The sequence below is a fragment of the Nocardia sp. NPDC052254 genome (assembly GCF_040679495.1).
In the GTDB taxonomy this organism is placed as follows: Bacteria; Actinomycetota; Actinomycetes; order Mycobacteriales; family Mycobacteriaceae; genus Nocardia.
On the sequence record NZ_JBFAUW010000018.1, the window covers coordinates 60545 to 114208 of the forward strand.

Annotated in this window: 55 protein-coding genes and 1 pseudogene (1 of these 56 running past the window's edge); 39 read left to right on the forward strand and 17 right to left on the reverse strand. The window is 67.1% G+C overall.

Annotation, left to right across the window (positions count from 1 at the left end; genetic code table 11):
* From AB0L57_RS29185 to AB0L57_RS29210, 6 genes are all read left to right on the forward strand, one after another.
* Positions 1-70, forward strand: partial view of a hypothetical protein gene (locus AB0L57_RS29185; protein WP_364968838.1) — the 3' end only. Its footprint begins 182 nt before the window's first position; 70 of the gene's 252 nt are visible here — the last part of the coding sequence; its start codon lies off the left edge, out of view; its stop codon occupies positions 68-70.
* A complete protein-coding gene (locus AB0L57_RS29190) occupies positions 67-222 on the forward strand; it encodes a hypothetical protein (RefSeq protein ID WP_364968840.1) in 156 nt (51 codons plus the stop codon). Before AB0L57_RS29185 ends, AB0L57_RS29190 begins: the two co-directional genes overlap by 4 nt.
* A gap of 536 nt (positions 223-758) precedes the next feature.
* Positions 759-2366, forward strand: a complete 1608-nt coding sequence (gene fadD5 / locus AB0L57_RS29195; RefSeq protein ID WP_364968842.1) for a fatty-acid--CoA ligase FadD5 — start codon at positions 759-761, stop codon at positions 2364-2366.
* A gap of 117 nt (positions 2367-2483) precedes the next feature.
* The gene (locus tag AB0L57_RS29200; protein WP_364968844.1) at positions 2484-3545 is read left to right on the forward strand and encodes an FAD-dependent monooxygenase; all 1062 of its coding nucleotides are present in this window, start codon (positions 2484-2486) and stop codon (positions 3543-3545) included.
* A 539-nt stretch (positions 3546-4084) separates the two neighbouring features.
* Complete coding sequence (locus AB0L57_RS29205) at positions 4085-5746, forward strand: BCCT family transporter (protein WP_364968847.1); 1662 nt, start codon at positions 4085-4087, stop codon at positions 5744-5746.
* A gap of 213 nt (positions 5747-5959) precedes the next feature.
* Positions 5960-6703 (forward strand): IclR family transcriptional regulator, encoded by a 744-nt coding sequence (locus AB0L57_RS29210; RefSeq protein ID WP_364968850.1) that lies wholly within the window; start codon positions 5960-5962, stop codon positions 6701-6703.
* Here AB0L57_RS29210 and AB0L57_RS29215 read toward each other — a convergent pair.
* On the reverse strand, positions 6666-7934 hold the full coding sequence (locus AB0L57_RS29215; protein WP_364968853.1) for a multidrug effflux MFS transporter: 1269 nt from the start codon (positions 7932-7934) through the stop codon (positions 6666-6668). The genes AB0L57_RS29210 and AB0L57_RS29215 overlap by 38 nt on opposite strands.
* Positions 7915-8766: an alpha/beta hydrolase gene (locus AB0L57_RS29220; protein ID WP_364968856.1), complete on the reverse strand. Its 852-nt coding sequence runs from the start codon at positions 8764-8766 to the stop codon at positions 7915-7917. The genes AB0L57_RS29215 and AB0L57_RS29220 overlap by 20 nt, the downstream gene beginning before the upstream one ends.
* Positions 8767-8869: 103 nt before the next feature.
* Between AB0L57_RS29220 and AB0L57_RS29225 the strand changes: the two genes are divergently transcribed.
* From AB0L57_RS29225 to AB0L57_RS29295, 15 genes are all read left to right on the forward strand, one after another.
* Positions 8870-9355: a MaoC family dehydratase N-terminal domain-containing protein gene (locus AB0L57_RS29225; RefSeq protein WP_364968859.1), complete on the forward strand. Its 486-nt coding sequence runs from the start codon at positions 8870-8872 to the stop codon at positions 9353-9355.
* Positions 9352-9774 (forward strand): acyl dehydratase, encoded by a 423-nt coding sequence (locus tag AB0L57_RS29230; RefSeq protein WP_364968862.1) that lies wholly within the window; start codon positions 9352-9354, stop codon positions 9772-9774. The genes AB0L57_RS29225 and AB0L57_RS29230 overlap by 4 nt, the downstream gene beginning before the upstream one ends.
* An 80-nt stretch (positions 9775-9854) precedes the next feature.
* The gene (locus tag AB0L57_RS29235; protein WP_364968865.1) at positions 9855-11126 is read left to right on the forward strand and encodes a Rieske 2Fe-2S domain-containing protein; all 1272 of its coding nucleotides are present in this window, start codon (positions 9855-9857) and stop codon (positions 11124-11126) included.
* Positions 11127-11248: 122 nt separating this feature from the next.
* Complete coding sequence (locus AB0L57_RS29240; RefSeq protein WP_364968868.1) at positions 11249-12592, forward strand: deacylase; 1344 nt, start codon at positions 11249-11251, stop codon at positions 12590-12592.
* The gene (locus AB0L57_RS29245; protein WP_364968871.1) at positions 12592-13551 is read left to right on the forward strand and encodes a catechol 1,2-dioxygenase; all 960 of its coding nucleotides are present in this window, start codon (positions 12592-12594) and stop codon (positions 13549-13551) included. The genes AB0L57_RS29240 and AB0L57_RS29245 overlap by 1 nt, the downstream gene beginning before the upstream one ends.
* Positions 13548-14420: an alpha/beta fold hydrolase gene (locus AB0L57_RS29250; protein WP_364968874.1), complete on the forward strand. Its 873-nt coding sequence runs from the start codon at positions 13548-13550 to the stop codon at positions 14418-14420. Before AB0L57_RS29245 ends, AB0L57_RS29250 begins: the two co-directional genes overlap by 4 nt.
* 78 nt (positions 14421-14498) lie before the next feature.
* The gene (locus AB0L57_RS29255) at positions 14499-15458 is read left to right on the forward strand and encodes an NAD(P)-dependent oxidoreductase (protein WP_364968877.1); all 960 of its coding nucleotides are present in this window, start codon (positions 14499-14501) and stop codon (positions 15456-15458) included.
* A gap of 197 nt (positions 15459-15655) precedes the next feature.
* Positions 15656-16636 carry an ABC transporter substrate-binding protein gene (locus tag AB0L57_RS29260; RefSeq protein WP_364968880.1) on the forward strand — a complete coding sequence of 327 codons (981 nt, stop codon included), beginning with the start codon at positions 15656-15658 and terminating at the stop codon, positions 16634-16636.
* Positions 16633-17439: an ABC transporter ATP-binding protein gene (locus tag AB0L57_RS29265; RefSeq protein ID WP_364968883.1), complete on the forward strand. Its 807-nt coding sequence runs from the start codon at positions 16633-16635 to the stop codon at positions 17437-17439. The genes AB0L57_RS29260 and AB0L57_RS29265 overlap by 4 nt, the downstream gene beginning before the upstream one ends.
* A gap of 5 nt (positions 17440-17444) precedes the next feature.
* Entirely contained in the window at positions 17445-18272 is an 828-nt protein-coding gene (locus AB0L57_RS29270) for an ABC transporter permease (protein WP_364968990.1), read from the forward strand.
* A gap of 11 nt (positions 18273-18283) precedes the next feature.
* Positions 18284-19069, forward strand: a complete 786-nt coding sequence (locus tag AB0L57_RS29275; protein ID WP_364968886.1) for a class II aldolase/adducin family protein — start codon at positions 18284-18286, stop codon at positions 19067-19069.
* Positions 19070-19202: 133 nt separating this feature from the next.
* Positions 19203-20231: an NAD(P)/FAD-dependent oxidoreductase gene (locus AB0L57_RS29280; protein ID WP_364968889.1), complete on the forward strand. Its 1029-nt coding sequence runs from the start codon at positions 19203-19205 to the stop codon at positions 20229-20231.
* 4 nt (positions 20232-20235) lie between these two features.
* Positions 20236-20556, forward strand: a complete 321-nt coding sequence (gene fdxA / locus AB0L57_RS29285; protein WP_364968892.1) for a ferredoxin — start codon at positions 20236-20238, stop codon at positions 20554-20556.
* Complete coding sequence (locus AB0L57_RS29290) at positions 20556-21398, forward strand: alpha/beta fold hydrolase (RefSeq protein WP_364968895.1); 843 nt, start codon at positions 20556-20558, stop codon at positions 21396-21398. Before fdxA ends, AB0L57_RS29290 begins: the two co-directional genes overlap by 1 nt.
* 202 nt (positions 21399-21600) lie before the next feature.
* Positions 21601-22419, forward strand: coding sequence for an IclR family transcriptional regulator (locus AB0L57_RS29295; protein WP_364968992.1), 819 nt, complete (start codon positions 21601-21603; stop codon positions 22417-22419).
* A 159-nt stretch (positions 22420-22578) separates the two neighbouring features.
* Here AB0L57_RS29295 and AB0L57_RS29300 read toward each other — a convergent pair whose 3' ends face one another.
* From AB0L57_RS29300 to AB0L57_RS29320, 5 genes are all read right to left on the reverse strand, one after another.
* The gene (locus AB0L57_RS29300) at positions 22579-24171 is read right to left on the reverse strand and encodes an AMP-binding protein (RefSeq protein WP_364968898.1); all 1593 of its coding nucleotides are present in this window, start codon (positions 24169-24171) and stop codon (positions 22579-22581) included.
* Positions 24168-25115, reverse strand: a complete 948-nt coding sequence (locus AB0L57_RS29305; protein ID WP_364968901.1) for a zinc-binding dehydrogenase — start codon at positions 25113-25115, stop codon at positions 24168-24170. Before AB0L57_RS29305 ends, AB0L57_RS29300 begins: the two co-directional genes overlap by 4 nt.
* Positions 25116-25144: 29 nt before the next feature.
* The gene (locus AB0L57_RS29310) at positions 25145-27493 is read right to left on the reverse strand and encodes a CoA transferase (RefSeq protein WP_364968904.1); all 2349 of its coding nucleotides are present in this window, start codon (positions 27491-27493) and stop codon (positions 25145-25147) included.
* A 93-nt stretch (positions 27494-27586) separates the two neighbouring features.
* Complete coding sequence (locus AB0L57_RS29315; protein WP_364968907.1) at positions 27587-28558, reverse strand: ABC transporter substrate-binding protein; 972 nt, start codon at positions 28556-28558, stop codon at positions 27587-27589.
* Positions 28559-28581: 23 nt separating this feature from the next.
* A complete protein-coding gene (locus tag AB0L57_RS29320; protein ID WP_364968910.1) occupies positions 28582-29373 on the reverse strand; it encodes an enoyl-CoA hydratase-related protein in 792 nt (263 codons plus the stop codon).
* 343 nt (positions 29374-29716) lie between these two features.
* Here AB0L57_RS29320 and AB0L57_RS29325 point away from each other — a divergent pair, with 343 nt between their 5' ends.
* Entirely contained in the window at positions 29717-30415 is a 699-nt protein-coding gene (locus tag AB0L57_RS29325) for a hypothetical protein (RefSeq protein ID WP_364968913.1), read from the forward strand.
* Between the two features lie 215 nt (positions 30416-30630).
* On the opposite strand, the gene AB0L57_RS29330 is transcribed toward AB0L57_RS29325, so the two are convergent.
* Positions 30631-31242 carry a TetR/AcrR family transcriptional regulator gene (locus tag AB0L57_RS29330; RefSeq protein ID WP_364968916.1) on the reverse strand — a complete coding sequence of 204 codons (612 nt, stop codon included), beginning with the start codon at positions 31240-31242 and terminating at the stop codon, positions 30631-30633.
* Positions 31243-31364: 122 nt separating this feature from the next.
* Between AB0L57_RS29330 and AB0L57_RS29335 the strand changes: the two genes are divergently transcribed.
* The 3 genes from AB0L57_RS29335 to AB0L57_RS29345 all read left to right on the forward strand — a co-directional run bounded on the left by AB0L57_RS29335 (position 31365) and on the right by AB0L57_RS29345 (position 34914).
* Positions 31365-32954: an FUSC family protein gene (locus tag AB0L57_RS29335; protein WP_364968919.1), complete on the forward strand. Its 1590-nt coding sequence runs from the start codon at positions 31365-31367 to the stop codon at positions 32952-32954.
* 107 nt (positions 32955-33061) lie between these two features.
* Entirely contained in the window at positions 33062-33364 is a 303-nt protein-coding gene (locus AB0L57_RS29340) for a hypothetical protein (protein WP_364968921.1), read from the forward strand.
* Between the two features lie 20 nt (positions 33365-33384).
* A complete protein-coding gene (locus tag AB0L57_RS29345) occupies positions 33385-34914 on the forward strand; it encodes a catalase (protein WP_364968923.1) in 1530 nt (509 codons plus the stop codon).
* A 95-nt stretch (positions 34915-35009) separates the two neighbouring features.
* Here AB0L57_RS29345 and AB0L57_RS29350 read toward each other — a convergent pair whose 3' ends face one another.
* From AB0L57_RS29350 to AB0L57_RS29360, 3 genes are all read right to left on the reverse strand, one after another.
* Positions 35010-35447, reverse strand: coding sequence for a VOC family protein (locus tag AB0L57_RS29350; RefSeq protein ID WP_364968995.1), 438 nt, complete (start codon positions 35445-35447; stop codon positions 35010-35012).
* A gap of 135 nt (positions 35448-35582) precedes the next feature.
* Positions 35583-36935, reverse strand: a complete 1353-nt coding sequence (locus AB0L57_RS29355) for an amino acid permease (protein WP_364968925.1) — start codon at positions 36933-36935, stop codon at positions 35583-35585.
* Between the two features lie 251 nt (positions 36936-37186).
* Positions 37187-37654, reverse strand: a complete 468-nt coding sequence (locus AB0L57_RS29360) for a hypothetical protein (RefSeq protein ID WP_364968927.1) — start codon at positions 37652-37654, stop codon at positions 37187-37189.
* 278 nt (positions 37655-37932) lie between these two features.
* On the opposite strand from AB0L57_RS29360, the gene AB0L57_RS29365 reads away from it, so the two are divergent.
* Positions 37933-38148, forward strand: a complete 216-nt coding sequence (locus tag AB0L57_RS29365; protein WP_364968999.1) for a hypothetical protein — start codon at positions 37933-37935, stop codon at positions 38146-38148.
* Here the strand turns inward: AB0L57_RS29365 and AB0L57_RS29370 are convergent.
* Positions 38076-38741 (reverse strand): hypothetical protein, encoded by a 666-nt coding sequence (locus AB0L57_RS29370; protein ID WP_364968930.1) that lies wholly within the window; start codon positions 38739-38741, stop codon positions 38076-38078. The two genes, AB0L57_RS29365 and AB0L57_RS29370, sit on opposite strands and share 73 nt — an antisense overlap.
* Before the next feature lie 13 nt (positions 38742-38754).
* Complete coding sequence (locus AB0L57_RS29375; RefSeq protein ID WP_364968932.1) at positions 38755-39306, reverse strand: TetR/AcrR family transcriptional regulator; 552 nt, start codon at positions 39304-39306, stop codon at positions 38755-38757.
* Positions 39307-39399: 93 nt separating this feature from the next.
* Between AB0L57_RS29375 and AB0L57_RS29380 the strand changes: the two genes are divergently transcribed.
* The 3 genes from AB0L57_RS29380 (at position 39400) to AB0L57_RS29390 (ending at position 42111) form a co-directional block, all read left to right on the forward strand.
* Positions 39400-40164, forward strand: a complete 765-nt coding sequence (locus AB0L57_RS29380) for an alpha/beta hydrolase (protein WP_364968934.1) — start codon at positions 39400-39402, stop codon at positions 40162-40164.
* A gap of 246 nt (positions 40165-40410) precedes the next feature.
* Positions 40411-41703 (forward strand): acyl-CoA desaturase, encoded by a 1293-nt coding sequence (locus AB0L57_RS29385; protein WP_364968937.1) that lies wholly within the window; start codon positions 40411-40413, stop codon positions 41701-41703.
* A 147-nt stretch (positions 41704-41850) separates the two neighbouring features.
* Positions 41851-42111: a hypothetical protein gene (locus tag AB0L57_RS29390; protein ID WP_364968940.1), complete on the forward strand. Its 261-nt coding sequence runs from the start codon at positions 41851-41853 to the stop codon at positions 42109-42111.
* Between the two features lie 108 nt (positions 42112-42219).
* Here AB0L57_RS29390 and paaI read toward each other — a convergent pair whose 3' ends face one another.
* From paaI to AB0L57_RS29410, 4 genes are all read right to left on the reverse strand, one after another.
* Positions 42220-42636 (reverse strand): hydroxyphenylacetyl-CoA thioesterase PaaI, encoded by a 417-nt coding sequence (gene paaI, locus AB0L57_RS29395; RefSeq protein ID WP_364968942.1) that lies wholly within the window; start codon positions 42634-42636, stop codon positions 42220-42222.
* A gap of 69 nt (positions 42637-42705) precedes the next feature.
* Complete coding sequence (locus AB0L57_RS29400) at positions 42706-43014, reverse strand: EthD family reductase (RefSeq protein ID WP_364968945.1); 309 nt, start codon at positions 43012-43014, stop codon at positions 42706-42708.
* Positions 43011-45038: a phenylacetic acid degradation bifunctional protein PaaZ gene (gene paaZ / locus AB0L57_RS29405; protein ID WP_364968948.1), complete on the reverse strand. Its 2028-nt coding sequence runs from the start codon at positions 45036-45038 to the stop codon at positions 43011-43013. Before paaZ ends, AB0L57_RS29400 begins: the two co-directional genes overlap by 4 nt.
* A 78-nt stretch (positions 45039-45116) precedes the next feature.
* Entirely contained in the window at positions 45117-45725 is a 609-nt protein-coding gene (locus AB0L57_RS29410) for a TetR/AcrR family transcriptional regulator (protein ID WP_364968951.1), read from the reverse strand.
* Between the two features lie 110 nt (positions 45726-45835).
* Between AB0L57_RS29410 and AB0L57_RS29415 the strand changes: the two genes are divergently transcribed.
* The 10 genes and pseudogenes from AB0L57_RS29415 to AB0L57_RS29460 all read left to right on the forward strand — a co-directional run.
* Entirely contained in the window at positions 45836-47053 is a 1218-nt protein-coding gene (locus AB0L57_RS29415; protein WP_364968953.1) for a thiolase family protein, read from the forward strand.
* Positions 47050-47796, forward strand: a complete 747-nt coding sequence (locus AB0L57_RS29420) for an enoyl-CoA hydratase/isomerase family protein (RefSeq protein WP_364968956.1) — start codon at positions 47050-47052, stop codon at positions 47794-47796. Before AB0L57_RS29415 ends, AB0L57_RS29420 begins: the two co-directional genes overlap by 4 nt.
* A complete protein-coding gene (locus AB0L57_RS29425) occupies positions 47793-48668 on the forward strand; it encodes a 3-hydroxyacyl-CoA dehydrogenase family protein (RefSeq protein ID WP_364968958.1) in 876 nt (291 codons plus the stop codon). Before AB0L57_RS29420 ends, AB0L57_RS29425 begins: the two co-directional genes overlap by 4 nt.
* Positions 48665-49462 carry an enoyl-CoA hydratase-related protein gene (locus tag AB0L57_RS29430; protein ID WP_364968961.1) on the forward strand — a complete coding sequence of 266 codons (798 nt, stop codon included), beginning with the start codon at positions 48665-48667 and terminating at the stop codon, positions 49460-49462. The genes AB0L57_RS29425 and AB0L57_RS29430 overlap by 4 nt, the downstream gene beginning before the upstream one ends.
* 16 nt (positions 49463-49478) lie before the next feature.
* Complete coding sequence (gene paaA, locus AB0L57_RS29435) at positions 49479-50414, forward strand: 1,2-phenylacetyl-CoA epoxidase subunit PaaA (RefSeq protein ID WP_364968964.1); 936 nt, start codon at positions 49479-49481, stop codon at positions 50412-50414.
* Positions 50414-50716 (forward strand): 1,2-phenylacetyl-CoA epoxidase subunit PaaB, encoded by a 303-nt coding sequence (gene paaB / locus AB0L57_RS29440; protein ID WP_364968966.1) that lies wholly within the window; start codon positions 50414-50416, stop codon positions 50714-50716. Before paaA ends, paaB begins: the two co-directional genes overlap by 1 nt.
* Positions 50717-50726: 10 nt before the next feature.
* Complete coding sequence (paaC, locus tag AB0L57_RS29445) at positions 50727-51638, forward strand: 1,2-phenylacetyl-CoA epoxidase subunit PaaC (protein WP_364968969.1); 912 nt, start codon at positions 50727-50729, stop codon at positions 51636-51638.
* Positions 51632-52144 (forward strand): 1,2-phenylacetyl-CoA epoxidase subunit PaaD, encoded by a 513-nt coding sequence (paaD, locus tag AB0L57_RS29450; RefSeq protein WP_364968972.1) that lies wholly within the window; start codon positions 51632-51634, stop codon positions 52142-52144. The genes paaC and paaD overlap by 7 nt, the downstream gene beginning before the upstream one ends.
* 2 nt (positions 52145-52146) lie before the next feature.
* Positions 52147-53241, forward strand: coding sequence for a 1,2-phenylacetyl-CoA epoxidase subunit PaaE (paaE, locus tag AB0L57_RS29455; protein ID WP_364968975.1), 1095 nt, complete (start codon positions 52147-52149; stop codon positions 53239-53241).
* Positions 53242-53265: 24 nt separating this feature from the next.
* Positions 53266-53664 (forward strand): annotated as a pseudogene (locus AB0L57_RS29460) (phenylacetate--CoA ligase); the annotation flags it as partial.

Sequence of the window (53664 nt, forward strand, 5' to 3'; positions counted from 1 at the left end):
CGCCGTGCACCGCGAGAAACCGGATTCCGGACAGTGGCCGGCCACCGGCAGCGCGGGACGTCGGTCATGACCGGCCGGAAACGAGCATTGTCGGCCGACGACCTCGCCCACATCGAGGAGGTGGTCGGACAACGACTACCGGGCCCGAACCGGTCGCTGGTCGAGATCGCGCAGACGATCGTCGACTATTACGGGCAGCACCCGGACCGGATCCCGAAATAGGTCACGACATCGTGGACAGGACATCTTCGGCGAATCGATCGATCGGTGCCATCCAGCGATCGGTGGCGACCCGGCGGTGCCGCCGGGTGATTCGCCGGAGGTGTTCGCCCAGGGACCGCACATCACCGCGGTCACGCCGAGGTCTTCGGCACGCTTGAACAGCTCGGCCGACTGCACCTCGCGAAATGCCGGCATGATCTCGAAAGGGTCGTTCCCGCGCCCGTATTCGCGTCGCGGCGCGGTGAGCCGGCCGACCGTGTCCGCGGCGTCGTCCCGCATCGGGCAGTACTTCCGGGCTGTTCGCCGAATGGGGTTGTCTCACTGCGGGATTCGAGACCGATCGGAAAGCCGCGAGCCATCCGGCCCGGCTCCGTGCGCCGCGGTCGCTCGATCCGGGCCTGCCTGCGGATATCGAGCGCCGTCGAGGTACTTCGCCGGAGTTCGCCTGCGGGCGGAATCGGGCTCGCTACTGTGATCGGGGACACATACTCCACAGCAGCGCGGATCCTCGCGCTGTACGCAGGACAGGAGTGAGCATGACCGCCACCCAGGAGTCGACGAGCGAATCGACCACCGAACCGTTGCGCTCGCGGCGGAACCACTGGAACAACCAGGTACAACGGCATTCGTTCATGACGCCGGACCGGGCCGCCATCACCCACCTCGACAGGTCGACCACCTGGCGCGCGCTCGACGAACGGTCACGCGCGTTCGCCGCCGCCCTGCACCGCCGCGGTGTGCGGTTCGGCGACCGCGTCCTGATGGCGTTGCTGAATCGCACCGAGTACATCGAGGCGGTGCTGGGTGCCAACCTGATCGGCGCGATCCCGGTACCGGTCAACATCCGGATGAGCCCGGCCGAGGTGTGCCACCTCGTCGCCGACAGCGGCGCCCGGCTGATCGTGACGGAGAAGCCACTCGCACCGCTGATGGACGCCGTGCGCGTGGCCACGGGCGCGATCGACGCGATGATCGTGGTCGGCGGCGGTGACGAGCCGGGGCACCTCGATTACGATGCGCTGCTCGCCGAGGGCTCCTCCGACCTGCCCGGGATCGATGTCCCCGAGGACACCGTCGCGCTCATCATGTACACCTCGGGCACCACCGGAAAGCCCAAGGGCGCCATGCTCACCCACACCAATCTCCAGGCGCAGGCGGTGACCACGATCAACGCGGGTGACGGCGGCTCCGACGACGACGTCGCCTCCGTCGTACCGCCGCTGTTCCACATCGCGGGTCTTGCCGCCTTCGCACCGGTCTTCTATCGAGGCATCCGCGCGGTGATCCATCCGCTCGGTGCGTTCGACGCCGACGCCATGCTCGACACCATGGAGCGTGAGCGCACGACCTCGGTGTTCATGGTGCCCGCCCAATGGCAGGCCGTGTGCGCGGCGCAGCGGGCGAAACCACGCGATCTCGCGCTGCGGACCATCAGCTGGGGAGCCGCCCCCGCCTCCGACACGGTGCTCACGGCGATGAACGAGACCTTCCCGCAGGCACTGAACACGACGGCGTTCGGCCAGACCGAGATGTCTCCGGTCACCTGCATTCTCGAAGGCAAGGACGCATTGCGGAAGATCGGTTCGATCGGCAAGGTGGTGCCGGCGGTCACCGCCCGCATCGTCGACCCCATGATGAACGACGTGAAACCCGGCGAGGTCGGTGAAATCGTCTACCGCGGACCGAATCTGATGAAGGGTTACTGGCGCAACCCCGAAGGTACGGCGGATGCGTTCCGCGGCGGCTGGTTCCACTCCGGCGACCTGGTTCGCCAGGACGAGGAAGGGTTCCTCTACGTCGTCGATCGTGCCAAGGACATGATCATCTCCGGCGGCGAGAACATCTACTGCGCCGAGGTCGAGAACGTTCTGTACGGACACCCCGCCATCTCCGAGGCCGCGGTGATCGGGCGCGCGCACGAGAAGTGGGGCGAGGTGCCGGTAGCCGTCGTCGTCCTCGCCGAGGGAGTCGACGAGCTGTCCCTCGCCGAACTCGAGCCCTACCTCGACGACAACCTCGCCCGCTTCAAGCATCCGAAGAATCTCGTGATCGTCGACGAGTTGCCGCGCAACGCGAGCGGCAAGGTCGTCAAGCCGGAACTCCGCACGGCGTACGGGAGCAAGGATGCGGGGCTGGCCGACTGAAACCCGCGAAAGTAGGTGCGAGCAAACCGGTTCCGCACCGCTGCGATGTCGCGGGTAGAGTTCGGCCCCGGATATCCGGGCTCGACGACGACAGCTGTAACGCCAGGAGGTTCGAGTATGACGACCGTCATCGGTGGTGGGATCGCGGGCAGCTGCCTGGCCGGCGGGCTGGCGCGGCGCGGGCATCACGCCGTCGTCTACGAGCAGCAGCGTCCCGGCCCCGGTGCGGGCGCGTTCCTGTTCATCGACGGCCGCGGACACGATGCGATGGCAGCGATGGGCGTGGATCGGGACGCACTGCACGATGTGTCCTATCCGCTGGCCGGTCTCGATTACGCCGACAGCTCCGGCCGGCGCAGCGAGATGCCCAGCCGGGGGCATCGATTCTGGCTGCGGCGGAATCTGATGGGTGTGCTGTCGGAATTCGTCGCCGGTTCCGGTGCGGAGTCGCGTTTCGGTGCGTCGGTCAGCGATGTCGATCTGGCACCCGATGCTGTTGCCGTGCAGCGTGATTCGGGTGTCGAGCCCGTCGACGGACTGCTCGTCGCCGCCGATGGCATCGATTCGGTGGTCCGGGCCCGGCTCGAACCGGACCGCGCGCCGGTCTATGCCGGCGATGTGGTGCTGTACGGCATGACGAACGCTCCGCTGGATCCACCGCCGTCCTCGTCTCCGGCGGTGCTGCACTTCTTCGCCGAGATCGCCGAAGATGGCAGTGCCGGTAGCACTCTCGGGCACATCTGGCGTCCGGACGATCCGGTGGCCCTGTGGTTCGTGCGGATCGCGCGAGAGCCCCTGACCGGCGCCGGCGACGATCTCGGCCTGCGTCCGGTCGGCGAGTGGGCCGACACCGTCGCGGCCGCGACGCCGGCGAGCAGGGGCCTGGTCTCGCAATTGCTGTCCAGCACCGATGTGGTCCACGTCAGCAACGCTCGGAATGTGCCGCTGGAACGGGCATGTGCTCCGCGGGATTCGGTGGTTCTGATCGGGGATGCCGACCACGCCATCACACCGGCCGCCGGAGTCGGCGCGCGGGACGCTCTCGAAGACGCGCACGCGGTATTCGATGCGATCCTCGGCGACACCTCGCCCGCCGCGGCGATGCTGCGCCGGCGCGAGCAGATCACCGCCGATCGTGAACGGGCCCAGCGCGCGATGCCCCGCCGGCGAACGGCCTGATCGCAACCATACGGGTCGACCGGCCGAGGTGGCGCGGGCGACCATTTCCGGTCGCCCGGTCACGTCCGGTCAGCGCCTGCCGGGTGGGCTGGTCGGGCGGCGGTGTGACGCTCTGCGGTGAACTTTCGGCGGGGGCGGCGGACCGCCGGCGAGCGGACGCGCGACACACCCGCGTTTGTTGTGATCGTGCGCCGCAATTGTTGTGATCGCGTGAACGCCCGTACAGCCTGCACCAGCCGGGTGGATCATGGTGTGTGTCAACGTTGTCGGCGGAGGGGGAGCGCGATGGCGGGGTGCTGCGACGGACCGGAGCAGGTCGTAACAGAACATGTCGGCACACCCGCGCCGACGGATATCTCGTTGTGCGCCATGCGTAGTCGTGCTGACCGCAGGTGTGAAAGCCGCCGGCGCGGACAGTGGATCTCGCGCGCCCGGCGGCGGCGAACGCAGCGCCCACGACCCTCACCTCGGTAAGGTCCGCTCCGCGAGATTTTCCCGAAGGCCCGAGTGATTCGGTCAGCCAATCGATATGGGGATATATGAAAACCGCTGGGGAACCGTCGGAGGAATTGCCGGAGGAGCCGCTGGAGCGGCCGCCCACCAGATTGTCGGTGCCGCCTCCGCCCGAAAACGACGAGCCCGGCTGGCGCGCCGGAATCGACATGCCTGTCACGGTTGTCGCCGCCACTCTGACGATAGCTTTCCTGGTGGTCGGGGTCGTGTTTTCAGAACGCATGGAGACCGTGGCCGAGCATGTCTACGCGGATATCTCCAGACAATTCGGCTGGGTGTTCGTATTGTCCACGGCCGGTTTCGTTTTCTTCATCCTGTATCTCGCGTTCAGCAGATACGGCCGGGTGAAACTCGGTGATCCCGAGGAAAAACCGGCCTACTCGACATTCTCCTGGATCGCGATGATGTTCGCGCTCGGTGTGGGCATCGGCCTGATCTTCTACGGTGCGTACGAACCGGTGACATTGTGGGCGCAGCCGCCGCCCGGCGGACCCGCGCCGCGCACCGATCAGGCCGCGGTCGTCGGTATGCAGTATTCGATCTTCCATTGGGCGCTGCACCCGTGGGCGTTCTTCGGTGTCGCCGGCCTCGCATTCGCCTACTCGACGATCCGCAAAGGGCGGCCCTCGCTGGTCAGCGCCACGTTGCGGCCGTTGCTGGGTAAGCGTTCGGACGGGCCGATCGGGCGAAGCATCGACACCTGGGTCGTGATGACGACGACGGTCGGCAACGCGGTGACACTCGGCCTCGGCACCCTGCAGATCATCGCCGGGCTCGGATTCATTTCCAGTATCAACAGTTCCACGCTGGTACTGACCGTGGTCGTCGGCTTGCTCACGGCGGGGTTCATCGTCTCGGCGGTCGCGGGTGTGGACAAGGGCATCAAGCGACTGGCCGACTTCAACACCCTGATCGCCATCGCACTCGCACTGTTCGTCCTCGTACTCGGGCCGTTTCATTTCATCCTCGATCTGATGTCGGAGGCATTGGGCGGCTACATCTTCAATTTCCTGCCGATGTCGTTCCAGACCGGTGCCTTCGCGGACGGTCGATGGATGCAGGACTGGACCATCTTTCTGTGGGCGTGGGGTATTTCGTGGGCGCCTTATGTCGGCAGCTTCCTGGCCAAGATTTCCCGGGGGCGCACGATTCGCGAGTACGTCTTCGGAGTCCTGATCGCACCGAGCCTCGCGACGGTCGTGTGGTTCGCCATCCTCGGTGGTGCCACCTTGGACCTGCAATTGACCGGCAAACGCGATATAGCGTCGGTGGCATCGCAGAGTGCTCAAGCGGCGTTCTTCGAAGTCCTGAACGCGTTTCCGCTGTCCACCGTCACCAGTGTCGCGGTGATCATTCTGGCCGGGGTGTTCTTCATCAGCGGCGCCGACGCGGGTGCCATCGTGCTCGGCACATTCTCCTCGAAGGGTATCGACGACCCCAAGAAGTGGCTGGTGGTCGCCTGGGGTCTGCTCGTCGGCGCGGTCGCGTTGGCGCTCTTGGTGATCGGCGGGCTGGACGCACTGCAGTGGGGCGCGATGATCGTCGCGTGCCCGTTCGTCCTGTTCCTCGTCGCGATGTGTGTGGGCCTGTGGAAGGAACTGCGCGCCGACGTGCGATCGGGGCGGGTGACCCTGGCGGGGCGAGGTGCCCCGAGTGGTCGCGCGCTCGGATCGGATTCACCCGGGTAGCGTCGCGCCGGCGTCGGCCACCGGCGCGGTCGGCGCCAGCGCATGCCGTGCTGGCCGACCAGCCGAGAAGTTCGCGCCGAAGCGGTCGCTCGTGAGGATCTGCCGGGCCCGGCGGCTCGGTTGGGAACTTTTTGGCAACCTTCTCGCGCCGACACCGGTATGTTGGGCAGATCTGGTCCGGACAGTGGACCGCCTGGGTTCGTGGAGGCGACCATGGAATCGGTACTGGGTAAGGCGCGGTTGCTCTTGGAAGCATTCGACGCCGCGGCGGGGGAGTTGTCGCTGACCGAACTGTCTCGCCGCAGCGGAGTCGCCAAGGCTACGACGTATCGGCTGGCGAACGAGCTGGTCGGGTGGGGTGTCCTGGAACGCTCCGGAACGAAGTACCGGCTGGGCCTGCGCTTGTTCGAGCTCGGGCAGTTGGTGCCCGCCCAGCGGTTACTGCGCGATGCTGCCCTGCCCTACCTGCAGGAACTCTATGCGGAGACCGGCGCGACGGTGCATTTCGCGATCCGGGACGGTCTCGACGTGCTCTACATCGACAAGCTGGTCGGCCATGGGGCCGTGGAGATCCCGTCCCGGATCGCGGGCAGGCTGCCGCTGTACGCGACGGCCACCGGCAAGGCGATTCTGGCGTTCTCCCCCGCGGATGTGGTCGCACAGGTGGTCGAGAACGGGTTGTCCACCTTCACGCGACGCACCGTCGCCACGGCAGCGCATCTGCACCGGCAACTCGGTACTGCCCGGCAGAACATGCTGGCCGTGGAGGCCGAGGAGATGTCCGTCGGTGCGGTGAGCGCGGCGGTCCCCGTGTTCGGGCCGCACTCGGTGCTGGTGGGAGCGGTCGGAATGTCCACCACCACCGCACGCATGAGACTCGACCGGATGTCGGTCCCGCTGAAGGCCGCGGGTGCGGGGATCACCCGGACATTGGGTTCGCTGGCACGCTCGGCGTAGTGCACCGGTTGGAAGGCTGCCGCCCGCTCACCGTGGTCAGCGCGACCAGTCCGAGCGCCGCCGCCGCGGTCATCGTGATCGCCACCGCGAGACTCGTATTTCCCAGCAGCCCGACGATCGGCGCGATCACGGCCGCCGCGCCGAATTGTGCGAAACCGACGGTCGCGGCGGCCGTTCCCGCGACCGCGCCGTGCCGGGACAGTGCCAGCGCCGGAACATTCGGCATCACGAAACCGGTGGCGCCGAGCAGAACGAGAACCGGTAGCGCGAAGCCGGCGAACCCGCCGGCGGCGGTCGCCGCCACAACGATGAAGCCCGCACCGACAGCAGTGCTCACCAGCAGCGCGACCAGGCTGATGCGCAGCGGGGACCATCGTGCCAGCAGCGCGACGTTGAGCTGGGATGCCCCGATCAGCGCCACCGCCCCCGCGGCGAAGGCGAATCCGTAGGACGTCGAGTCGAGCCCGAACCGACCCTGCATCACGAACGACGAACCGGCGATGTATGCCCACAGAACCGACCTGGCCAAGCCGCACACCAGCACGAGGACGATGAACCGCGGATCGCGGAGGAGTGTGCGGTATCCGCCCAGCAGCGGGCGTATTCCGCGTGCGGTGCGTGCGCCGGGAGGCCGGGTCTCCGGCAGCGCGCACCCGGCCAGCCACATCATGCCCGCACCGACCCCGGCCAGCACGAGGAAGACCCCTCGCCACGAGGTCGCGCTCAGCACCAGCCCGCCGGCCGACGGGGCGAGAATGGGCGCGACCCCCATCACGAGCATCAACCGCGAGAGCACGACCGCCGCGGCGCGACCGGTGTACAGGTCGCGGACCACCGCCATGGCGATCACTCCCGTCGCGGCGGCGCCGAAACCCTGCAGGGTCCGCAAGGCTGCGAGCGCCGCGATCGACGGAGCGAAGAAGCACGCCACCGACGCCGACACATGCAGAAATGTACCGGCGAGCAATGGTGTGCGCCGCCCGTGGATGTCCGACAGCGGCCCCACGACGAGCTGCCCGATCGCCAGCCCCGCCAGCGTGCCGGTGAGGGTGAGCTGCACGGCGGTGTCGGTGGTGTGGAAGTGTGCGGTGAGCGTCGGCAGCGCGGGCAGATACATGTCGACGGTGAACGGTCCCAGCGCGGTGAGTATCCCCAGAAGCAGCACGAACCGGATCCGGGCCGCGCCGTCCGGCGGCGTCACCGGACCGGCGTCACGGGTGGTGCTGGTCAAGGAAGCCGGTCACCACGGAATAGAAGTCGTGCGGTCGTTCCTCCTGGAGATGATGGGACGCCTTGTCCATCACATACAGGTGGCCGTGCTCGATCATCCTGGCCAGCATCAGGGGATAGTCAGGCGTGAGGAAGGCATCGTGCATCCCCCAGGCGAAAAGCACGGGCGCGCTGATCATCCCGAGCTCCGCGGTGAGATCCTGCCAGTCACCGCGCGGGTTGTCCGATGCCGCCGCGAGGGCCATCTCCTGCGGATCGAGACTCTGCTGGTAGCGCATGTTCAGAGTCTCCGGCGGCAGCTTGTCCCCGTCGAACCACTCGAGCCGGGTGATCAGCTGCCGCATCTTGTCCCGGGTCGGGCCTTCCCCGCCGTAGTAGACGTCACGGGCAGTCCGGCCGCGGTGACCGTTTTCCGGGAGCGGGGCGAGCGGACCGTAGAACACCGGCATGCTGCCCGTGACCACCAGTGCGCGTACTCGATCGGGGTATTTGGCCGCGAGGTTGAGCGCGATCGTCCCGCCCCACGAGTTGCAGATGAAGTCGGCGCGCTCGATGCCCAGCTCGTCGAGGAGCGCGACGATCTTCGCCGCGTGGAAATCCCACATCGGCCCGGAAATGGTGCACTTCTCCGACCGGCCGTACTGCAGGATGTCGACGAGGACCGCGCGCCGGTCGCGCGCGAACAACGGTGCGACCGGACCGAAGTCGGACCACGCGGTACATCCGGGTCCGCCGCCGTGCAGGAATATCGTGGGATTCCCGGCGCCGAGGTCGTGGTAATGGAACGTCACGCCCGCCGCGTCGGCGTACAGGCTGTTCGGTGGTTGGACCATGGCCATACCTGACTGCATCTCGCCCTCGGTGTGAAGGATCGCGGTCCGCTGGGCGGTCCTGGTCTGTGGTCCGGCACCCTCGCGTGGAGTTAGCTTGCGGCGCATGCGATCAGATTTACGAGCGGCCGAAGACCGGGCCCGCGCACTCGTCGGCACCGTCGAATACCACGATCTCGGCCCGCTGCGAGCGTCGGAGGCAGTGGCGTTCGCGCGCGCGTGCGGAGAAGCCGATCCCCGGCTGCTCGACCCCGGCGCGGCGGGCTTCGAAGTGCATCCGCTGTACCTGCCCAGCCAGTTGCGCGGTCCCCGCGGTGGTATCGACGGCGAGTACCGCGAAGACGGCATGTTCGCAGACGAGGTCCCCGGCACCGAAGGATTGGATGTTCGCCTGATGGCTGGCGGCCAGAGCATCACCTTCCACCGGAAGGTGCCGCTCGAGGATCCGATCACGGTCCGGCGCGCGCTCGGCGCCGTGGCGCGCAAGGGCCGGTCGGATTCGGAGTTCCTCCTGCTCACGGTGTCGAAGGTCTTTCGAGCCGCGCGTGCCGGAGAACTCGCCACCGTCACCGAAGGGTTCATCGTCCGATGACGACCGCGCGCAGTGCCCACGCCGAAACCGGCCAGGAAATCGAACCCGTCACCCTGCGCACGGACCCGGTGCGCCTGCTGCGCTTCGGCGCCGCAACCCACAACGCGCACCGCATCCACTACGACCCCGCCTACGCCGCGACCGAGGGCCTGGACGCACCCGTGGTGATGGCCCAGCTGCACGGTGCGCTGTTCCATCGTGCCGCCGCCGAGTTCTGTGGCGGGCCGGGCGGTGTGATCTCCGTGGGCTGGCGCAACCGCGCACCCGCCTACGTCGGCTGTGAACTCGTCGTAACCGGTGTCGTCCGTGAGATCGCCGACGGGCTCATCACCCTCGCGTTGGCGGAGCACACGGATGCGGGCGTCCTGTGTGCCGTCGGTGAGGCCGTGGTGGTCGGCGACGTGAACCCGGTCTGCTGAGCAAACCGGATCCGTTGGCGCCGGGCCGCAGCTCGCCCAGGATTCGCAATATCAATCAGCTCGTCTCGAGAGGACTTCACATGACTGGTGTCGAGGCGCCGAAAGCCACGCAGGTGGTGCCGGAGCGACCGCGCGCGGCCGGCCGGCAGGACTGGACGGCCTGGCCCAAGTACAACGCGGCCGCAAGCGGTTACCGCGGGTACTGGTACCCCGTCACCTGGTCCAATCACATCACCGCGAACCCGCAGAGCTACACGATCTGCGGCGAGAAGCTCGCCCTCATCCGCGACGGTGGCACGGTCTACGCGCTGCACGACCGTTGCCCGCATCGCGGCGTGCCGCTGTCGGAAGGCAACCAGCAATTCCCGGGTACGGTCAGCTGCCCGTACCACGGGTGGACCTATCGCCTGACCGACGGCAAGCTCGTCGCGGTCATCACCGACGGCCCGGACTCGAAGATCTGCGGAAAACTCGAGGTGCAGACCTACGCGGTGCAGGAGCGGCTGGGCCTGGTCTGGGTGTACATCCCGATCACCCGCGAGCCCGCGCCCCCCCTCGACGAGCAGCTGCCGCGCGAACTCGTCGAGAACGAGGGCATCATCGGCGGTCGCATCCAGCCGCGCGCGGGCAACTGGCGTTTCGCGTGCGAGAACGGCTTCGACGAGGGGCACGCGAAGTATCTGCACCGCACCTCGCTGTGGCGGCTGTTCAAGCCGATGCCGACCTGGAACATCACCCGCATCGTGCGCGACGGCCGATGGATCTACCGCGTGCAGGACGAGGTGTACTGGGAGGCCGAATTCCCGGGAGTCGGGAAATGGACCAACAAGCGGTGGTGGAAGAAGAAGCCGAACGAGACCAAGGTGTCGCAGATCGGCAATGTGGGCGCCGGACTCGAGGTGAACCCGGTCATCGCGGCACAGGAATTCCCCGGGTTCGCGTCGTTGTCCATGCCCGGCGTCCTGCGCATCGCCTACCCCAACTTCATCCACTACGAGTTCTACGTGCCGATCGACGATGACAACCACCAATACGTCGGCCTGATGGTGAATTTCGTGTCCGGGGTGCAGCAGATCGGCTTCTACGCGAAATACCTCGGCGCGATCCGCTGGCTGTTCCACGGCCAGTTCTCCGGACAGGACGCGTGGATGGTCGAGGTCACCGACGCGCCGCCGGAGAAGTTGTACCGGCCCGACGTCTCACTCACCGCGTGGCGCAATCTCGCCGAGGAGGAGTACGCCGAAAAGCTCGACGCCGCTGTCGAATTCGTCAAAGCACCGGTCGCGAAGGCGCGTGAGCGCCGGTCGCCCGCGCGCAACGGCGCCGTGCAGCCCGTCCCGTCCAGCGAATAGAGGAAGCACATGCTCAAGGCACTGATCGCATTCGTCGCGGGTGGCGCGGCCGCCGCGGGCGCACCGGCCGCGTGGCGGTTTCTCGCGCGACACAACAACACCCAGGTACATCAGGTCCGTCCATGACGGTCGCGCAAGCGGACGCGCTGGCCGGCCTGGACGAGCAGCGCCGCCGATGGACCGAATCCGCCTGTGCGCGGGTGGACCGGAACCGGCTGCGCGAGTTGATATCCGGGCTCGTCGACATACCCAGCCCCACCGGTGACGAGGCGCCGCTCGCCGAGCACATCACCACCACGTTGGCGGCCGCGGACATCGAGTCGCACACGATGTATCTCGATGACCGGCAAGCCAATTCGTGGGGCCGGGTGCGCGGCGACGGCACCGGGCCGGACCTGCTGCTGTACGCGCCGATCGATACCGTGACCACGGGTGACCCAGGTGAGGATCTGCCCTGGGCCGGTGAATCGCTGCGCGCCGATATGGCGGCCCACGCCACGAATATCGAGGATCACCTCATCGGTCTCGGCGCCTCCAACCCCAAAGGACACGCCGCCTGCGTCCTGGCGGCGGGAGAGGCGATCCGCGCGGCCGGCGTGCCGCTCACCGGAGACCTGCTATTGGGTTTCGGTGCCGGTGGGATGCCGACCAATGCTCGTCCCGGCGTGGGCAATCCGCGGCGCAACACAGGTCAGGGCGTCGGCTGTTCGTTCCTGCTCGAACAAGGGGTGTGGGCGGACTTCGCGCTGATCGCCAAGCCCGGATGGACGGTGTCGTGGGAAGAGGTCGGGCTCGCGTGGTTCGAGATCACGGTGCACGGCAGCCACACCTATGTGGGCTCGCGGCATCGGTTGCCATACCGGAATCCGGTGGCACTCGCGGGTGCGGTCGCCGCCCGGCTCGAGCAATGGTTTCCCCGGTACTCCCAGGCACACGACGACGGGCTCGTCCTGCCGCAGGGCATGGTCGCGAACATCCGCGGCGGGTGGGAGCGCACCGCGTCGTTCACTCCGGCGTGTGTGCGCATGTTGGTCGACCTGCGGCTCAGCCCACGCACCACGCCCACCGCGGCCAAACGTGAACTCGTCGCGTCGGTGCGGCAGATAGCGGCCGATCTCGATGCCCGGGTCGACGTGGAACAGATCCTGGCGATCCCGGGTGAGGGGTCGGATCCGCGGATGTGGTTGTGCCGCAGCGCCATCGAGGCATGGGAAGCGGCCGAGGGTGAGCCACACCGGGAGGCTCGCGACGCGAGCGGCGCGACCGACGCGAATATCCTGCGCGGCCGCGGGATTCCCACCGTACGAGTCGGCATGCCGAAGGTCGCCGACGCACCGTTCGAGGTGGACTTCGCGATGGGTATGAACACCGTCGACCTCCGAGAAGCGGAGAAGCTCACCAGATATCTCGTCCGTGTCGCACTCGACACGGTCACCCGCAACCTCGAGGAAGTAGGGATCGGCTGATGGCGACAATAGTGCTGGGTGTCGGCGCCTCGCACAGCACCCTGATGAACACCCACTGGGAACAGACCACACACAAGGCCGAAGCCGAACGCTTCCGGGACGCGTTGCACACCACGCGGGACCGGATCGCGGCCGCGAAGCCCGATGTCGCGCTGATCATCGGCTCCAACCACTTCCGCGGGTTCTGGCTGGATCTCATTCCGGCCTTCACTCTCGGTGTGGGGGAATGTATTTCCAGCGGTGAATCCGGAACCCCGAAGGGACCGCAGCCGGTCGATGTCGAGTTCGCACGGCATCTGACGAATACGGTGATCGAAGGCGGACGCTTCGATCTGGCGTACTCGGCGCGGATGCAGATCGACCACGGGCAGTCTCATGCCGTGCAGTACCTGCTCGACGGACTCGACGTGCCGCTCGTGCCGCTCGTGGTCAATGTCTTCGCACCACCGCTGCCCACCTTCCAGCGCTGTGCGGAACTCGCTTCGGCGATTCGCGCGGCGATCGCGAGCTTTCCGGCGGACAAGCGGGTCGTCGTCATCGCCTCCGGTGGGCTCTCGCATCGGCTGCCCTGGCCGGATTGGCGCGACCCGCACGGCGAGGATGAGGCATTCATGGTCCGCGCCTGGCTCGACGGCCGGGAGAACTGGTCGGACTACGACGTGCGCCGCCGCGAGATCATCCGGGCAGCCGAGGCCGCCATCACTCCCGAGTTCGACGATCGCCTGCTCGACCTGTTCGAGGCCGGCAAAGCCTCGGAACTCGCCGAATACACCACGAGCTACGTCGAGGAAGCGGCCGGAAACGGCGCGCAGGAGCTGCGCACCTGGCTCATGATGGCCGCGATCCTCGACTACATCCCCGCCGAACGTCTTGTCTACGAGGCCATTCCGGAATGGCTCACCGGAATGGGCGTAGCGATTCTCGACCCCGATTCATCGTCACGAAGGACACGATCATGACCATCTGGAACGAACTGGCCGGACTCGACTTCAGTCTGGCGACCGTCGACGCCAACGGCATCCCCACCCGCGCGCTGCGGGCCGGTGCGGGCGAGGAAGCGGTGGTGTTCCTGCACGGCACCAGCGGTCATCTCGAGGCATTCGCCCGCAATGTCGCCGCGCACGCGCCGCACTACGAATGCCATGCCATCGATATGCTCGGGCACGGCTACACCGGCAAGCCCGACTATCCCTACGAGATCCCGCGCTACGTGGCGCATCTGGTCGACTACCTCGACGCTGTCGGACTGCGGCGGGCGCATCTGGTGGGGGAGTCGCTCGGTGGCTGGGTAGCCGCCCACCTCGCCAGCGAGCTGCCCGAGCGCGTGCTGTCGCTGCAACTGCTCGCCGCGGGCGGCACCGTCGCGAACCCTGTCATCATGGACCGCATCAAGACCTCCACCACACAAGCGGTGCGCAGCGACGATATCGAACTGACCCGGCAACGGCTGCGACTGCTGATGCACGACCCCGCCAATGCCACCGAGGAACTCGTCGAAGTCCGGCACCGGATCTACCACCAGCCCGATTTCGTCGCCAACATCCACAACCTGCTGTCCCTGCAGGAGATGGAGACCCGGCAGCGGAACCTGCTGCGACCGGACCGGCTCGCCCGCATCCAAGCGCCCACGCTGGTGGTCTGGGGCCACGAGAACCCCTTCGGCGACGTTCCGGAGGCAAAGAAGATGGCCGAGGACATCCCCGGCGCGCGGTTGCAGCTCTACCCCGAGTGCGGCCACTGGCCGCAGCACGAGCAGGCGGCCCGGTACAACCCGCTGAGCCTGGAATTCCTGGCCGAGGCGTCGGCGAAAGCGAAGGCGACGGCCTGAGCCGGCGAGCCACGACCATCGTGGGCCGGTCACGCATGCGGTGCGTGACCGGCCCGCCACATGTGTGAGGAGGAACGGATGAAGCGCATCGTGTTGCTGACCGCGGATGCCGACGATGCGCTCGGAGCGCGGATTCGGGCCGCGGTCGGCACGGCCGGGCAGGTCGTGCGTCCGGCCTCGCGCGATATCGACGAACTGCACCGGCTGCTCCCGGACGCCGATGTCGTCGTCGGCGACTGGAGCGGTGAACTCCCGCTGGGCGCCACCGAAGCGGCAATGACCCAGCGTCTCATGCTGATTCAGCAGCCCGGGGTGGGCGTGAACTTCATCGATGTGCCCGCATGGGCCGCGATCGGTGTCCCGGTGGCCAACACCCCGGGCGCCAACGCGGCGTCGGTCGCGGAGTGGGCGGTCGTCGCCGCGGCGAGCCTGAGCAGATCGATACCGTGGGCGCACGACGAGGTGGCTGCGGGGCGCTGGCCACAGGAGGCGGTACTGACGCGCGGTTGCCGCGACATCGGAGCGCTGCGGGCGGGAATCATCGGTTTCGGTGCGATCGGCCGTCGCTGCGCGGCGCTGTTCGCCGCGTTCGGATGCGAGGTCGCCTACACGGCGCGTGCCGCTCATCGCGGAGCGCGGGCACGGTTCCTGCCGATGGCCGAGCTGCTGGCCGATTCCGATGTGCTGGTGGTGGCGGTCCCGCTGACCGAGCACACACGCGGGCTGATCGGCGCCGGTGAGCTGGCGATGCTGCCGCCCGGCGCGCTGGTTGTCAACGTCGCGCGTGGCGCGGTGGTGGACGAACCGGCGCTCGTGGCCGCACTGCGATCCGGACACATCGCGGGCGCCGCACTCGATGTCTTCGCCACCGAGCCGCTCGCCGCCGACAGTTCGCTGCGCACGCTGGACACCGTGCTGCTGAGCCCGCACATCGGCGGCGGCAGCGATACCGCCCGGCGAAAGATCTACGCGATGACCGCGGAAAACGTGGCCCGTGTCTGCGCGGGCGACCGACCGCGCTGGACGCTCCGAAAATAATGCGACCACGCGAGCACATTGCGCCCAAGTTTCTGGAACGCGCCCTCGATCGCTACCGGATGTTTCGTCCGGGTAAGGCCGTCGACCTCGGTCCGTTCGGCGGACCCAGAAGATTTTCAGCCCCGATCGGCGTGGCTAAGTTCCTTCACACCACCGCGTGAAATGCGGCCCAGATCACAGAACGAAGGTGTCGGTACATGGCCTGGCGATCTCGATTCCGAACCACCGCCCTCGCGGCGGCGGCAGTACTTGTCCTGGTGAGCGTCGGTGCGTGCAGCCGCCCAGCCACGCACAGCACCGCAAATTCGGCCGGTGGCGCGATCCGGATCGCGGTCGGCATCGATGCCTCCTACGCCCCGTTCTTCGTCGCCGATCAGAAGGGTCTGTTCAAGGAGGCCGGCCTGGATGTGTCTCTGGTGCAATTCGGCCGCGGCGGCGAGGCCGTCGACGCGCTGTCCACCGGACAGGTCCAGATCGCGGGCAGCTCCGACACCACCACGATCTCGCAGCTGCGCCAGAATCCGTCGCTGCGGGCGATGTACTCCTACGAAGCCTCCGGCGACTACATCAAAGCCGTGCTGCGCAAGGGGATCGATGCGCCGGCCGCGGGCCAGAAGATGGGCATCGTTCCCGGCCTGAGTCAGATATCCACCGAAAAGTATCTCGAGGCGCACGGCGTTCGGCCGGACTCGGTCAAGATGATCACGGCCACTCCGACCGATATGCCCGCGCTACTCAGCCGGGGCGACATCGACGGCTATGTGCTGTGGGAGCCGTGGCCCGCCACGGCGGTGACCCAGGGCACCGGACATGTCGTGGCCCGCACCGGAGACTACGGCTGGCTCTACCACCACTGGGCGATCACCACCCAGCCGTGGCTGGCCGCGCACGACGACACCGCGCGCAAGGTCGCCGAGGTTCTCGACAAGGCGACACAGCTGGTCGAATCCGATCCCGCGGCAGCCGCGAAGGCGACCAAGGCCGCGGTGAACGTGGACGAGGACCAGACCATCACCGCCGTCGAGGAAATCGACTTCGGTGTCCAGAATCTGACCGCGCGCGACATCGCCTCGGCACAGTCGGTCGTCGATTTCTACAAGAAGGTCGGTGCCCTCACCGATCAACCGGACCTGCAGTCGGCGATGCTGACCGACTGGTACAGGAAGAGTGCGCAATGAGTGTGACAGCGATCAAGGGCGTCCCCGTCGACATCCAGGACCTCGGAATCAGTTTCGGTGCCGCGGATATCGTCGCGGGAATCGACCTGCAGGTGCGGGAGGGCGAATTCGTCTGCCTGCTCGGTCCCAGCGGCTGCGGGAAATCGACCCTGCTGTCGTCGATGGCGGGATTCATCGAACCCTCGGTGGGCGAAATCCACTGTGACGGAACGGTAGTGAGGGGCGGCAATGCCCACGCGGGCATGGTCTTCCAGAGTTCGGAGGCGCTGTTCGAATGGATGACCGTCAGCCAGAACGTCTCCTATGGACCGCGCATGCGCGGGGCCAACAAGGCCGAACAGGCTCGGATCGCGGCCGAATATCTGGCGATGGTGGGCCTGCCGCATTCGGGTGAGAAATTCCCGTCGCAGTTGTCCGGCGGTATGCGCCAGCGCGTCCAGATCGCCCGCGTGCTGGCCAATCAGCCCTCGCTGGTCCTGATGGACGAGCCGTTCGGCGCCCTCGACGCACAGACCCGGCAGGTCCTGCAGATCGAGCTGGACAAGATCTGGCGCCACACCGGCTGCACCGTCGTCTTCGTCACCCACGACATCGACGAGGCGCTCACTCTCGCCGACCGCGTCGTGGTCATGTCCGCGGGGCCGCGGGCGCGCATCAAGAGCATCTACCAGGTCGACGCACCCCGCCCGCGCGATCGCGCCCATCCGGACGTGATCGATCTGTACGAGCAGTTGCGCGACGACATCCGCGCCGAGGTCGTGGCCTCGTTGCGCAATCAAGGTATCGAGGAGGACGAGCTGTGACCGCCATGACGCAGAGCCCTGCGGCACCCGCCGCGAGTGTGAATGTCAAACGCACACAACGTAAGTCGCTGGCAGCGGCGGGCCGGGTGACTCGCACCGCGCTGCTGTGGGTGGCGTCGGGCGTGCTCGGGCTGGTCGTCTGGTCCTTGCTCGCCTGGTGGTACGGGCCGACAACCATCGCCTCACCCGTCCAGGTGTGGACAGCGGCGGTCGAACTGGCGCAGCGCGGCGTGCTGTGGTCCTCGGTCTCGGCGTCGGCGCAACGAATTCTGCTCGGCTGGAGCCTCGGTGTCGTGGTCGGCGCCCCGATCGGCATCCTCATGGGGCGCGTCGACGTCGTGCGGCAACTGCTGGACCCGTACATCGAGTTCTTCCGCTTCATCCCGCCGATCGCCTTCGTCACGCTGGCGGTGGTGTGGTTCGGCATCGGTGAGACCTCCAAGATCGTGCTGATCTTCTACACCTCCGTATTCATCGTCACGGTGAGCACCATCGCGGCCACGGTCGCGATCAGTGAGAACAAACTCCAGGCCGCGACAAGTCTGGGCGCGAATCGGCTGCAATTGATGAAGACCGTCGTGCTGCCCTCGGCCGTACCCGGCATCGTCACCGGAGCCCGGCTGGCGATGGGCAACAGCTTTCTGACCATCGTCTCCGCCGAGATCGTGGCCGCCGATCGCGGCATCGGGTCGATGATCTGGCAGGCCCGCAATTACGGCCGGATCGACTGGACGTTCGTCGGGATCATCGTGCTCGGCATCATGGGTTTCGTCTTCGACCGGGTGTTGCGGTTGCTCTCGGCGAAGTTCCTGGCCCGCTACGGCGTCAAATAGTGAGGGACGCAATGGAACAGACACCCACCATCGCCGAACTCGCCGGGATCCCGGAGCGGCCGCAATCCGGTGACCTCGGCGAGGAACGCCGGCGCCGCAAGATCGCGGTGATCGGCGGCTATCGCATCCTGTCGCGGTTCGGGCTCGACGAGGGTATTTCCGGGCACATCACCGCGCGTGACCCGGAGCGGCCCGACACCTTCTGGACCGCGCCCTTCGGCCGGCACTTCTCGAAGGTGACGCCCGAGGAACTGCTGCACGTGGCCGCGGACGGCACGATCCTGTCCGGAAGCGGGCCACTGAACCGGGCCGCGTTCGTCATCCATTCGAAGGTTCACGAGGCCAGACCGGATGTGATCGGTGCCGTGCACGCCCACGGTTTGCAGGGCAAGGCGTTCTCGTCGCTGCATCGCCTGCTGTCGCCGATCACGCAGGACGCCTGCGCCTTTCATGACGACCACTCGCTCTACGAGGAGTATCACGGCGTCGCGCTGGACGAGGAGGAAGGCAGGCGGATCGCGCAAGCGCTCGGGTCCAGCAAGGCGGTGATCCTCACCAATCACGGGCACCTGACCGTGGGCACCTCGGTGGAGAGCGCGGTGTGGTGGTACGTGTCCATGGAGCGATCGATGCAGGCCGAACTGGCCGCGCGTGCGGCCGGAGATCCGATCGCCCTGCACGACAAGATCGCGGCCCAGACCTATGCGGCGGTGGGCACCGAGAAGGTCGGCTGGTTCGCGTACTCGACCATCATCCAGAAGATCGCGGCGGAGGAACCGGAGCTCTTCGCAGCCTGAATCGCGCACTGTTTTTCGCTGTCCGGCGGGCCCGGCGACCACTTCTCGTGGTCGCCGGGCCCGCCGCGTGCGTGCACCTCGGCCCGGACGGAGTCTGCTGACCGGACCGAGTTCATTTATCAAGGGCCGCACAATGATTAGCGTTCTCATCGTGAACGAATCGTCCTTTACCTCGACCGGCGCCGAGCTCGACGTCGACATCCTCATCGTCGGTGCCGGCCCGGCGGGACTCTACGGCGCGTACTACGCGGGTTTCCGCGGTCTGCGCGTCGCCGTGGTGGACGCGCTCGCCGAACCGGGCGGCCAGGTGAGCGCGATGTATCCAGAGAAGGCCATCCTCGACATCGCGGGATTCCCCGCGATCACGGGACGCGACCTCATCGGGGGACTGCTCGCTCAGGCCGAACCGTTCGATCCGATCTATTTGCTGGGCGAGCAGGCGATGGGCTTGGCGCACAACGCGTCCGGCGATCCGATCGTCACGACCAGCAGGGGCCGCGTCATCACCGCGGGCGCGGTCGTCATCACCGGCGGAATCGGGACCTTCACACCCCGCCCCTTGAGTAAGGGGCTCGATTTCCTGGATCGGGGGCTGAGCTATTTCGTTCCCGACCTGTCGGTGCACGAGGGACGCGATGTGGTGATCGTCGGGGGCGGCGACAGCGCGTTCGACTGGGCGGTACATCTCGAGCCGATCGCCAATTCCGTCACCCTGGTACACAGACGCGACAAGTTCCGCGCGCACAGGTCGACCGTGGCCAAGGTCTACGACAGCTCGGTGCGGGTGCTGGTCAACGCCGATGTGGCGGCCGTGCGCGGAAGTGGCTGGATCGGCGAGGTCGACATCGAGCACAAGATCGACAAGTCGACGACCACCCTGCCGGCCCAATCCGTGATCGCCGCACTGGGTTTCACCGCGGACCTGGGCCCGCTGACCGAATGGGGAATCGACATCGATGCCCGGCACATCGTCGTGAACACCCGCATGGAGACCAATGTCGCGCGTGTCTACGCGGCCGGCGACATCACCGACTACCCGGGGAAGGTGCGTCTGATCGCGGTCGGCTTCGGCGAGGCCGCCACCGCGGTGAACAACGCGGCGGCCGTTCTCGATCCGGACGCGGAGATCTTTCCCGGACATTCCACCGAACAGGAGGGCTGAGGCAATGGCATTCGTGATAGGCGAGGCCTGCATCGACTACACCGACCGCTCGTGCATGGAGGAATGCCCGGTCGACTGCATCTACGAAGGCGATCGGAAGCTGTACATCAATCCGAACGAGTGCATCGACTGCGGCGCATGCGAATTGGCGTGCCCGGTCGAGGCGATTACGGTGGATCGTAAGGCCGCACCGGAATTCAAGGAAGACAACAAGCGGTTCTTCCTCGATATTCTGCCGACCCGCACCGAGCCGGTGGGCAGCCCGGGCGGCGCGGCGAAGATCGACGTGATCGGCGTCGACACCCCGATGGTGGCGGCGCACTGATGGGCGCCGATCTCCGATTCGCCTACGCGGACACCTCTTTCGGCCAGTTGCACTACGCCGAGCAGGGTGACGGCCCGGTGCTGCTCCTGCTGCACCAGACGCCGCGTTCCTGGGACGAATTCCGCGAATTGATCCCGCTGCTCGCCGACGGCCACCGGGTGATCGCGATGGATATGGTGGGTTTCGGCGCGAGCGCGAAACTGCCTGCGCCACAAACCATCGAGGGCTTCGCCCGTGGCGCGTGGGAACTGCTGGACGCGCTCGGCATCGATCATGCCGCGGTCCTCGGGCACCACACCGGTGCGGCGGTGGCACTGGAAATGGCGGCGGCCGGCGATCGGATCGCAGCGCTGCTGCTGTCGTCGTGTCCGTGGACCGACGAGCACTACCGGGCCGATCATGGCGGAGGGGGTGTGGACCGGGCCGAGCAGCGCGAAGACGGCACCCACCTGCACACTCTCTGGGACCTGCGCCGGCCGTACTATCCGGAACCGGTCGCGGGCCTGCTCGACCGGTTCGTCCGTGACGCGCTCGCACCCGGCGTCGACCCGGCCGAAGGCCATCGGGCGTGTGCCCGCTACCGCATGGAGGACCGCATCGGTGCGGTGACCGCTCCTGTGCTCCTGATCGGCGCGGGCCGCGATCCGTTCTCGATGCCCCAGCTTCCCGTCCTGGCCGATCGTCTCACCGCGGCCCGCGTCGTCCGCCGCGCCGTGATCGAGAACGGCACGGTCGCGCTCATCGAGCGCGAGGCCGCGGCGGTGGCCGCATCGGTGCGGGGCTTCCTGGCATCCGCCGTGGTCACCTGGTCCGATGTGAACACCGTGGAACGGGTCCACTGAGCGGACTCTGTGACGTGCCTCTCATGGCACCCGTCCCGTAGCGTCACGGCATCAGATGAGCGGGCCGCTGCTTCGGGACGGCCGAATCGAACTCCCGCACGTCCGACCCACCAGGAGGCACCCCTTGACGACAGCCACACGAGGACCCGGTGGACCAGGACCGGTGGTACCCATCACGGCAGCTCAGCATGCCGGGACCGAGATGTCCTCGGTACTGGGCAAGGCCCGCCTGATTCTCGACGCGTTCGACAGCCGGTGTAGCGACCTGTCGCTGACCGAGCTGGCACGCCGCAGCGGTGTCGCGAAGGCGTCGGTGCACCGGCTGGCCGGTGAGCTGGTGGAATGGGGCCTGCTGGAACGAGCGGGCACCAAATACCGGTTGGGTCTGCGGTTGTTCGAACTCGGCCAGCTCGTGCCCAGGCAGCGGATCCTGCGCGACGCCGCCCTGCCGTACATGGAGGATCTGCTCCTGGCTACGCAGGAGACGGTGCACTTCGCGGTGCGCGACGGCATCGACGTGCTCTACATCGAGAAGATCATCGGCCATCGCGGACTCAACCAGCAATCGCGTGTAGCGGGCCGGTTGCCGCTGTACTGCACCGCGACCGGCAAGATCATCCTGGCCTTCTCGCCGCAATCGGTGTTCGAGGAGGTGGTCGAGCAAGGGTTCACCGCGCTCACCAGCCGCACCACAATGTCCGTCGGCGTTCTGCGCACGCAACTCGAGCGAATGCGCAAGGAGCAGTTGGCCGTCGAGGTGGAAGAGACGCGACTCGGGTACATGAGCGTCGCCGTCCCGGTGTTCAGCGGCCCGCGGGTGCTGGCAGGCGCGTTGTCGGTCACCGCGCCCACCGCCCGGCTCAACGTCAGCCGTATCACCGGTGCTCTGCGGACCGCGGGCGTGGGTATCACCCGGACGCTGCAGGCGATGCGCTGCACGCATACACCGGGTGAGGTGTCGCCTCGCGACAGTTCGTCGTGCAGTGCGGCGATGTGTTCGTTCAACGGGTGCGGGCGCTGAGTCCCGTCAGCTGAAAGGCGTCGGCTCGACGTTCCCACGTCGCAGGGTGTCCGGCCACCTGTGCTCGGGACTGTTCCCGGTCTTCGCGAACCTGTCGGCCGCGAGACTCGGCGGTCCGCGTACCGGGGTCCGGGCGACGGGCGCGCAGGCTGACCATGGTCAGCGTGTACGCGTCGGCCGGAAGCCCCGGCGTTCGGCGTCCCAGGTGCCCGGCCCGACACCGCGAGCGCGCAGTTCCTGCTTGCGTACCTTGCCCGTCTCGGTGAGCGGCAGTGCCGGCACCAGATCGATGTAGCGGGGGAGGGCGAAGTGGGCGAGGTGCCCTTCGGCGAAGCGCAACAGCTCCGCGGGGTCGACGATGGCACCATCGCGCGGCACGATCGCCGCCATCACCTCGTCCTCGGCGAGCTCGGACGGGACCGGGAAGGCCGCGACCTCTGCGACGCACGGGTGCTGGGACAGAGCGGCTTCCACTTCGGTCGCCGAAATGTTCTCGCCGCGCCGGCGGATCACGTCCTTGATGCGATCCACGAATCGGAACCAGCCGTCGCAGTCGCGGATCACCCGGTCCCCGGTGTGCAGGCGGGCATCGGCGGCCGGGACGGGAGCACCGAGATACCCCGCCGCGAACCCACCGCGTCGCAGACTGCGAACGACCAGCTCACCCGGGGTGCCGTCGGCGACAGGGCGGCCCGCGTCCACGACGGTGGCCTCGTATCCGTCCATCACCGTGCCGATGAAGCCGTCCCGGCGACAGCCCGGCAGCGACCCGATGACGAGATTGGTTTCGGTGGTGCCGAACCCGTCGACGAGGTCGATACCGAATCTGTTCCGGAACGGCTCGTACAGGTGCGCCGGCGTGGCGGGCGACAGCGCCCGGGTGACCCGGTGAGCACGATCGCCGGCAGCGGGTGGACGGTTCATCAACATCGCCACCATGGCACCGAGCAGATAGGTGACCGTGGCGCCGGACTGCTCGACGCGGGCCCAATGGTTGCTGGCCGAAAACCGTTCTCCGAGAACGAATGTGGCGCGCCACACCAGTGCCTGGAACAATGAGCCGAGCGCGTTGGTGTGGAACAACGGCAAGCAGTTGTAGAGGACGTCGCCTGGTCCGAGACCGAGCGAACGCCCGACTCCCGCACCCCACCAGAGGAATTGGGCATGCGGGCACCGGACGCCCTTGGGCAGGCCGGTGGTGCCCGAGGTGAACAGCACGACCGCGAGATCGAGATCGGCAACCGGTGCCGGTTCGAGGGGCGGCTCGGTCGCCGCCGGATCGACCTGCGGGGCCGAAGAAGAGCCGGCGATCCAGCACACGCCGCTGAACCCCGTCGCCTCGACCCGACCGGCGTATCGCGGCTCGGTGAACAACCAGTGCGCACCCGATTCGCTGAGCGCGTGACGCAGACCGTCACCCCGCAGCGCTGTGTTCAGCGGCACCGCGGCGGCGCCCAGCCAGGCGCAGCCCAGCAGGAGATCGATGAGCTCCACCCGATTGTCCAGCAGCGCCGCGACGCGATCGCCGGTGCGAACTCCCTTCGCGTGCAAGGCATTCGCCATGGAGGATGCCCGGCACACGAGGTCGCGATAATTCACCGCGAGCTCACCGGCGCGCACGGCGATCCGGTCCGCACACTCTTCGGCCCGCAGGACCAGCAGCGCCGGAATGGTCATCGCCGCCGGAAGCCCCGCTTCGGTATCGGGCGCATCGCCGGGCTCCGCCGCGGGGGTGGACGCGTCGGCGGTCATGGTACGACGACGGCGCGCCCGGCCACCTTGCCTTCGCGCATCAGCGTCAAGGCGGCGGCGATCTGGTCCAGAGGGAATTGTTGTACCGCCAGCCGCACCTCGCCCGCGGCCAGCCTCTCGATCAGTTCGGGAGCGAGTTCGGCTTGCCGGGCGCCCTTGCGAATCATGTTGACCGGCAGTATCTTTACATCACTCAGCAGCCAATTGGGCAGATCGAGGGTCAGCTCGGTTCCGAGTGTGTAGCCGATCAGCGCGGCCCGCCCGCCCGGCGCGACGCGGGCGAGCAGTGGGGACAACGAGTCGCCCCCGAGGGTATCGATCAAGACCTCGGCGACAGGCTCGTCGCCCAGCTGCCCGGCCAGTTCGGCGCCGCGCCCGACGATCGGACGGACTCCGGCGGGCAGCAACTCCACCTGGTCTTGCCGGGGCACCACTCCGATCACCTCCGCGGCACCGGCGAGCAACGCGAATTGGGCGGCCATCGAACCGACCGCGCCCGATGCACCCGATACCAGCACGCGCTCTCCGGCGTGGACCTCGGCGACATCGTGCACCGCGACGTACCCGGTGGTGCTCGGCAGGAAGAAGGTCGCCGCCACTTCCGGCGGGAGGTCGGCGTCGAACGGCATGAACGCCTTGTCGGCAGCGACGAGATACTCTGCCCAGCAACCGTTCTTGACCAGCCCGATTCCGCCGCCGCGAACGAGTACCCGTGTCCCGGGCTCGAATGTGTCGGACTCGACGACGGTCGCGGCGCCGTCGGTGCCGCCGATGTGCGGCAGCGGCGGTGTGATGTCGAACTTGCCGCTCGCGACGGTCATATCGAGGTGGCCGAGTGCCGCGGCGTCGATACGCACCAGCGTCTGGCCCGCTGTGCGAGCGGGGATGTCGATCTCGTCGAGGACGGGTGCCTCACCGAAACTGTGCAGCCGGGCGGCGCGCATGGGTCTCCTTCAGGTAGTGGATGAGCGGTTCAGGACAGGATCGACATCGCATGCAGCCCAGCGATCCGGTCCGGGGGGTACCGCAGGATGTCGCGGAGCACCGAATCGGTATCGGCGCCCAGAAGCGGTGCGGCGCAATGGATTGCACCACCCATGCGATCCAGCCGGATGGGCAGGCCCTCGTGCAGGAACGCGCCCGCGCGAGGGTGCGTACGGCGCACGTAGAAGCCGCGGGCACGCAGATGGGCATCGGTTTCGACCAGATCTCGGCCGTCCTGCACCGAGCCCGCGGGCACGCCCGCGCTCTGCAAAGCCTCGGTGACCAACTGGACCGGCAGTGTCCTGGTCCACGCCGTGATCGCCGCGGTGATCTCCGAATCGCGCGCCCGTCGCTGCTCGACGGTGCGGAAGTCCTCGCCAGCCGCCCAATCGGGATGTCCGATCAACTCGCACACGGCTCGCCAGTCGGCCTGGTCGCGTACCGCGATCGATACCCAGCGGTCGGCGCCCAGGCAGCGGAACACGCCGTGCGGCGCATACGCGGTGTGGGTGTTTCCTTGTGGTTCCGGCACTCGCCCGGTCCCGGTGGACCGGATCACGGCGGTGCCCATGTGCGCGGCCATCGCCTCGAGCTGAGAGAGGTCCACATGCTGGCCGCGCCCGGTGCGGTCGCGGTGTTCGAGGGCGGCCACGGTCGCTGTCGCCGCCTGCAATCCGGCCACGATGTCGCCGTGACCGTAGATGACGCCGACGACGTCGTCGGCATTCCAGCCGGTCAACGCCGTCAGACCGGTACTCGCCGAGACGATGTCGGCGTAGGACACCCAGCTGCTGCGAGGCCCGGTGTGTCCCATGCCCGACATCGAGACGTACACGATGTCGGGCCGTAGCTCACGCAGCCGCTCGTACCCGAAGCCCATTCTCGTCATCACCGACGAGCTGAAGTTCTCGATGACGACATCGCTCGCGGCGATCAGATCGGCGAGCACTTCCAGGCCCTCGGGGGTTCGGGTGTCGAGGGTGATACTGCGCTTGTTCCGGTTGACGTCGTTGAAATAGCCACTCGTGTCGGGATCGTCGTGCGGACCCCGGGACAGGTGCATGGCAGGTGCGAAGCGGGTCGGGTCTGGCCGTCCCAGCGATTCGACCTTGATGACCTCGGCGCCGTGGTCGGCGAGAATTCTGGTGCAATAGGGGCCCGCCAGCACCCAGGTCAGGTCGAGTACCCGGATCCCGTCGAGGCTGCCGCAGCCCGGCCGCGGATCATCGGCCGGGAGCTGGCTTGTGGGCGTACGTGTTTCGGCGATCAACGACTGGCTGCCGCCGAGTTCGGCAACGGTGAGTTCGCGGACCCGGCGTCCTTCGGGGAACGCGAAACCGAATCCCAGGTCACGGGTCACCTGAGTGCCGGAGACGACATCGAGGAAGAAGTCGCGGTCGTTCAGTTGCGGATTGACGAGCAGTTCGGCGGCGCCGTCCACCGCGGCCCAGGGCAGCTTGCGTTCCTGCGCGCGGACGGCGAACTCTTCCTTCGGCCACTTCGCCAGGAAGCGCTGCAGGATCGCGAAGATGTGATCCTGGTGGTTTTTTCGTTCCACAGGATCACTCCAGCGCGGATGATCCAGGTCCTCCTGCGCACCTTCCTCGACCAGCCACCGCAGCGTCGCGTCCCACATTCGGGGACTGCCGCCGAGGCCACCGCCGAGAAATCCGTCCGCGGCAGTGAACAATCCGTGTGGCACCAGCGGATGCACCCGGCCCGGCCGGCCGGGAACACGATCTTCGTGCAGGTATGCGAGGGTCCCCGCTTCGAGACTCGCCGCGACGCACTCCTGTGCCGAGATGTCGACGAATGGTGCGCGCCCGAAACGCCTGGCGCGCAGGCCCAGCAGCGCGCCGATCGCCGCGTTCACCCCGGCCAGTTGCTCGGCCTGCCCCTCCGGCAGACTCAGCGGTGCACCGTCGGGCGTACCGACTTGGGCCATCATCCCGCCCATCGCGGCGACCGTGAGATTCGTTGCCGCCCAGCCGCTGTGCGGGCCGGACACTCCGAACGGCGTGACGCGCACGTGGACGAGCGAATCATGCTCGGCCACAATGGGTTCGGAACGGGTATCGGTTCCGTCGAGCAGGATGTCCGCACTCGCGAGCAGATCCCCGAGCGCGGCCCGATCCGCACGGGCGCCGAGATCCAGGACGACCGAGCGCTTGCCCGCGTGCCAGTGGGCGAACGCGTATCCGTCGAGTTCGCGGCGCGTCGGATCGCCCTCGGGGGGCTCGACCAGAACGACCTCGTACCCCAGGCCGACGAGGATCCGCCCGGCGAATCGAGTGAACGGGCTCGACAGTTCCACGACACGAACAGTGGATTCGGCCACGCGGTGCTCCATTCCATACGATGTGCGCCCTCCGGCGGCGAAGGGCCATGATGCTGTGCCGTCGACCGGCGTGGTCGGCAGGCGGGGCAGTGTCTACTGGCTGTTGCGGCCGAACCAGCCGCTGAGCATGACCTCCTTCGGGTCCACCGGGCCGCCGAGCTTGCCCTGACCGCGGAAGAAGTCCACGAGCTGACCCGCCTGCTCGATATCGCCGGAGGTGAAATCGCGTCCCTTGAAATCGATCTGGGTCACCTGGTTGCGTACCTCGGCCGGGTCCATGTGGATGGCATCGGCCACCGCTTTCGTCGCGCGGTCCGGGTCCGCCGCGATGACGTCCGCGGCCCGCGCGATCACGCGAAACACCCGCCCGGCGAGTTGCTCGTGGGTGGACAGCCAGCCTTGCGATGCGAGGAGCCACTGCGAATATTTCGCGCCGAAGTCGCCCGTCGTCCCGGCGACGTGACCGTCGGAGGCCACCGCCCGGGAGACCCAGGGATCGAACGAGATGAACCCGTCGATATCGCCGCGCGCGAGCAATGCGGGTTGCTCGGGCGGACTGGTCGTCACCAGGGAGATCGAGGCCGGGTCCAGCCCGAGGCTGCGCAGGTATCGGTCGGTGAAATACAGCCCGATGCCAGGGAAGACACCCATCTTCCGGATGGAATTCGGAGCGGCGCCCTTGCGCAGCACGATCCGGAAGTATCGATCGGAGTCCTCGTACGCACCCAGCGCCCGGAGTCCCGGATTCCCGGCCATGACGGTGAGCGCGGTCGAATCCGCGTTCCCGGACAGTTCCGAGGTACCGGCCACGACGTTCTGCGCGCCCGCCGCACCGCCCTCTGTCTGGATGATCTGCACGTTCAGGCCGGCCGCGGCGAACATGCCTTCCTTGTCGGCGAGGAAGAACGGTGCGTAGGAGGGGTCGACGCCGACCGAGATGCGAACCAGGTCACCACCATTGCCGACTGCCTGGGTGGCCGGCCGGGTGCAGGCGGTGGTCGCGACCGCGAATGCGGCGACTGCCACCAGCGCGGCGACGGTGCGCCGCCGGAGAACTCTGAGCATGGGTATTCCTTCGGATTCGTGGGTCAGCGGCCGGTGAAGGTGGGCGCGCGTTTGTCGAGGAACGCCTGCAGGCCCTCGGCGGCGTCGCTCGTTCGGATCAACTCGAGGACGGCGGCGAATTCCAGGTCGAGCGCCTCGTCCAGCGGTAGCGACGAGCCTTCGCGCACAATGCTTTTGAGAAGTCCGATCGTCGCGGTCGGCTTGTCGGCCAGCGCGCGCGCGGTCGTGCCGATGAACTCGTCGAATGCGGAGTCGGGGACCACGCGGTCCACCAGCCCGATGCGCAGGGCATCCGCGGCGGTGAGGCGGGTGCCCTCGATCATGAGCAGTTTCGCCCGGTGTGCCCCGAGCAGCCGGGGCAGGCGCTGACTGCCACCCGCACCGGGGAACAGACCGAGGGAAATCTCGGGAAAGCCCATGGTCGCCGACTCGGCCATCACCCGCATATCGCACGCGAGCGCCAGTTCCGCGCCGCCGCCGAGCGCATGCCCGTTCAGAGCCGCGAGGACCGGCTTCGGCGCGATTTCCAGCAGTCGCGCAACCTCGACCCATGGACGCATCGCGCGTTGGGTGGCTTCGGTGAGTTCACGCATGACGGCGATGTCGGCGCCCGCGACGAAGAATCTGCCGGTACCCCGCAGGACGACGCACCGCACGCCGGGGTCCGCGACGAGCGGCGGGAGCAGTTCCAGGAACTCCGCGATCAAGGCGGGATCGAAGGCATTGGCCGGCGGACGGTCGATCGTGATCGTCGCGATCCCCTCCGATATCGCCGGTCGGAGGAATCCGGTTGTTTGTCCGGTTGTCTCGGGCATCTACTGCGTACCTCGATGTGCGGGAGTGCGTCGAACAGGGGCGTCGACGACTCAGTATCGAGCAGCCACCCGGTTCGGAAAACGAATCAGGTTCGCTGAGCAAACCGGCGGCGAAGTTCCCGGCCGTCGCCGCAACGGCGGTCAGCTGAGTGGACCGAACGCATTGACCTCGAACGATGCGCTCGGGCACCGTGCCATCACTTCCCGAGCGGAAGTGATGTGGGTCGTCTCGAGACCGGACAGCACATCGACACGCAGAACTGCCCGGCGCTGTCCGCGCTCGGCACCCGGCGCGCTCGGCACGCCGCCATCCAGGAGAGAAGCCGAGAGGAAAGAAGCGAAGATGAGGAAAATCGTAACGGTGGCCGCCGGTCTGGTGGCCGCGATCGGGATGGCCTCTGGTTCCGCCGGTGCCCAGTCCGGCGCCGACGACGCGGTCGGCTTCACCGCCCACGCCACCGACACGCAGTCCATCGTCACCACCGATTCCGGGTCGATGGTCGTCGAGGACGGTGTCTTCAAGATCAAGGCCGCCAACGGCTCCGTGCTCACCGGCATGCCGCTGCAATTCCGGGTCGACGAATTCGAGTTTCCGATCGTGGCCGACATCGCCGGTCGCACCGCGACTCTGAGGCCAGAGTTCGACATGGCACACGCGGCCTACAAGCCGGCAGCCCTGCCGTTCGAGAACACGGCGCCGTGGAAGAGCGACTACGACCGTGAGCAGGCCGCATGGTCGCGCCTGACCAGCACCATCCTGATGGGCGCCAGTCTCGGCACCTTGATCGGTGGTCTCGGTGGCGCCGCCGCGGGTTGCGTGCTCGGCGGTATCGCGGGCGCGACCGTGGCCGCGGCGGCGATCGTGGGCCTGTTCGGCGGGTTCATTCCGGCGGCGGCCGTCGGCTGCTTGGGCGGCATCGTCGCCGTCGGTGCGCTGGGTACCCTCGCGGGCCAGATCCTGATCACCGCGCCGGTGGCGATCGGCTCCGCGATCCAGTACTTCACCACCATCGGCCAGCCGTCGGTGACACCGGCCAAGTAGGCGACCGAAACTCCGCGAACTTGTGCGGCGATACTGGCCCCGTCCGGCTCGACGCCGGGCGGGGCCTGCGGTTTCTCGTTGTCCGCGCCCTATGGAACCTGTTCGCGCGCAACGTTTCTACGCGTGGTGAGGCGCGGCGGGCGTCATGGCCCACGCGTTCCGGCCGGCCGCGACGTCGAATCGGATCCCCCAGGGAGCACCGTTCGCGGATCGCCTCATCCGGCTTCGTCGAGGACCCCGCTGAGTACCCGGTCGACGACCTCGATCGCGAATTCCTCGGTGAGCTGATCGGTGAGGTTCGGCAGGAGCAACCGCATGTAGCACGCGCCCCAGATGAGATCCACCAGCAGCCCGATATCGGCATCGGCGGGGATCTGGCGGCGTTCCTTGGCGGCGTCGAGCAACTCGAACACCTCGCGGCGCCGGGGTCCGAAGTAGTGGTGCTGGAACTGTGCCGCCAGTTCGGTGTCGGTTTGCGCGGCACCGATGAGCTGGCCGAATATCGGGCCGGCCGGACGGCTGGTGGCCAGGCGGACGAAGGCGGTCACCGATCGGATCAGATCGGCGCGCACGTCGCCGGTGTCTTCGAAGGCGAGTTGCTCACCGACCGCATGCCGGAATCCGTCCAGGGCCAGCGCACCGCGTGAGGGCCAATGTTTGTAGATGGTCGCCGAACTCACACCGGAGGCCGCGATCACCTTCTCGACGGTGAAGCCGGTGATCCCGTGCGCCATGAGAATCTGCGCGCAGGCCTGCAGAACATCGGCCCGGACCTGATCCAGCGGTCGTCTCCCGCGCCCCCGGCGGGGTGGCGGTGTGCTGGTCATCCGACCCTGCCCTTCTGTCGTCCCGACGCCCCGGCACGACCGTCCGGTGCCACCTCACCCTATTATATAAATAGTCTGTTCATTTATGTGGTCGCGTCGCAGTGGCCGGGGTAAGGAGTTTCGTGTTCTCGGCATCGGGATGGCAACGGGTCGCGACGGCAGTGTGGGACTTCTTCGCACCTCGCTACACACCCGGAACGATGGCGCCGAATGTGGTGGCCGCCATCGTCGCGGCGACCACCACCCTGGTGTGCTGTCTGATCTTCGGCCCGCATCTGGGAATGATCGCGATGATGGGAGCATTCGTCCCCTTCTGGGAAAGCGGCCGGCCGCTGTGGGCGCGCCTGCGCAACAGCCTCCTGGTGACGGCCGCGATCACCGTGTCCATGTCGGCCGGTGTACTCGTCGCACCACTGCGATGGGCGATCGTCCCCTTCAGCGTGGTGGCCATCGTGGTCTGCACCGTCCTGTACTACGCATTCCTGCTGACCCGGGGCCCCAGTCCGGTGATGATGTTCTACGCCGCCGTGCTGGGCACCTACTTCGGATCCGATCCGGCCGTCGGCTGGCGGATGGTCGGTGTGACAGTCTTTGCGGCCCTGCTGGTTTCGGTCCTGCTGCTCGTCCCGCTGGCCTTCGCGCCGCGTGCTCCCGAGCGGCGCGCGATCGCTTCCGCCCGGTCGGCCGTCGAGGAGTATCTGCGTGCCGGTGACGACGGTCCGCAGGCCCGGGTCCTGCGCAATGCCGCCTACCAAGCGATGAGCAACGCCTGGCTGACGGTGCAGTCCGCGTGGCCGGCCGACCGGGGCGAGGGCTACCGCGACATGGTGCTCGAACTGACGAATATCGAACGGCGACTCTCGGCGGCGGTCGCCGGTGCCGAATCGGTGCTACCGGAGGCACATGTCGAGCCTGTGATCGTTCGGCCCGGCTGGCGGTGGCTGCTCGGTCACGCGCTGCGCGGGTCTTCGGTGGAGTGGTTCACCGCCTGGCGGATGGGCCTGGCCGCGGGCATCGCCGGCACGATCAGTCAGGTTTTCGGCGTCGGCCATCCGTACTGGGCGATCCTCACCAGTGCGATCGTCATCAATCAGTGGATGGACCGGGTCGCCGCCACCCGGCGCGCCGCGCATCGCACCGTCGGCACGCTCATCGGGGTCGGTGTCGTCTCGGTCGTGGCGTGTTTCCATCCGACCGTGTGGTGGGCCGTCGCGATCGTCGTCGTCTGCATGGTCGTTCAGTATCTGCTGTTCCCACTGAACTACGCCCTCGCACTGGCCGCGCTGACCCCCATGGTGCTGGTGTCGGTGGGCGCGGCCGGTGGTGAGGAGCTCAGCGGCCTGGGCGCCGACCGCTTCATCGACACCGTGATCGGCGCGTTCATCGCGGTCGCCGTGGCCTGGGGCGGGAGCCGGTTCTTCCCTCGTCGCCTGGTCCGCTCGCAATCCGCGCGAGCCGCCGATGCCGTCGCCGCCGTCGAACGCCTCGACGCGGCCCACACCCCCGAAGGTCGCCGGGCCCGCGCACAACTCCAATACGAGCTGACCCACCACCTGAGCATCCTGGACCGCGCGATCGGCGACGACCCCAGGCTGGCCGATCTCGCCCACGAGGAGCACCGCCTGGCCGACCGCGGCTACCGGGCCCTGGCCCGCGCCTGGTGCCCGCGCCCCGCCGGGGAGCGGTGCGCCGAGCCGGCTGTATCGGTGTGATATCGCTGAATCGGTCTGTGATTCGAACCGTGGTTTGCGGGTAGTACGCCCGTGAGCAGGGAGGAGTACTTCCTGCGTGGCCGAAACCGGAAACGGGAGGTGCCATGATGACGGAATCACACAGTGCGACCGCAACCCGGCGTCGGCGGATACTGCGGACTTCCCGGCGCCACGCCGGGGAGGGGATCGAGGATGGCTACAACATTCCGGGCATCGTGCTGTGTGCCCTGGGCATGGTGGCACTGGCGCTGACACTCACCGCGGCCGGATACGGCTTCGGTGGCTGGGCGATCGTGGCCGGTGTCGTCTGCGCGGTGTGCCTGATCGGCGGGATCACCTGGATAGCGCTGGAAAGCCGCCGCGTCCGAGCGCATGACGAATTGGAACCACCACAACGGCAGGGTCACTGATTGGCTGGAGAGGAACAGACATGGTCGACACCACTCGCGCCGAGAATTTCACCACCGACGACGCCGGCATACCCGTCGCCAGCGACGAGCGATCGCTGACGGTCGGCCCCGACGGACCGATTCTGCTCAACGATGCCTATCTGATCGAGAAGATGGCCGCGTTCAACCGCGAACGCGTCCCCGAACGCCAGCCGCACGCCAAAGGCGGCGGCGCGTTCGGCACTTTCGAGGTCTCGCAGGACGTGAGTGCCTACACCTGCGCACAGGTCTTCCAGCCCGGGCAGAAGACTCCGATGCTGGCCCGGTTCTCCACGGTGGCCGGTGAGCGCGGCAGCCCGGACACGTGGCGGGATCCGCGCGGATTCGCCCTGAAGTTCTATACCGAGCAGGGCAATTTCGATCTGGTCGGCAACAACACGCCGATCTTCTTCATGCGTGATCCGATGAAGTTCCAGGACTTCATCCGATCCCAGAAACGCCGCGCGGACAACAACTTACGTGATCACGATATGCAGTGGGACTTCTGGACCCTGTCGCCGGAGTCGGCGCATCAGGTCACCTGGCTGATGGGTGATCGCGGTATTCCGCGCACGTGGCGCCACATGAACGGCTATTCCAGCCACACCTACATGTGGGTCGACGCCGCGGGGGAGAAGTACTGGGTCAAATACCACTTCCTGACCGACCAGGGCGTCGAGTTCTTCACCCAGGACGAGGGTGACCAGATGGCGTCGATGGATACCGACTACCACACCCGCGATCTGTGGGAGGCGATCGAACGCGGCGACCACCCGAGCTGGACGCTGAAAATGCAGATCATGCCGTTCGAGGAGGCCAAGACCTATCGGTTCAATCCGTTCGATCTGACCAAGGTGTGGCCGCACGGCGACTATCCGCTGCACGAAGTCGGCCGGATGACGTTGAACCGCAACCCTTCCGACTATCACACCGAGATCGAACAGGCCGCCTTCGAACCCAGCAATTCCGTGCCGGGCACCGGTCCGAGCCCGGACAAGATGTTGCTGGGCCGCTGGTTCTCCTATCCGGACGCCCACCGTCACCGGATCGGCGCGAACTACAAGGAACTCCCGGTCAACGCGCCCACCTCGCCCGTGAACTCCTACACCAAGGACGGGCACATGCGCCACCACAATCCGGGTGATCCGGTCTACGTGCCGAACTCCAAGGGCGGACCGCATGCCGAGCCCGGCCTGGCCGGTCCCACCGCCGGTTGGTACACCGACGGCGAGATGGTCCGGCAGGCATACACCCTGCGCCGGGACGACGACGATTGGGGACAGGCCGGCACCATGGTCCGCGAGGTGCTCGATGATGCGGCCCGGGAACGGTTGGTGGACAACATCGTCGGGCATCTGCTCAACGGGGTCACCGAGCCGGTACTGGCCCGCGCCTTCGACTACTGGCGCAATGTCGACAAGAACATCGGTGACCGAGTGGAGGCAGGGGTGCGCGCCGAACAGGACGAGCTCGATCCCAAGGCCGCCGGACAGGGCAACCCGGCCCGTTCGTCCGCACAGCGCAAGGCATGACGGTAGTCCGGCGAGCGATCCTGCGAGAACGACGGCGGTGCGGTAGGTGATGGTCCGGTCGGCAGTTCTGCGGCTTCCTCACCTACCGATCACCGTCAGTTCTTCGTCAGCTCCTCGGCGAACATCACGATGATGCCGCTCGGACCGCGGACGTAGGTGAGTTTGTAGACGTCTTCATACGTCGCGACGCCGCGAAGCGGACGGCAGCCGTGCCTCGCGGCCGTCTCGAGCGCCTCGTCGATGTTGTCGACCGAGAAGGCGACGCGATGCATGCCGATCTCGTTGGGCAGGGTGGGTTCGGACTCGATCGCTTCGGGGTGGATGTACTCGAAGAGTTCGATTCGGCCGTGACCATCGGGTGTGCGGAGCATGGCGATATTGGCGTGGTTGCCATCGAGGCCGACGGCCGTATCGGTCCATTCCCCACTGACCGTGGCACGGCCTTCGACCGTGAGACCGAGATCGGTGAAAAAGGCGATGGTTGCTTCGAGGTCGCGAACGGCAATGCCGACGTTCTCGAATTTGATGGACATGCGCTGCATGCTATCGAGCCGGACCGACAGATCCGCCGAACCGAGGCTCGGCCCGGATGCTGGTCGCACGGTGTCGTCGAAGGCCCTCACTCGGACGATGTCGGCTCGGCCGAGACGTTCGTCGAACAGGTCCCGTCATGCGCATCGGACGCAATGGCGGTGGTCGAGTGTGCGTCGCTGGTGGATCAGGCCGGCGCCGACCGCCACGATCGTCACAACAATGGTCACGGCCAGGGAGTTTCGCGTCGCGGAAGTCAGCGCCATCCCGGCCACGATGGTCACCAGCGCAACGCCCACCAGGTACGACAGATATGGGTGACACCACATGCGGACCGTGTTCGCGGGCCGGGCCGCCGGGTTCTCGTTACGGCGCGAGGCAATTTGGGTCGCGCAGATACACAGGTAGACGACGACGGCCACCGCGCCGGAAGAATTGAGCAGGAATGTGAACACCGCGCCGGTGGGGAGGAAATAGTTCGCGCCGACCGTGAGGAACCCGCCGCTCGCGGCCGCGAGAACCGCTGCCACGGGTGCCTCGGATGATCCCGCGCGGCCGAGTATCTTCGGCGCCTCCCCGCGTCGGGCGAGCGAGAAGAGCATCCGCGAGGAGGAATAGATGCCGGAGTTCAAGCACGAGAGCACCGCGGTCAGCACGACCAGGTTCATGACGGTCCGAGCGCCGGGCAGTCCGAGTGCGGTCAGAACGGCGGTGTAGGGGCTCGCGGTCACCTCGTTGGCATTCCATGGGAGCAGGGTGATCACGACCAGGATCGAACCCACGTAGAAGATCAGAATGCGCCACGTGACGCTGCGAATGCTCTGCCGGACCGCCCGGACGGGATCCTTGGCCTCGCCCGCGGCGATGGTGACCAGCTCGGTGCCGAAATAGGAGAAGAATACGGTCAGGGCGGCGATGAGCAAGGCCGTCGCGCCGTGGGGGAACAGGCCACCGTGCCCGAGGAGATTGCTGGTGCCGGGGGCGTGGTGGTGTGGTAGCAGCCCGATGATCGCCACACCGCCGATACCGATGAACAGCACGATCGCGGTGACCTTGATCAGCGCGAACCAGAACTCGAAGCGCGCGAACAAGGTGACCGCGGCCATATTCACCAGAGTCAGCGCGGTCATGAAGACCAGTGCGGCCAGCCAGGTGGGAATCGCGGGGGCGAGCTGATGGGCGATGGCCGCACCGGCGATCGCCTCGAACGCGACGGTGACACACCAGTGGTAGGCGTAGAGCCATCCCACGGCAAGCCCTGCCCACGAACCGAATTCGCGCGAAGCATAGGTGGAGAACGAGCCGGTCGAGGGGTGGGCGGTGGCCAGTTCGGCGAGCATCCGCATCACGAGTACGACGACCAGCCCCGTGCCGAGATAGACCAGCACGATCCCCGGACCGGCAGCGGAAATCGCTGTGCCGCTACCGACGAACAGGCCGGCTCCGATCACACCGCCGATCCCGATCATGGTCATCTGGCGAGTGCTCATCGCGCGCTGAAGGTTTGCGGAATCGGACAGTGAGGTTGGCACGGTGGCGCCTTCTTCCTGGAGCTCTGGGCTGTGATCCACACGTGCGGCTTCAAGCGCGGCGCACCTGCTCGAACATACTGCCGCCCAAGCCATTCCCCACTGGTGACCGATAGGGTGCGGTGCCGTGCCTCGCTCTTATTGCCCCGACCGTCGGGGAGACGCGCACTGTGCGGGCGCCGCCGATCGGCCCGTCCAGGAGCGCGACGTCGTCAGGCTTCTGTGCCTTCGAGCAGGCGGCGGTGCCACCAGAACTCGTGATGCCAGTGCCTGTGATCGGCAAAGGGGTTCGGCAGGGTGCGGCGCCGATACAGGCTGTCCAGTGGGCGTATCAGTCTCCTGAGTTCGGCTCGTTCCCTGACGGGAAGCAGGCCCAGGACCGTGTGCAGAACGTCGCGGGCGTGCCGCACATCGTCGATGGCGCACGGCGGGCAGGGACATCGCGCAGCTCGTGGGTACAAGGGCCGAGATCCCGCGGGCTCGAGGAACTTTCGAAACCTGCGCAGAGCCGCGTCGGTGGCCCCTGGGTAGAGTGGATAATCCTGGCTCAGCAGTTCGGCACGGTGCACCGCGAGAACGGTGCGCAGAGACAGGCCACGGATATGTCTGGGCAGTTCACCGGAGACGGGACGCTTGATCGTCTGCAGGGCGCGCAGGGCGCCGGGCCGCTTACGCGGCATCAGCCTTTCGACGTGAGGTCATGCAGATCATCATGCCATCCATTCGAGTCACTTCACCGCGGGAATCTCCCTGCGTGGGAAACGCACCCGTCTCGGTGACGTCACAGCGCGTAGCGGACCGTCCTCCTGACGCCGGAGATCGCACTCGCGACGCGCGATCGGCAATGGCATGATTCGTGTGTGCCAGATCGAAGCAGACGACCGTATCGGATCACCGATCCATCGGCAGCGCCAGGCGGAGGCCGGGAGCAGGAGCCGTGCGTCGCGGACCGATCGGTGTGACCGAACGGCGCTGTACCCACTGCGGCGGTACCGATCTCGCGCGGGGATTGTTCGCGATCGGCAACGGCGTTGTCGTCGACTGGTTTCCGGCCACGAATGCGGGCTCGTACTTCGCCAAGCTCAAAGCCTTGTTGGGACCTCATTTCCCGGTCGAGGCATACCGCTGCCAGACCTGCTCGCACCTCGACCTGTTCGTCCCCGACGCCCGATAGCGCACCCTCCGGTGTGCAGCTGGAACTGCTGGGCGCAACCGGCTGCGTGAACCCGCCTGGCGACCTGAGCGCGGTTCACGTCTGCACGACCGGTTGCCGATGCGGCCGAGCCCGGATACCGCTGCGATGAATAGGTCGACGCGGCCTTCGCCGAGGCGGGCGAGCCGGGTTTCGACGTTGCCGTGCAATGGTTTCACGGTCGGATGCGGGTGGTGCAGCTTGGGCGGGGCCATCGGGGAGGATCTCGTGGAATTCCGGATGGTGCGCACACTCGACGGCGTGGCGCCACTTCGCCGACATGCCCTCTGCCGATTGCGAAGGCCGCCGATGTGGTGGAGCGCCACTCGCTTCCCCCGGCACTCGTCGAATTCTGCTCCGTAGCAGAACAAGACGAGCCCGCCGCGCACTGATCGACGACAAGAGCCCCCTTGCCACACGAGGCGACCCGGCGCAATGGGTCGTCTCGCCTCCGGATGGCTGAAAAGACTGTCGCCCAATACTTCCTGTCGACCGACGGAGTTGTCGACGGGGCGATCAAGCTGGTGAAGGTGCGCGATGAAGGGGCAGACCTCAGGCGTACCAACGATTTTCATCCGAGCCGACGGTTCACTTCGACGTCACGTACTGCTCCAAAGCTGCGCGGACTCCGGGACTCGCTGCCGCGTCGTCGAGTTCGAGCAGGGCGGCCTCGACGACCACTCCGATCCACAGACGCGCCGATTCGACGGGGTGTGACCAGCCCATGGCGCGAAAGTCCTGTGCCGCGACATGGGCGAGTGTCTCGTTGCGGGCGCTGATCTGATCGGTGATGGTCCGCTCGGCGCGCGCCTCGAGGAGTAGCGCGCGTGCGCCGCGATTGCGCAGGCAACTGTCCAGGTAGGCCCGCTGAGCCACACGTAGCCGTTCCTGTCCTGGCGGCAGGTCGGCGATGGCGGTGGTTATCTCGGCGTCCACACGGTCATGGAACCCGGCGTGCAGTGCGAGCAGGTACTGAACTCGGCTCGGAAAGTGGTGGAAGAACGTCCCTTTGGACACTCCGGCCTCGGCCACGACCCGGTTGGCGCTGAGCTCGGCGAGGCTGAAGTGGTCGGCCAGCCGCAACCCAGCATCGACCAGAGCGGCCCGCGTACGCGCGGCCGCCTCGACTCGGATCGACACGTCACTTCCTCCTCGGAATCTCATCCTTGCGGTGCAGTGTGACCTTAGCTTAGCATCGGTGACCGACCGGACGGTCAACGAATGGAGGATGGCATGAGTGAACCAGCGATGATCGGCACCCGCGCCGGACTGGTCCACGTGGCCGAATGTGGCGCGGGCCCTCCGCTCGTCCTGCTGCACGCCACCCTGCACGACCATCACGACTTCGATCCGATCGCCGACCGGCTGGCCACGCACTTCCGCGTCATCGCCATCGATTGGCCGGGCCACGGCCTGTCCGATCCGGTGCGGCCGTCGGTGACGGAGCTCGCGGATGTGCTCGAAGACGTCGTGGACGCGTTGGGCTTGTCGAGTGCCGCCTACATCGGTAATTCCGTCGGCGCGTTCGCCGCCGGCCGTCTGGCGGTGAGGCGGCCGGATGCTGTCACCCACCTGATATTGGTGAATCCGGGCGGATTCGTCTCGGTGCCATGGTTCGTGCGAGCGGTATCGCGCACCATCGGGCGTCCCGCTGTGGCCCGGCTGGTGATGCCGCGAATGGTGCCGGCCTACATGCGTTCACGCACCGACTCCGACCGGCAGATCCAAGCGCGTGCCGTGGCTCGTGCCAAGACATCTGAAGGCGCTCGGGTAGCCGCGGGAATCTGGCGGGGATTCGCTGCCGCGGACTACGATCTCAGCGCCGGCGAGATCACCGCTCCCACCCTGGTGGTGTGGGGGCGGCAGGACCCGATCGTTCGCCGAGAGTTCCTGCCCGAAGCGCTGGGATCGATCGCCGAGCTGGACACCGGGCATGTGGCGTTTTCCTCCGACCCGGACGGTTTCCTGGCGGTGGCGCTGCCGTTCCTCGGCGTATGACACCGCCGCCGTGATCGACTCCCGAGATTCCGGGTGCGCCCTCGAAACCTGTTGTTGCCGGCGAGAACGGCGAGGGATGCCAGGCCGATTCGCGGTGCGACCGGAGTGGCAACCGGTCCGAGTCCGGCGCGGTTCCGGGCCCTGGCATGCCGCATATGCAGATTCGCTGGATATCGCCGATACCCGGATGCGCGATTTCCGGATCAGAGTTGCCGGTCACCTCCGGCGAGATAGATAGGAATGTTGTTGGCCATCACGGATATCCAGTCGTTCGCGCACCTCGCCGCTGCCGACATCGAGGCGCTCGGTCATGAACTCGACGAGATTCGCACAGATGTCGAACACTCGCTCGGGCAACGAGACGCGGACTATATTCGGCGCGCCATCAGGATCCACCGCGGCCTCGAAGTGGTTGCACGTGTGCTGTTGTGCGCCAGCCGATATCGAGCGCCGCGGATCGCGGGGACCGTGATCTTGGCGACCGCCAAGATCATCGAGATGATGGAACTCGGTCACAACATCAGTCACGGCCAGTGGGATTGGATGAACGATCCCGAAATCCATTCCACCACGTGGGAGTGGGACTTTGTCGGCCCGTCCAGTCAGTGGAAGCGCTCGCACAACCATGTCCATCACACCTACACCAATGTCCACGGAATGGACGCAGACCTCGGGTTCGCCGTCCTTCGGATGACCCGCGACGAGCCATGGCGCCCGGTCCACCTCGTGCAGCCGGTGACGAATCTTCTCGTCGCCGCATTGTTCGAAGTGGGTATCGCCGTCCACGACGTGGCGCTCGAACGACGACTCCTGGGCATTCCCCGCACCAGACTCGGGGCGGAACCGGATATCGAGTTGGCGCGAAAAATCGCACGACAGGTCGGTAAGGACTTCCTGCTGTTCCCGGCCCTGAGCGGGCGGGCGTTCCGGCACACTCTCACGGCGAACGCCACCGCGCTGTTACTGCGCAACATCTGGTCCTATCTGGTGATCATGTGTGGGCACTTCCCCGACGGCGCCGAGAAATTCACCACCGAGCACGTGGCGGGAGAGACGCATGGTGAGTGGTATCTGCGGCAACTGCTGGGCACCGCGAACTTCACCGCCGGCCCGATGCTGGCCTTCCTGACCGGCAACCTCTGCTACCAGATCGAGCATCACCTGTTCCCTGACCTGCCCAGTAACCGTTACCCCGAGATCGCCGCGCGTGTCCGCACCCTGTGCGACAAGTACGACCTGCCCTATACGACCGGCTCGCTGCCCGGCCAGTTCTGGCTGGCCTACCGCACCGTCTGGAAACTTGCGCTGCCCAACCGGCTGCTGCGCCGAGGCTCCGATGATGCCGCGGAAACCTGCTCCGAACGCAAATTCTCCGGGACTTCGAGCGTTCTGCCGGTCCGGCAGGCGACCGACCCGATCACCGGTGTGCGACAGGGACTTCGGGCTGCCCTGGCGGCGGTGGACTCCGCGAGGCGACAGGTGGATCAAGGCCGGGACCGCCGGCTTCGGCGACGATGGATCGGAATCCGCACCGAATGACGCTGTTCGCCCCCTGTCGCCCCGAACACTTGTCGAGATGTGCTGCGCGCCTGGCGATTGCGATGCGGCCAGGTGGCGGCACCAGAGTCGCAGCTTCACTGTGTCGCGACGGTCTCGAAAGCGCGCTTGCGGTCGGGCAGGTGAGTCGTGAGTGCGCCGGCGATCGCCTCAGTGGAGGAAATGCTGGAATTGGTCGCCGCCGGTACGGGTGTCGCGATCACCGCGGCGTCCGTTCCCGTCTACTACAGCCATCCCGGCGTTCGATTCGTCACGGTCAGTGACCTGACGCCGAACCGAGTCCTCATGTGCGCGCGGAAAACTGACAGATCTGCGAGTGTGGCCGCCTTCGCATCGATGGTCGAGGCCATGGTCGGGCACGGCGGAGAAGCTGGTACGGAAGGACTTTGACGCCGACGCCGACGCCGACGCCGACGCCGACGCCGACGCCGACGGCGCACGGTCGCGGCGGGTCTTCGGTCATTCTCCCCGTCGACCCGCCGCTCCGACGCTGTTTTTTCAGCGCGTTGCCGTGGTGCGGCTGTCGCCCCGGAATTCCGCTATCACTGTTGCGTCCGCGGTGGACACGGTGACGTCATAGATTCCATTGCGTCCGAACCGCGCTCGTTCGACGGCATGTGCGGTCAGGACCTCACCGCCGTGGGTCGGGCGCAGGTAGCGGATATCGGCCCGTGCCGCCACCGCGGGCCGACCGTGGCTGTTGCAGGCGAGCGCGAAGGTGGTGTCGGCGAGCAGGAATACGTAGCCACCGTGGGTGATCCCGTGTCCGTTGACCATGGTTTCTGTGACGGTCATCGTGGTGGTCGCATGTCCGATGCCGAGGTCGACGATCTGGATACCGAGTTCACGGGAGGCGGTGTCGGCTTCGAACATCGCGGCTGCCAGGCCTGAGTCGGCGGTGTCGGGGAGTGTCATTCGATTCTCCGGTGGGTGCTCGAGTGGGCCTGTGCGGGCCGCAGTACACGGCCCGCACGGTGTGCCTACTCAGATCTGTTCGAGATGTTCGACGTACATGATCACCGTTCCGGTGGCGAAGTTGCGCACATCCCGGCCGGCATCCTTCATCTGCGGTGAGGCAAGGGCCTGTGTCAGCGCCTCCTCGGTATCGAAGGTGAGGTGGGCGACCGCGTAGTACGGCGGTGCGGAGCCGTCGAGAGATGTGCACTTGGCCCAGGTGAACCCTTGCAGGCCCGGCACTTTCAGTGTGAGCGGGATATGGACACTGCGGTAGTGGTCATCGAAGGCGGCCGGGTCGGTGGGTGCGCCGTAGCAGACGGCGATGCGGTGGGTCATGCGTTGTGCTCCTCGCCTTTCGCGACCAGGGTGAGTACGTCATAGGTGGCGACCGGGTCGCTGGACTGGTTGGTCACCGTCGCGTCCCAGCGGACCTCGCCGTAGTCGGCGTTGGCGCGCGGGGTGATCTGCTTCGCCGTCAGGGTCACGGTGAGTTCGTCGTCGGCCTTGACGGGTGTGCGGAATCGAAGATTGTCCACACCGAAGTTGGCGAGGACGGGGCCCGGGGCGGGGTCGACGAACAGTCCGGCTGCCAGCGACACGACGAGATAGCCGTGGGCGACGATGCCGCCGAACAGCGGATTGGCCGCTGCCGCTTCCGGATCGGTGTGCGCGTAGAACGTGTCGCCGGTGAAGTCGGCGAAGTGGGCGATGTCGTCGAGGGTTACCCGGCGGGGCCCGCCGACGATGGTGTCGCCGAGGGCGAGTTCGGCGAGATTTTTGCGGAACGGGTGGATCGCATCCTCGGTACGGGCCGAACCGGCGACCCAGCGATTGCCGACCGCGGTGAGTACTTCCGGGCTGCCCTGTACGGCGGTGCGCTGCATGTGATGAAGAACGGCACGGATGCCGCCCAGCTCCTCGCCGCCACCGGCGCGGCCCGGGCCACCGTGCACCAGTACCGGCAGTGGTGAACCGTGGCCGGTGGATTCCTTGGCGTCGACGGTGTCCAGGACGAGTACGCGACCGTGATACGGGGCGAGGCCGACGACGATGTCGCGTGCGACCGCTGTGTCGCCGGTGACCACCGAGGCGACCAGACTGCCCCGGCCCCGCGCCGCCAGGGCGACGACGTCGGCGGTGTCGGTGTAGCCGATCACCGTCGCGACGGGACCGAAGGCTTCGATCTCGTGCGGTTCGTCGGACGTATTGTCGTTGCAGCGCAACAGGATCGGGGAAAGATAGGCGCCGGGACCGGCGGGTGGTTCGGTCGACCCGAAGACGACATCGCAGCTCTTCGTCAGTGCGCGGACCGCCTGCAGCACCTCGTCGCGTTGCTCGACGCTCACCAGTGCGCCCATGACGATGCCCTCGGTGGCGCCGGGGCCGGTGGTCACCGTGGACAATCGGGCCGTCGCGGCCTCGATCACGTCGTCCACCAGTCCGGCGGGCACGAATGCGCGCCGGATCGCGGTGCACTTCTGTCCGGCCTTGGCGGTCATCTCGACCACCAGCTGTTTGACGAACAGTTCGAATTCGACTGAGCCGTTGGTGACGTCCGGGCCGAGGATGGAGGCGTTGAGCGAGTCGGTCTCGGCGGTGAACCGGACGCCGTTCGCCACGACGGCCGGGTGCGTCCGCAGGACCCTCGCGGTGTCGGCCGAACCGGTGAACAGGATCGAATCCTGGCCGCCGAGAAGTTCGAGCAGCGGCTGTCCACTGCCGCACACCAGCTGGACCGATCCTTCGGGCAGCAGGCCCGATTCGATGATCCGGCGGAACACGAGCTCCGTCAGGTACGCGGTCTGGCCTGCCGGTTTGACGATGGTGGGCAGCCCCGCGATGAACGCCGGTGCCAGCTTTTCCAGAAAGCCCCAGACGGGGAAGTTGAACGCGTTGATCTGCACGGCGACGCCGCGTCGCGAGGTGTAGATGTGCTGGCCCAGGAATGTGCCGGTCTTGCCGAGTTGTTCGACGGTGCCGTCGAGCACGATGGTGTCGTTGGGTAGCTCGCGCCGCGCACGGCTGGCATAGCTGAGCAGTGTGCCGATGCCACCGTCGATGTCGATGCCCGAGTCGCGGTCGGTGGCCCCGGTGGCGCGCGACAACTCGTAGAACTCGGCCTTGCCCGCGAGCAAGGTCTGTCCCAGCTTCTTCAACGCGGCGGCGCGTTCATGGAAGGTCAGCGCCGCCAATGCGGGGCCACCGACCGATCGGGCATGGTCCACCGCCGCCGCGTAGTCCAGGCCGGAGGAGGAGATCCGCGCGATCTCGCTGCCATCGACGGCGCTGTGGACCGGGGTGCCCTCGTCGGGGGCGCTGTACCAATTCCCTGTCACGTAACTGTGCAGAACTCTGCTCACTAGGTCTCCTTTAACCGTCCGTTCGGTCAGTAATTACCATCGCTCTCACGGCGCGCGGTGTCAAGGAGGTGGCGAGGATCAGGTGGTGCGCAGGCCGTCGAAGGTCATCCGCACCACCGCGTCGGCGAGGGCGTCGGGGTTCGTGTCGCCGCGCGGGCGGTACCACTCGATGAGGGAGTTGACCACGCCGAACAGAAGCCGGCTGACCAGCGCCGGGTCGATGTCCGGGCGTAGATCGCCTTCCGCGGCGGCATTCTCGGCGAGGGTGGCGACGAACTCGTCGAACTCGCGCCGGCGTGCCAGGGCCCGACGTTCCACGGCGGTGTTGCCGCGCACCCGGAGCAGCAGGGTGACATAGGGGAGTTCGGCGACGAGGATCTGAACACTGCGGTGGACCAGGTATTCCAGGCGTGACACCGAAGGCCCCGCCATGGCGCCCGGTTCGGTCGTCGCCGCGAACAGCGCGTTGAGCGCCCTGGACAGCGCCAGGTCCAGGAGCTCTTCCTTGCCCGACACGTGATGGTAGATCGCGGATTTGGTGATTCCGAGCCGCTTGGCCAGGACTTCCATGCTGGTGCCGTCGTAGCCCTTCTCGTTGAAGACCTTGACTGCGACCGACAGCAGTGAATCCAGGTCGTAGCCGGGGCGGCCGGGGCCGGGCCTGCGGGTGGCGCGTGCGGAAGTCATGGCCCAGATCTTCTCAGGTTCGTCCGGCTGGTCGGAAGATCTTCCCGTGAGATGTTGATTACTGACCGAATGTTCGGTAATAATTGGCTACCGACGAACGGAGTTGAGACGTGCAGAACGTGTACCTCGTCGAGGGAGCGCGAACCCCCCAGGGGCGCTACGGCGGCGCACTGGCGCAACTACGCCCGGATGATCTGGCCGGCGTCGTGGTCGCGGAGGCGGTGCGGCGCGCGGGTGTCCCGGCCGATGCTGTCGACGAAGTGATCCTGGGTGCCGCCAATCAGGCCGGTGAGGACAACCGCAATGTCGCACGCATGGCGGTACTGCTGGCGGGGCTGCCCGACGCGGTCCCGGCCTTCACAGTGAATCGCCTGTGCGCGAGTGGCCTGACCGCCGTGGCCACGGCCGCCGCGATGATCCGTGCCGGCGAGGCCGATGTGATCGTGGCCGGCGGCGTGGAGTCGATGACTCGCGCCCCGTGGGTGACGGCCAAGCCCGCCACCGCGTGGGCCAAGCCCGGCGAAGTCGCCGACACCGCGCTGGGATGGCGATTCACCAATCCGCGGTTCGTCGAAGCCGACCGCGGGCGGCTCGGCGAGGCGCCGGACATCCGCAAGGTGACGTTGTCCATGGGGGAGACGGCGGAGGAAGTGGCGACTGCCGAAAACATCACCCGGGTGGAAAGCGACGCGTTCGCCCTCCGCAGCCAGCAGCGTGTCGCCGCCGCGGTCGCAGCCGGACACTTCGATCGGGAGATCGTCCCGGTCACGGCCGGAGGCGAGGTGATCACCGCCGATGAGACCCCGCGCCCGGACACGACCGCCGAACGGCTGGCGCGATTGCGGCCGGCTTTTCGCGCGGACGGAATCGTCACCGCGGGGTCGTCGTCTCCACTGTCCGACGGCGCGGCCGCCATGGTGCTGGCCGGTGAAGACGCGGTGCGCGAACACGGCCTGACCGTCCGGGCGCGCATCGTCGGCAGTGCCAACGCCGGTGTCGCGCCGAACGTGATGGGACTGGGGCCGGTCCCGGCCACCCGGAAGGTTCTGGATCGGGCCGGTTGGTCGATCGGTGATCTGGAGGCGGTCGAACTCAACGAGGCGTTCGCGGCGCAATCACTCGGCGTGATCCGGCAGCTGAAGCTGGACGAGGAAATCGTCAACGCCGACGGTGGAGCCATCGCGCTCGGGCATCCACTGGGCTGTTCCGGGGCGCGCATTCTGCTGACCCTGCTCGGCCGCATGGAGCGCGGCAACCTCGCCCGAGGCCTGGCGACCTTGTGTGTCGGTGTGGGGCAAGGGGTTTCGCTGCTGGTGGAGGCGCCGTGACCGGCGTACGCGAATTCCACACCATCGACGTCGCCGAGCGCGAGGACAGGGTCACCGTCACCCTCGACAGGCCGGCGCAGCGCAATGCCATCGACGCGGCCATGATCGCCGAACTTCACCAGGTGTGTGACCAACTCGAGCAGGAGCCGAAGCTGTTGCTGCTCACCGGCCGCGGGGATCACTTCGCCGGCGGCGCCGATATCGGCGAACTTCGTGATCGACGCCGAGCCGAAGCGCTCGCCGGAATCAACCGCACCCTCTTCGACCGGATCGCCCGGCTGCCGCTGCCGACCCTGGCGGTGGTGAACGGCTACGCCTTCGGCGGCGGTGCCGAACTCGCCTACGCCTGCGACATCCGCATCGCCACGCCGACAACGCAATTCGCCAATCCCGAGCCGGGACTGGGCATCATGGCCGCAGCTGGAGCCGCCTACCGGCTACCGGTGCTGGTGGGTGCCTCGCTGGCCAAACAAGTGCTGCTGGCGGGCGCACGCATCGACGCCGACACGGCGCTGCGCAGCGGCCTGGTCCTGCAGATCGTCGACGGTGACCACGTCGGAGCCGGGCATGCACTGCTCGACCGGATCGCCGGCAGCTCCGCGCTGGCATTGCGACTGACCAAACTCGTCGTCGACGCCGCGGCCCCGCGCCCGTTCGCCGACGACCTCGCACAGGCGGTGCTGTTCGAAACAACCGACAAGTACGACCGGATGACCGCCTTCCTGGAAAAGAGGAACCGATGACACACCGGACACCAGAACGCGTCACCATCATCGGCGGCGGACGGATGGGTGCGGGAATCGCCCAGGTGTTCGCCACCCTGGGCAGCGCCGTGACCGTCGTCGAGGCCGCCGACCGCGAGGCCGCCACCGCTCGCATCGCGAAGGGCCTGCACACCGCGGCAGCCAAAGGCAAACTGGGCGGCACCGCGCCCGAACGAGTTTTGTCCCGGGTTCACGTCATTGCCGAGGTTGCCGATCTGCCCGTCGATTCGGCACTGGTGGTGGAAGCCGTTCCGGAGAACGCGGCACTCAAGGCCGAGGTCCTGGGCGCGGTGGAGAAGGCCGTCGGCGCTGACGCGGTGATCGCCACCAACACGAGTTCGTTGGCGATCGGTGAACTCGGCGCGGTGCTGGCCGATCCGGCGCGGTTCATCGGTATGCACTTCTTCAACCCGGTACCCGCTTCCAGCCTGGTCGAGATCGTTCGCTCCGAAGCGACCGCCGATGCGACCGTCGCCGCGGTGGTCGACGTCGTGGCCGCCCTCGGCAAGGAAGGCATCGTCGTCAACGACCATCCCGGATTCGCGACCAGCCGCCTCGGCGTCTCGCTGGGCCTGGAGGCCATCCGGATGCTCGAAGACGGCGTGGCCGAAGCCGGCGCGATCGACCGAGCCATGGAACTGGGCTACCGGCACGCGACGGGCCCACTGCGCTCTACCGACCTCGTCGGCCTGGATGTACGCCTGGCCATCGCCGAACACCTGGCCACGGAACTGGGGCCGCGTTTCGAGCCGCCACAACTGTTGCGCGAGAAGGTTTCTCGTGGAGAACTCGGCCGCAAAACCGGACGCGGCTTCTACACCTGGGACACCGTCACGAAGGAGGCACGATGAGCACCAGCACCACCGGCCCTGTGATCGTCGAGTCCGACAACGGGCTCGTCACCGTCACCCTCGACCGCCCCGAGGCAGCCAACGCACTCGACAACAACCTCAAGCAGGCGCTGCTCGACGCGGTGCGGGCTGTCGCCGCTGATCCGGCCGCTCGGGCGGTGCTGCTGCGCGCCCGCGGTAAGCACTTCTGTGTCGGCCAAGACCTCGCCGAGCACGCCGAGGCTCTGGACAACGGTGCCGACAGTGCGATGCGCACGATCGCCGAACACTACAACCCGCTCATCGAAGCCCTTGCGGCACTGCGGATACCAGTGGTCGCGGCGGTGAACGGAGCGTGTGTCGGCGCGGGGTTCGGACTCGCCCTGGCCGCCGACATCCGCATCGCGGGCGACAACGCCAGTTTCGCCACCGCGTTCACCGGTATCGGGCTCGCAAGCGACTCGGGACTCAGCCACGCGCTGATTCGCAGCCTCGGCGCAAGTCACGCCATGGGCCTGCTGATGCTGGGCGACAAGGTCAGCGCCGAGCAGGCCGAGGACTGGGGCTTGGTGCACCGCCGGGTTCCGGCCGACCAACTCGACGACGCGGCACGATCTCTGGCCGCGCGACTGGCCGAGGGGCCGACCGCCGCGTTCCGTGCGGTCAAAGACCTCGTCCGGCACGGGGCACCCGATTTGCCCGGTGCACTCGAGCGTGAGCGCACCGTCCAAGAGGAGCTCGGTGCGACCGACGACCACCGCGCCGCGGTCTCCGCATTCCTCGCCAAGTCCGCGCCCGTGTTCACGGGTCGATGAGCAAGGACACCCGATCATGACCTCGACAGACAATTTGCAGTCCGAATTCGACCACATCGTCGCCGCCGATCAGCGAATCGAACCGCGTGACTGGATGCCCGACGCCTACCGTCGTTCCCTGATCCGCCAGATCGCGCAGCACGCGCACTCGGAGATCATCGGAATGCAGCCCGAAGGCGCCTGGCTCACCTCGGCCCCCTCGCTGCGCCGCAAAGCGATCCTGATGGCCAAGGTGCAGGACGAGGCCGGCCACGGGCTCTACCTGTACTCCGCCGCCGAGACACTGGGAATCGACCGCGGAGACCTCACCGCCAAACTGATATCCGGTGCGCAGAAGTACTCGTCGATCTTCAACTACCCGAGCCTGTCGTTCGCCGACGTCGGCGTGATCGGCTGGCTCGTCGACGGCGCCGCGATCTGCAATCAGGTTCCGTTGTGCCGCAGTTCCTTCGGCCCCTACGCACGCGCGATGGTCCGTGTCTGCAAGGAAGAGTCGTTCCACCAGCGACAGGGTTACGAACTCCTGACGACCATGATGCGTGGCACCCCCGAGCAGCGAGAGATGGTGCAGGACGCGGTGAATCGCTGGTGGTGGCCCGCGCTGATGATGTTCGGCCCGCCCGACGACGCGTCGCCCAACACCGCGCAATCCATGCAATGGCGCATCAAACGCCATACCAACGACGAACTGCGACAGCGGTTCGTGGACATGTCGATCCCGCAGGCACAAGCCCTGGGAGTCACCCTGCCCGACCCCGAGCTGACGTGGAACGAAGAACGCGAACACCACGACTTCGGCACCCCCGACTGGGACGAATTCGCCCGAGTCATCTCCGGCGACGGCCCCTGCAACGACGAACGCATCGCGGTGCGGCGCGCAGCCGACGACGAGGGCGCATGGGTGCGCGAAGCCGCGACCGCGTTCGCACAGCGTGAACAAGGAGCACGATGATGCCGGCAACCGACAACATCCGGGCCGACTGGCCGCTCTACGAGGTATTCGTACGCGGTAAGCGCGGACTCAACCACGTGCACGTCGGCTCACTGCATGCCGCCGACGACGAGATGGCCCTGCGGCATGCTCGCGACCTCTACACCCGGCGCAACGAAGGCGTGAGTTTGTGGGTGGTGCGCTCGGCCGCCATCGCCGCGTCCAGCCCGAGCGAAAAGGACCCCTTCTTCTCGCCCAATCGAGACAAGGTCTATCGCCACCCGACCTTCTACGACATCCCCGACAACGTCCCACACATGTGAGGCCACCACCATGATCGATCACGACAACGCCTACTCGGGGCTGCTCGACGGCGACGACCACGATCGCTGGGCCTTCGGAGGCGATTTCGACGACCCGCTGGCGGGCGTCGACACCTCGGTCCCCGATGGGGTCGACCGTACCGCCCTGGCCGCGTACTGCCTGATGCTGGCCGACGACGCTCTGGTCAGTGCCCAGCGGCTCACCCAGTGGTGCACGCACGCACCAGAACTGGAGGAAGAGGTCGCGCTCGCCAATATCGGACTGGACCTGATCGGACAGGCCCGGTTGCTCTACGCACGTGCCGCGGCCGCCGATCCGACTGTGGTGCCGTCGATTTCGCCGTCCTCCCCGGTGCCGGCGGAGGATGCACTCGCGTTCTTCCGCGATCCCGCGGACTACCGCAACGTCCGTCTGTGCGAAATCGCCAATGGCGACTTCGCACACACCGTCGCTCGAATGCTGATCTTCGTCACCTGGCGAACCGTGCTGTTCGACCGATTGCGCGAATCGCGGGACCCGGTACTGTCGGCGATCGCGCACAAAGGGCTCAAGGAGCTCACCTATCACCGCGACTACGCCGCGCGCTGGGTCGTGGTGCTCGGCAACGGCACCGAGGAGTCCCGCAGGCGCACGGCGAACGGCCTGGCCGCACTGGCGCCGTATGTCGCGGAGTTGTTCGCCGACACCGAATACGAACGGGCATTGACCAGCACGGGCATCGCGGTCGAGCCGGCCACACTGCGTGCGGACTTCGACACCGTCATGGCGACCATTCTCGGAGCGGCCGACCTGGCACTTCCTACCTCGGCGACCTACTCCGCGCTGGCTGTGGGCCGTAACGGCGAACATCTGCAGGACCTGTCTGTCCTGCTCGATGAGATGCAGAGCGTCGCCCGCGCTCATCCGGAAGGCCGGTGGTGACGGTGACCGCGGGTACCGTGGAGACCGCCCGGGAACTGGCGGCATCGGTCCCGGACCCCGAGATGCCGATGCTGACACTGGCCGACCTCGGTGTGCTGCGCGAGGTTCGCCGCGAATCCGACGGCACCGTCGTCGTCGCGATCACTCCGACCTATTCCGGTTGTCCGGCGATGGCCGAGATCCGGGCGGACATCGCGCACACGTTGCACCGCAACGGTTATTCGCGGGTGCGCGTCGACACCGTGCTGGCCCCGGCGTGGAGCAGCGACTGGATCACCGGGGACGGCCGTCGGAAACTGCGTGAACACGGATACTCCCCGCCCGGTCCCGCACCGCGCCCCGGCCCGGTCGCACTCACACTCGGCCCGGCGCCGCGGCGTGTGTCGTGCCCGCGCTGCGACTCCACCGACACCCAGCGGGTCTCCGAATTCGGAGCCACCGCATGCAAGGCCATCTACCGGTGCCGCACGTGCCACGAGCCGTTCGACCACCTCAAGGAGATCTGACCATGACGACCGCCACGCAACGCCCGGCGCCCGCGCAACGAGCCACGGGATTTCACACCCTGACGATCTCGGCCGTGGAGCGGCTCTGCGACGACGCCGTGGCCGTCACCTTCGCCGTTCCCGAAACCCTGCGCGAGCGATTCGCCTTCCGGCCCGGACAGTTCCTCACGGTGCGCCGGGAGATCGACGGCGTCGAACACCGGCGCTCGTATTCGATCTGCTCACCGACCGGACAGCCACCACGTGTCGGAGTACGCGAAGTCTCCGACGGGCTGTTCTCCAGCTGGTTGGTACGTGACACGTCACCCGGTGATGAGGTGGAGGTGCAGGAGCCCGCGGGAACTTTCGCCGCCGACCCGGAGGTCGCCGGACGGCATCTACTCATCGGGGCCGGATCGGGTATCACCCCGCTGTTGTCGATCACCGCCTCGGTCCTGGCCGACCCAGCCGCACATGTCACTTTGCTCTACGGTAACCGGCGGACCCGCTCGGTGATGTTCGCCGACGAGATCGCCGACCTCAAAGACCGCTACGGCGAACGACTTTCGGTAATCCACACGCTGTCGCGGGAACCTCGCGATGTGGAACTTTTTTCCGGCCGGCTCGACGCCGAGCGAATCCGCCGCATCGTCACCGAACTGGTTCCGCTCGACGCGATCGACCACGCATGGCTGTGCGGACCGCTCGGAATGGTCACCGATGCGTCGAATGTTCTCGAGGAACTCGGCCTGGACAAGGCACACATCCACCGTGAACTGTTCTACGTCGGCGACGCGCCTCCGCCGCCGGACCGGCATCCGGAGGCAGAGGTCACCGGCCCCACCAGCCGTGTCACCATCACTCTGGACGGCCGCTCCACGACCGCCGACCTGCCGCGCGATCGCACCATCCTGGACGCGGCCGAGCAGGTCCGGTCCGATCTGCCCTTCGCCTGCAAAGGCGGGGTGTGTGGCACCTGCCGCGCGCTGATCTGCGACGGCGAGGCCGATATGCGCCGCAACTACGCCTTGGAAGACGACGAGGTCGCTGCCGGCTTCGTACTCACCTGCCAGACCTATCCGACCTCAGAGGCCCTCTCGGTCGACTTCGATCGTTGACCGTATTCACAGAAGGATCCGCACATGAGTGCCGTCGCTCCCGCACCTGAGAACATCTCCGACGCCATCGAGTTCGCCGATCGGGATCGCATCGCGTCCCTGCAACTCGAGCGCATGCGCTGGTCATTGCACCACGCCTACACCAACGTGCCGCACTACCGCGCCGCATTCGACGCGGCCGGCGTGCACCCTTCCGATCTGCGTGAGCTCGGTGATCTCGCACGGTTCCCCTTCACCACCAAAGCCGACCTCCGTGCCAACTACCCGTTCGGTATGTTCGCGGTGCCCCGGGGCGAGGTCAGCCGAATCCATGCCTCCTCCGGGACCACGGGCAGGCCGACCGTTGTCGGCTACACCCGGCGTGATCTGGACAACTGGGCGGACCTGATCGCCCGCAGCCTGCGCGCCGGCGGGGTGAACCCC

Coding starts and splice junctions, on each gene's coding strand:
- AB0L57_RS29430 (WP_364968961.1), top strand. CDS start 48,665: ATGAGCACCAGCACCACCGGCCCTGTGATCGTCGAGTCCGACAACGGG.
- AB0L57_RS29370 (WP_364968930.1), bottom strand. CDS start 38,741: ATGAAAATCGTTGGTACGCCTGAGGTCTGCCCCTTCATCGCGCACCTT.
- paaB (WP_364968966.1), top strand. CDS start 50,414: ATGCCGGCAACCGACAACATCCGGGCCGACTGGCCGCTCTACGAGGTA.
- AB0L57_RS29305 (WP_364968901.1), bottom strand. CDS start 25,115: ATGCGCGCCGCCCGGCTGCACAGTTTCGGTGAGGCACCCGTCCTCGAC.
- AB0L57_RS29320 (WP_364968910.1), bottom strand. CDS start 29,373: ATGCCCGAGACAACCGGACAAACAACCGGATTCCTCCGACCGGCGATA.
- AB0L57_RS29255 (WP_364968877.1), top strand. CDS start 14,499: ATGAAGCGCATCGTGTTGCTGACCGCGGATGCCGACGATGCGCTCGGA.
- AB0L57_RS29225 (WP_364968859.1), top strand. CDS start 8,870: ATGCGATCAGATTTACGAGCGGCCGAAGACCGGGCCCGCGCACTCGTC.
- AB0L57_RS29250 (WP_364968874.1), top strand. CDS start 13,548: ATGACCATCTGGAACGAACTGGCCGGACTCGACTTCAGTCTGGCGACC.
- AB0L57_RS29235 (WP_364968865.1), top strand. CDS start 9,855: ATGACTGGTGTCGAGGCGCCGAAAGCCACGCAGGTGGTGCCGGAGCGA.
- AB0L57_RS29230 (WP_364968862.1), top strand. CDS start 9,352: ATGACGACCGCGCGCAGTGCCCACGCCGAAACCGGCCAGGAAATCGAA.
- AB0L57_RS29220 (WP_364968856.1), bottom strand. CDS start 8,766: ATGGTCCAACCACCGAACAGCCTGTACGCCGACGCGGCGGGCGTGACG.
- AB0L57_RS29380 (WP_364968934.1), top strand. CDS start 39,400: ATGAGTGAACCAGCGATGATCGGCACCCGCGCCGGACTGGTCCACGTG.
- AB0L57_RS29345 (WP_364968923.1), top strand. CDS start 33,385: ATGGTCGACACCACTCGCGCCGAGAATTTCACCACCGACGACGCCGGC.
- AB0L57_RS29355 (WP_364968925.1), bottom strand. CDS start 36,935: ATGAGCACTCGCCAGATGACCATGATCGGGATCGGCGGTGTGATCGGA.
- paaI (WP_364968942.1), bottom strand. CDS start 42,636: ATGACACTCCCCGACACCGCCGACTCAGGCCTGGCAGCCGCGATGTTC.
- paaA (WP_364968964.1), top strand. CDS start 49,479: ATGACCTCGACAGACAATTTGCAGTCCGAATTCGACCACATCGTCGCC.
- AB0L57_RS29325 (WP_364968913.1), top strand. CDS start 29,717: ATGAGGAAAATCGTAACGGTGGCCGCCGGTCTGGTGGCCGCGATCGGG.
- AB0L57_RS29240 (WP_364968868.1), top strand. CDS start 11,249: ATGACGGTCGCGCAAGCGGACGCGCTGGCCGGCCTGGACGAGCAGCGC.
- AB0L57_RS29205 (WP_364968847.1), top strand. CDS start 4,085: ATGAAAACCGCTGGGGAACCGTCGGAGGAATTGCCGGAGGAGCCGCTG.
- AB0L57_RS29425 (WP_364968958.1), top strand. CDS start 47,793: ATGACACACCGGACACCAGAACGCGTCACCATCATCGGCGGCGGACGG.
- AB0L57_RS29360 (WP_364968927.1), bottom strand. CDS start 37,654: ATGCCGCGTAAGCGGCCCGGCGCCCTGCGCGCCCTGCAGACGATCAAG.
- fadD5 (WP_364968842.1), top strand. CDS start 759: ATGACCGCCACCCAGGAGTCGACGAGCGAATCGACCACCGAACCGTTG.
- AB0L57_RS29315 (WP_364968907.1), bottom strand. CDS start 28,558: ATGCTCAGAGTTCTCCGGCGGCGCACCGTCGCCGCGCTGGTGGCAGTC.
- AB0L57_RS29270 (WP_364968990.1), top strand. CDS start 17,445: ATGACGCAGAGCCCTGCGGCACCCGCCGCGAGTGTGAATGTCAAACGC.
- paaC (WP_364968969.1), top strand. CDS start 50,727: ATGATCGATCACGACAACGCCTACTCGGGGCTGCTCGACGGCGACGAC.
- AB0L57_RS29190 (WP_364968840.1), top strand. CDS start 67: ATGACCGGCCGGAAACGAGCATTGTCGGCCGACGACCTCGCCCACATC.
- AB0L57_RS29300 (WP_364968898.1), bottom strand. CDS start 24,171: ATGACCGCCGACGCGTCCACCCCCGCGGCGGAGCCCGGCGATGCGCCC.
- AB0L57_RS29200 (WP_364968844.1), top strand. CDS start 2,484: ATGACGACCGTCATCGGTGGTGGGATCGCGGGCAGCTGCCTGGCCGGC.
- AB0L57_RS29350 (WP_364968995.1), bottom strand. CDS start 35,447: ATGTCCATCAAATTCGAGAACGTCGGCATTGCCGTTCGCGACCTCGAA.
- AB0L57_RS29210 (WP_364968850.1), top strand. CDS start 5,960: ATGGAATCGGTACTGGGTAAGGCGCGGTTGCTCTTGGAAGCATTCGAC.
- AB0L57_RS29275 (WP_364968886.1), top strand. CDS start 18,284: ATGGAACAGACACCCACCATCGCCGAACTCGCCGGGATCCCGGAGCGG.
- AB0L57_RS29280 (WP_364968889.1), top strand. CDS start 19,203: ATGATTAGCGTTCTCATCGTGAACGAATCGTCCTTTACCTCGACCGGC.
- AB0L57_RS29410 (WP_364968951.1), bottom strand. CDS start 45,725: ATGACTTCCGCACGCGCCACCCGCAGGCCCGGCCCCGGCCGCCCCGGC.
- AB0L57_RS29330 (WP_364968916.1), bottom strand. CDS start 31,242: ATGACCAGCACACCGCCACCCCGCCGGGGGCGCGGGAGACGACCGCTG.
- paaE (WP_364968975.1), top strand. CDS start 52,147: ATGACGACCGCCACGCAACGCCCGGCGCCCGCGCAACGAGCCACGGGA.
- AB0L57_RS29340 (WP_364968921.1), top strand. CDS start 33,062: ATGACGGAATCACACAGTGCGACCGCAACCCGGCGTCGGCGGATACTG.
- AB0L57_RS29290 (WP_364968895.1), top strand. CDS start 20,556: ATGGGCGCCGATCTCCGATTCGCCTACGCGGACACCTCTTTCGGCCAG.
- AB0L57_RS29295 (WP_364968992.1), top strand. CDS start 21,601: ATGTCCTCGGTACTGGGCAAGGCCCGCCTGATTCTCGACGCGTTCGAC.
- AB0L57_RS29400 (WP_364968945.1), bottom strand. CDS start 43,014: ATGACCCACCGCATCGCCGTCTGCTACGGCGCACCCACCGACCCGGCC.
- AB0L57_RS29265 (WP_364968883.1), top strand. CDS start 16,633: ATGAGTGTGACAGCGATCAAGGGCGTCCCCGTCGACATCCAGGACCTC.
- AB0L57_RS29260 (WP_364968880.1), top strand. CDS start 15,656: ATGGCCTGGCGATCTCGATTCCGAACCACCGCCCTCGCGGCGGCGGCA.
- fdxA (WP_364968892.1), top strand. CDS start 20,236: ATGGCATTCGTGATAGGCGAGGCCTGCATCGACTACACCGACCGCTCG.
- AB0L57_RS29245 (WP_364968871.1), top strand. CDS start 12,592: ATGGCGACAATAGTGCTGGGTGTCGGCGCCTCGCACAGCACCCTGATG.